The organism is Tolypothrix sp. VBCCA 56010 (assembly GCF_050875635.1).
GTDB lineage: Bacteria > Cyanobacteriota > Cyanobacteriia > Cyanobacteriales > Nostocaceae > Hassallia.
In genome coordinates, this window is the sequence record NZ_JBPAOH010000007.1 from 55,304 (window position 1) to 112,643 (window position 57,340).

General features: G+C 41.7%; 46 protein-coding genes and 2 pseudogenes. 27 read left to right on the top strand and 21 right to left on the bottom strand.

Annotated elements, in window-relative coordinates:
* The first annotated feature begins 2 nt into the window (after positions 1-2).
* Complete coding sequence (locus AABK37_RS04115; protein WP_432550329.1) at positions 3-404, top strand: VOC family protein; 402 nt, start codon at positions 3-5, stop codon at positions 402-404.
* 19 nt (positions 405-423) lie between these two features.
* Here the strand turns inward: AABK37_RS04115 and AABK37_RS04120 are convergent.
* Together AABK37_RS04120 and AABK37_RS04125 are read right to left on the bottom strand one after the other, a co-directional pair.
* Positions 424-750: pseudogene (locus tag AABK37_RS04120) on the bottom strand (type II toxin-antitoxin system PemK/MazF family toxin); the annotation flags it as partial.
* A 20-nt stretch (positions 751-770) separates the two neighbouring features.
* Positions 771-962 carry a hypothetical protein gene (locus tag AABK37_RS04125; RefSeq protein WP_432550330.1) on the bottom strand — a complete coding sequence of 64 codons (192 nt, stop codon included), beginning with the start codon at positions 960-962 and terminating at the stop codon, positions 771-773.
* An 87-nt stretch (positions 963-1,049) separates the two neighbouring features.
* Here AABK37_RS04125 and AABK37_RS04130 point away from each other — a divergent pair, with 87 nt between their 5' ends.
* On the top strand, positions 1,050-1,634 hold the full coding sequence (locus AABK37_RS04130) for a molybdenum cofactor guanylyltransferase (protein WP_432550331.1): 585 nt from the start codon (positions 1,050-1,052) through the stop codon (positions 1,632-1,634).
* 165 nt (positions 1,635-1,799) lie between these two features.
* On the opposite strand, the gene AABK37_RS04135 is transcribed toward AABK37_RS04130, so the two are convergent.
* Complete coding sequence (locus tag AABK37_RS04135; protein WP_432550332.1) at positions 1,800-3,305, bottom strand: ABC transporter permease subunit; 1,506 nt, start codon at positions 3,303-3,305, stop codon at positions 1,800-1,802.
* A 192-nt stretch (positions 3,306-3,497) separates the two neighbouring features.
* Positions 3,498-4,232, bottom strand: coding sequence for a class I SAM-dependent methyltransferase (locus AABK37_RS04140; RefSeq protein WP_432550333.1), 735 nt, complete (start codon positions 4,230-4,232; stop codon positions 3,498-3,500).
* Positions 4,233-4,465: 233 nt separating this feature from the next.
* Between AABK37_RS04140 and AABK37_RS04145 the strand changes: the two genes are divergently transcribed.
* From AABK37_RS04145 to AABK37_RS04195, 11 genes are all read left to right on the top strand, one after another.
* The gene (locus AABK37_RS04145; RefSeq protein ID WP_432550334.1) at positions 4,466-4,708 is read left to right on the top strand and encodes a hypothetical protein; all 243 of its coding nucleotides are present in this window, start codon (positions 4,466-4,468) and stop codon (positions 4,706-4,708) included.
* A gap of 157 nt (positions 4,709-4,865) precedes the next feature.
* Positions 4,866-5,558: a 2OG-Fe dioxygenase family protein gene (locus AABK37_RS04150; protein WP_432550377.1), complete on the top strand. Its 693-nt coding sequence runs from the start codon at positions 4,866-4,868 to the stop codon at positions 5,556-5,558.
* Positions 5,559-5,654: 96 nt separating this feature from the next.
* A complete protein-coding gene (locus AABK37_RS04155) occupies positions 5,655-6,680 on the top strand; it encodes a FecCD family ABC transporter permease (RefSeq protein WP_432550335.1) in 1,026 nt (341 codons plus the stop codon).
* Positions 6,681-6,915: 235 nt separating this feature from the next.
* Positions 6,916-7,692 (top strand): ABC transporter ATP-binding protein, encoded by a 777-nt coding sequence (locus AABK37_RS04160; RefSeq protein WP_432550336.1) that lies wholly within the window; start codon positions 6,916-6,918, stop codon positions 7,690-7,692.
* 308 nt (positions 7,693-8,000) lie between these two features.
* The gene (locus tag AABK37_RS04165; protein ID WP_432550337.1) at positions 8,001-8,879 is read left to right on the top strand and encodes an ABC transporter substrate-binding protein; all 879 of its coding nucleotides are present in this window, start codon (positions 8,001-8,003) and stop codon (positions 8,877-8,879) included.
* A gap of 469 nt (positions 8,880-9,348) precedes the next feature.
* Entirely contained in the window at positions 9,349-13,185 is a 3,837-nt protein-coding gene (locus AABK37_RS04170) for a caspase family protein (RefSeq protein ID WP_432550338.1), read from the top strand.
* Between the two features lie 97 nt (positions 13,186-13,282).
* Positions 13,283-17,626: an nSTAND1 domain-containing NTPase gene (locus tag AABK37_RS04175; protein WP_432550339.1), complete on the top strand. Its 4,344-nt coding sequence runs from the start codon at positions 13,283-13,285 to the stop codon at positions 17,624-17,626.
* Positions 17,627-17,740: 114 nt separating this feature from the next.
* Positions 17,741-17,950 (top strand): hypothetical protein, encoded by a 210-nt coding sequence (locus AABK37_RS04180; RefSeq protein ID WP_432550340.1) that lies wholly within the window; start codon positions 17,741-17,743, stop codon positions 17,948-17,950.
* An 87-nt stretch (positions 17,951-18,037) separates the two neighbouring features.
* Positions 18,038-18,244 carry a hypothetical protein gene (locus AABK37_RS04185; RefSeq protein ID WP_432550341.1) on the top strand — a complete coding sequence of 69 codons (207 nt, stop codon included), beginning with the start codon at positions 18,038-18,040 and terminating at the stop codon, positions 18,242-18,244.
* A 14-nt stretch (positions 18,245-18,258) separates the two neighbouring features.
* Positions 18,259-22,725 carry an nSTAND1 domain-containing NTPase gene (locus AABK37_RS04190; RefSeq protein WP_432550342.1) on the top strand — a complete coding sequence of 1,489 codons (4,467 nt, stop codon included), beginning with the start codon at positions 18,259-18,261 and terminating at the stop codon, positions 22,723-22,725.
* A 65-nt stretch (positions 22,726-22,790) separates the two neighbouring features.
* Complete coding sequence (locus tag AABK37_RS04195) at positions 22,791-22,913, top strand: hypothetical protein (RefSeq protein WP_432550343.1); 123 nt, start codon at positions 22,791-22,793, stop codon at positions 22,911-22,913.
* Positions 22,914-23,373: 460 nt separating this feature from the next.
* Here the strand turns inward: AABK37_RS04195 and AABK37_RS04200 are convergent, their stop codons facing one another.
* On the bottom strand, positions 23,374-24,573 hold the full coding sequence (locus tag AABK37_RS04200; RefSeq protein WP_432550344.1) for a serine hydrolase domain-containing protein: 1,200 nt from the start codon (positions 24,571-24,573) through the stop codon (positions 23,374-23,376).
* A gap of 421 nt (positions 24,574-24,994) precedes the next feature.
* Here AABK37_RS04200 and AABK37_RS04205 point away from each other — a divergent pair, with 421 nt between their 5' ends.
* Together AABK37_RS04205 and AABK37_RS04210 are read left to right on the top strand one after the other, a co-directional pair.
* A complete protein-coding gene (locus tag AABK37_RS04205) occupies positions 24,995-27,589 on the top strand; it encodes a caspase family protein (RefSeq protein WP_432550345.1) in 2,595 nt (864 codons plus the stop codon).
* A 189-nt stretch (positions 27,590-27,778) separates the two neighbouring features.
* Positions 27,779-28,357: a pentapeptide repeat-containing protein gene (locus AABK37_RS04210; protein WP_432550346.1), complete on the top strand. Its 579-nt coding sequence runs from the start codon at positions 27,779-27,781 to the stop codon at positions 28,355-28,357.
* Positions 28,358-28,429: 72 nt separating this feature from the next.
* On the opposite strand, the gene AABK37_RS04215 is transcribed toward AABK37_RS04210, so the two are convergent.
* The 6 genes from AABK37_RS04215 to AABK37_RS04240 all read right to left on the bottom strand — a co-directional run bounded on the left by AABK37_RS04215 (position 28,430) and on the right by AABK37_RS04240 (position 33,533).
* Positions 28,430-29,215 carry an MOSC domain-containing protein gene (locus AABK37_RS04215; RefSeq protein WP_432550347.1) on the bottom strand — a complete coding sequence of 262 codons (786 nt, stop codon included), beginning with the start codon at positions 29,213-29,215 and terminating at the stop codon, positions 28,430-28,432.
* A 75-nt stretch (positions 29,216-29,290) separates the two neighbouring features.
* Positions 29,291-30,253 (bottom strand): FTR1 family iron permease, encoded by a 963-nt coding sequence (locus tag AABK37_RS04220; protein WP_432550348.1) that lies wholly within the window; start codon positions 30,251-30,253, stop codon positions 29,291-29,293.
* 159 nt (positions 30,254-30,412) lie between these two features.
* Positions 30,413-30,847 carry a ferritin-like domain-containing protein gene (locus tag AABK37_RS04225; protein WP_432550349.1) on the bottom strand — a complete coding sequence of 145 codons (435 nt, stop codon included), beginning with the start codon at positions 30,845-30,847 and terminating at the stop codon, positions 30,413-30,415.
* A gap of 214 nt (positions 30,848-31,061) precedes the next feature.
* Positions 31,062-32,105, bottom strand: coding sequence for a helix-hairpin-helix domain-containing protein (locus AABK37_RS04230; RefSeq protein WP_432550350.1), 1,044 nt, complete (start codon positions 32,103-32,105; stop codon positions 31,062-31,064).
* 122 nt (positions 32,106-32,227) lie between these two features.
* A complete protein-coding gene (locus tag AABK37_RS04235; RefSeq protein ID WP_432550351.1) occupies positions 32,228-32,452 on the bottom strand; it encodes a hypothetical protein in 225 nt (74 codons plus the stop codon).
* A 61-nt stretch (positions 32,453-32,513) separates the two neighbouring features.
* Positions 32,514-33,533 carry a multicopper oxidase domain-containing protein gene (locus AABK37_RS04240; RefSeq protein WP_432550352.1) on the bottom strand — a complete coding sequence of 340 codons (1,020 nt, stop codon included), beginning with the start codon at positions 33,531-33,533 and terminating at the stop codon, positions 32,514-32,516.
* Between the two features lie 322 nt (positions 33,534-33,855).
* Between AABK37_RS04240 and AABK37_RS04245 the strand changes: the two genes are divergently transcribed.
* Both AABK37_RS04245 and AABK37_RS04250 read left to right on the top strand, forming a co-directional pair.
* The gene (locus AABK37_RS04245) at positions 33,856-34,050 is read left to right on the top strand and encodes a CbtB domain-containing protein (RefSeq protein WP_432550353.1); all 195 of its coding nucleotides are present in this window, start codon (positions 33,856-33,858) and stop codon (positions 34,048-34,050) included.
* Positions 34,051-34,189: 139 nt separating this feature from the next.
* On the top strand, positions 34,190-35,350 hold the full coding sequence (locus tag AABK37_RS04250) for a hypothetical protein (protein WP_432550354.1): 1,161 nt from the start codon (positions 34,190-34,192) through the stop codon (positions 35,348-35,350).
* A gap of 204 nt (positions 35,351-35,554) precedes the next feature.
* Here AABK37_RS04250 and AABK37_RS04255 read toward each other — a convergent pair whose 3' ends face one another.
* From AABK37_RS04255 to AABK37_RS04275, 5 genes are all read right to left on the bottom strand, one after another.
* Positions 35,555-36,334 (bottom strand): energy-coupling factor ABC transporter ATP-binding protein, encoded by a 780-nt coding sequence (locus AABK37_RS04255; RefSeq protein WP_432550355.1) that lies wholly within the window; start codon positions 36,332-36,334, stop codon positions 35,555-35,557.
* A gap of 232 nt (positions 36,335-36,566) precedes the next feature.
* Entirely contained in the window at positions 36,567-37,343 is a 777-nt protein-coding gene (gene cbiQ / locus AABK37_RS04260) for a cobalt ECF transporter T component CbiQ (RefSeq protein ID WP_432550356.1), read from the bottom strand.
* 133 nt (positions 37,344-37,476) lie between these two features.
* Positions 37,477-37,842 carry a PDGLE domain-containing protein gene (locus AABK37_RS04265; protein ID WP_432550357.1) on the bottom strand — a complete coding sequence of 122 codons (366 nt, stop codon included), beginning with the start codon at positions 37,840-37,842 and terminating at the stop codon, positions 37,477-37,479.
* A gap of 13 nt (positions 37,843-37,855) precedes the next feature.
* Positions 37,856-38,590 carry a cobalt transporter CbiM gene (cbiM, locus tag AABK37_RS04270; protein ID WP_432550358.1) on the bottom strand — a complete coding sequence of 245 codons (735 nt, stop codon included), beginning with the start codon at positions 38,588-38,590 and terminating at the stop codon, positions 37,856-37,858.
* Positions 38,591-38,701: 111 nt separating this feature from the next.
* Positions 38,702-38,815: a histidine kinase gene (locus AABK37_RS04275; protein ID WP_432550359.1), complete on the bottom strand. Its 114-nt coding sequence runs from the start codon at positions 38,813-38,815 to the stop codon at positions 38,702-38,704.
* Between the two features lie 96 nt (positions 38,816-38,911).
* Here AABK37_RS04275 and AABK37_RS04280 point away from each other — a divergent pair, with 96 nt between their 5' ends.
* The 3 genes from AABK37_RS04280 (at position 38,912) to AABK37_RS04290 (ending at position 43,169) form a co-directional block, all read left to right on the top strand.
* The gene (locus AABK37_RS04280; RefSeq protein ID WP_432550360.1) at positions 38,912-39,388 is read left to right on the top strand and encodes a hypothetical protein; all 477 of its coding nucleotides are present in this window, start codon (positions 38,912-38,914) and stop codon (positions 39,386-39,388) included.
* Positions 39,389-39,611: 223 nt separating this feature from the next.
* Complete coding sequence (locus tag AABK37_RS04285) at positions 39,612-41,591, top strand: iron uptake porin (RefSeq protein ID WP_432550361.1); 1,980 nt, start codon at positions 39,612-39,614, stop codon at positions 41,589-41,591.
* Between the two features lie 360 nt (positions 41,592-41,951).
* On the top strand, positions 41,952-43,169 hold the full coding sequence (locus tag AABK37_RS04290; protein ID WP_432550362.1) for a hypothetical protein: 1,218 nt from the start codon (positions 41,952-41,954) through the stop codon (positions 43,167-43,169).
* On the opposite strand, the gene AABK37_RS04295 is transcribed toward AABK37_RS04290, so the two are convergent.
* The gene (locus AABK37_RS04295; protein ID WP_432550363.1) at positions 43,158-43,289 is read right to left on the bottom strand and encodes a hypothetical protein; all 132 of its coding nucleotides are present in this window, start codon (positions 43,287-43,289) and stop codon (positions 43,158-43,160) included. The two genes, AABK37_RS04290 and AABK37_RS04295, sit on opposite strands and share 12 nt — an antisense overlap.
* 54 nt (positions 43,290-43,343) lie before the next feature.
* Between AABK37_RS04295 and AABK37_RS04300 the strand changes: the two genes are divergently transcribed.
* The 4 genes from AABK37_RS04300 (at position 43,344) to AABK37_RS04315 (ending at position 46,722) form a co-directional block, all read left to right on the top strand.
* Entirely contained in the window at positions 43,344-43,508 is a 165-nt protein-coding gene (locus AABK37_RS04300) for an alpha/beta hydrolase (RefSeq protein ID WP_432550364.1), read from the top strand.
* Positions 43,509-43,557: 49 nt separating this feature from the next.
* Positions 43,558-44,229: a DUF1361 domain-containing protein gene (locus AABK37_RS04305; protein WP_432550365.1), complete on the top strand. Its 672-nt coding sequence runs from the start codon at positions 43,558-43,560 to the stop codon at positions 44,227-44,229.
* A gap of 459 nt (positions 44,230-44,688) precedes the next feature.
* Positions 44,689-45,858 carry a hypothetical protein gene (locus AABK37_RS04310; protein ID WP_432550366.1) on the top strand — a complete coding sequence of 390 codons (1,170 nt, stop codon included), beginning with the start codon at positions 44,689-44,691 and terminating at the stop codon, positions 45,856-45,858.
* A gap of 51 nt (positions 45,859-45,909) precedes the next feature.
* A complete protein-coding gene (locus AABK37_RS04315) occupies positions 45,910-46,722 on the top strand; it encodes a hypothetical protein (RefSeq protein ID WP_432550367.1) in 813 nt (270 codons plus the stop codon).
* Positions 46,723-46,824: 102 nt separating this feature from the next.
* On the opposite strand, the gene AABK37_RS04320 is transcribed toward AABK37_RS04315, so the two are convergent.
* Positions 46,825-49,176 (bottom strand): putative PEP-binding protein, encoded by a 2,352-nt coding sequence (locus tag AABK37_RS04320; RefSeq protein ID WP_432550368.1) that lies wholly within the window; start codon positions 49,174-49,176, stop codon positions 46,825-46,827.
* A 287-nt stretch (positions 49,177-49,463) separates the two neighbouring features.
* Between AABK37_RS04320 and AABK37_RS04325 the strand changes: the two are divergent.
* Positions 49,464-49,913, top strand: a pseudogene (locus AABK37_RS04325) (MgtC/SapB family protein); the annotation flags it as partial.
* A gap of 414 nt (positions 49,914-50,327) precedes the next feature.
* Here AABK37_RS04325 and AABK37_RS04330 read toward each other — a convergent pair.
* Entirely contained in the window at positions 50,328-50,741 is a 414-nt protein-coding gene (locus AABK37_RS04330; protein WP_432550369.1) for a hypothetical protein, read from the bottom strand.
* A 226-nt stretch (positions 50,742-50,967) separates the two neighbouring features.
* A complete protein-coding gene (recF, locus tag AABK37_RS04335) occupies positions 50,968-52,095 on the bottom strand; it encodes a DNA replication/repair protein RecF (protein ID WP_432550378.1) in 1,128 nt (375 codons plus the stop codon).
* Between the two features lie 131 nt (positions 52,096-52,226).
* On the opposite strand from recF, the gene AABK37_RS04340 reads away from it, so the two are divergent.
* The gene (locus tag AABK37_RS04340) at positions 52,227-52,373 is read left to right on the top strand and encodes a hypothetical protein (RefSeq protein WP_432550370.1); all 147 of its coding nucleotides are present in this window, start codon (positions 52,227-52,229) and stop codon (positions 52,371-52,373) included.
* Here the strand turns inward: AABK37_RS04340 and AABK37_RS04345 are convergent.
* On the bottom strand, positions 52,370-55,228 hold the full coding sequence (locus AABK37_RS04345) for a cation-translocating P-type ATPase (RefSeq protein ID WP_432550371.1): 2,859 nt from the start codon (positions 55,226-55,228) through the stop codon (positions 52,370-52,372). The genes AABK37_RS04340 and AABK37_RS04345 overlap by 4 nt on opposite strands.
* Positions 55,229-55,591: 363 nt before the next feature.
* On the opposite strand from AABK37_RS04345, the gene AABK37_RS04350 reads away from it, so the two are divergent.
* Entirely contained in the window at positions 55,592-57,223 is a 1,632-nt protein-coding gene (locus tag AABK37_RS04350) for a transglutaminase domain-containing protein (RefSeq protein WP_432550372.1), read from the top strand.
* Positions 57,224-57,340: the final 117 nt, after the last annotated feature.

A 57,340-nucleotide genomic window follows, 5' to 3' on the forward strand; every position in this document is an offset into this window, starting at 1 on the left:
GCATGAAACAACCCATACTAGGAAAAATCAGCCCGATAATTCCTGCTGGTAGCGATATGGAAAAAGCGATCGCTTTCTACGAACAACAGCTGGGCTTTACAACAATATATCAAGAAGGCGAGCCAGTGACGATGGCGATCGTCAAACGCGATTCAGTAGAAATTTTTCTGCAAAACAATGATGATAAATATTTAGCTGAATGGACAACCTTTCGTATCCAAGTTGATGGTATAGAGCAACTTTATCAGGAATTGCAAACGAATGGTGGACAAATGATTCATCCCAATGGATTTCTAGAAATAAAACCTTGGGGAACGAAAGAGTTTGCAATTCTTGATATGGCTGGTGTGTGTATTACGTTTTATGAATCTGTAGCTAATGATATTTTAAAATATGCATTATAACTTTAGTTATCGTTAATTGCTACTCTTCATCTTCTTTATTTTCAGAACTTGTTTCCTCACATCCCAACCAAAAGAGTAATACTTTCTCCACTTGCGCTAGTTGTTCAAGTGTCAAGCTTCCCAATTTTCGTAGGAGTTTTGCGTGAGGAATTGTAATAATATTCTGCACATCAAATACTCCTGTTCGACGAAGAAAGTTTACTTCGACTTCTACCTCGAATCTTGAACCTCGTAAGCTAGTTGTGTGAGGAATAAGAGTTGCTAACGCACGGTCTGATTTAGTAACAGGAACGCTGATAACTAAACATGGTCTGACTTTTGCCGTGTAACCCAAATCGACAAGCCAAACTTCTCCCTTGTTCGGGACTACTCATAATCAGATTCTTGCTTGTCTAACTCTAAAAAAAGTTCTTCAGCATTCCAGACTAAATCCTCATCTGATAAAGGTGGAAAGTCCAAATGAATAACACGTTTTAAAATCTCTAAGGCAATTTCCAGCTTTTCTGATTCAGTCAGACTATCAAAGGTACTTAAAAGTTCTTGTGATAAACCAGTCATAGCTACTTTTTTCAGATACTCTTAAAGGATAATATAACGTGAGTTCAATGCTCATGATTTAACCTTCTTGGTATTCTTGGTAGACTGATGACAAACCGTAGCCAATTAACTGCGATAATCTTAGCCGGCGGAAAAAGTTCTCGCATGGGTGAGGATAAAGCTTTGATTTTGATTCAAGGTGTGCCATTATTGCAAAGAATTTATAATATCGCTGAATCATGTGCGGATACAGTTTATGTTGTCACACCTTGGGAAGAACGCTATCAACACATACTACCGCCTAACTGCCAGTTTATTAAAGAAGCGCCTTTATCTGCTGGACCGTTAGTCGGATTTGCTAAAGGACTAGCGCAAGTACAAACAGATTGGGTATTATTGCTAGCGTGCGATTTGCCGAACTTGCGAGTTGAAGTTTTGCAAGCATGGGCAAATCAACTTGATGATGTAACAACTCCTGCGATCGCCGCTTTAGCGCATCATATCAAAGGATGGGAACCGTTATGTGGTTTTTATCGCCGCAGTTGTTTAGCTGATTTAAATGAGTATATCAATCAAGGCGGGCGATCGTTTCAATCGTGGCTCAATCAACATCCTGTGCAACTTTTGCCCGTAACAGAACCGGGAATGCTATTTAACTGCAATACACCAGAAGATTTAGCTAATTTAAATTAAGTAAGTCGGCGAGAAAAATTCAATTGACGGTGCGTTGCGCTCTTGCACAACACACCCTACATTTAAATTTCTTAACTAATTTAAATTAAGTTCATATATAGCAGTCCTAAATGAGTTGTAAAACACCTCTCCCTTGTCTCCCAAGTCTGCCTTGTCTCCCCTTTTTCACTTACTTTTTTTATCAGGATTAAGCGATCGCTCCCAGCGATTAAATGCTTGGGAAAAAAACAGCGTCATAAATAAATAAACCAACGCGACAGAGGCATAAATCTCAAACGAACGATAGTTTTCTGCTACAATCAGCTGCCCCTTGCGAAACAACTCTTCAAAGCCAATGACAGCAACTAAGCTAGTGTCTTTAAGCAGGCTAATGAACTGATTGCCAAGTGGTGGCAACATCCGTCGCAAAGCTTGAGGAAAGATTACATAGCGCATCGTTTGCACTGAACTCAAGCCTAGTGATTGGGAGGCTTCTGCTTGCCCCGGATCAATTGATTGGATACCTGCGCGGACAATTTCCGCAATGTAAGCAGCGCTATTGAGACTTAATGCAATCACCGCTGCTGCCAGACGATTTAAGTTCAAGGTGAAACCAAAATTTTGGCTAAAAGCAGGCAACCCAAAGTAAATCATAAAAATCTGCACTAGCAACGGTGTTCCCCGGAAGAAATCAACATATGCTGCGGCAGAAAAACGCAAAAGTGCAATACGAGAAAGCCGAACAATCCCAACCAGTGAACCCCCGACTATTCCCAGCAATACTGAGAGTATTGTCAGTTCAAGAGTCACCAAAGCCCCATCTAGCAAGACGGGTAGTGACTTCAAGATAATGTTTAATGAGGTAAATAACTCAGATACGCCTTTTTTAGGAATCTGGTTTTCAATCGGCGATTTTTCTGGTAATTGTGGCGGTTGAGTACCAAACCACTTTTGGTAAATTTTAGCGTAAGTGCCATTTTTCAGCACCGTTGCCAGACCTTGATTAATTAGGTCTAGGTTAGGCGATCCTTTAGGTGTGGGAATGCCATAAAATTCTTCTGTCAGCAGACTGCTGACTACTTTGAGTCGCTTGAGGTTGCCACTTTTTATGCCGTATAAGATAACAACTTGATCGTTAAGAACGGCATCGACATTACCATTGATTAATGCTTGAAGGGTTAAGGGTGAATCATTAAAAGTGCGAATTTCCGCTTTAGGAATACTTTTAGCCTTGAGTGCGCCGGTCGTTCCAATTTGCACGCCAATAATCTTGTTTTTAAGACTGTCGAAATTGGTAATATTTTGATTGTCTGTGCGGGTGGCGATCGCTACTCCAGATTTGAAGTAAGGACGCGAGAAGGAAATTATCTTCACCCGTTCAGCAGTAATTGCCATAGCCGCAACTGCCGCGTCTACAGTTTGCGTCTGTAATGCGGGAATCATCCCAGCAAAAGGCATATTTTGATACTTAACTTTAAAGCCAGCAGATTGGGCGATCGCCTGAATCAAGTCAACGTCAAAGCCTTGCAACTCACCAGTTGCAGATTGAAGCTCGAAAGGGGGAAACGTTGGTTCTACTGCCACCGTAAGTGTTTTACCAGCAGTGGAACCGTTCGTGAAACTACACGAGGTAAGCAGAAATAGACAGCTTAAGCCAAGAACTAGCCAACGGATAACAGTCAACCTTTGCATATTTTTTAGACTTTTCTCTCCGTCCCATTTAAAGGATAATTGCTCATCCCTTCAGGTGATGAATTTCCAGAGATTAATTTGAATGCAAAAAACCTGGTTAAAGAAAGCGAATTTTTGACTAGTAGTGCGTCAAGGACTAATTGACGGATAGATTTTATGTAGAGACGGCGATTTATCGCGTCTGTTTAACCGTCAAAATGAGGGAGAGGCAATAAATGTCCAACTTGCCCTATATGTTCCAGGGAACTTACTTGAATAGTCAGTTGAGGCATCCTGAACAAACCACTCAGGAATCACTTTTTGCTGTCCAATTTTTTTTTCCAAGCCGATCTGTAGCGACATATTCTCGTAAACAATGTTTGCCTTCGCAGTTGACAGCATTTTTTCTACTGACTTTTGTAACCATTCCCCTCGAACAAACAGACTATGAGCTGGATGCGTGCCATAACTAAATCCGACAATTATGACCAGATATCCTTTGTCGCTTATTATCTTGTCCAAACAAAATTGAATGATTTCCTGCTCATCCTTGTGTTCTTCGCTTTCCTTATCAACGGTATTATATATCATCCCCGATAGTACCACTGCATCAAACTTTTTATTTTCTGTAGCAAGTTTCTGCATAAATACCCATAAGTCTGAGCAGACAAAGGTTCTGTTGGGGTATTGCTTTAAACAGTATTCAATTGAATATTCACTATGATCTACCCCAACGTAGTCGCATTCAGAAGGTAGATATTTGAGCAAAGCCCCATTCCCAGACCCCAGATCCAACAAAGAGAACGACCTTTTTTGAAAAGCATCCTCTAGAAAATGAACTGGTAGTGTATAACGTGTAGCATTTTCCGGCTGTTCCAAGTAGGAATAATAGTCTGATTGAAAACGTTCTTCTTCAGACACTTTGCGTTCCGGGTAATTATCTTTCATATCGTCAGGATGTCAAATGAATGGTGTGAAGAGCAAAAACTTGTAAACTACCTTATCGGTAAAATTCTATTCGTGGGTAAAATTTTCGCCCAACCATAGGCGCATAGTCAAGGAAATTCTACCAAAATTGACCTTGCCTCACCCCATCAGGAGCCACTTGGCTACCTACTGTAGATTGATTGTACTTTAAGGTTGACGATTATAACATTTACTTAGTAGAGCATTTCATTAAATTGCTTATGCATCCCGATGCAATGCTTATGCATCCCGATGCAATGCTTATGCATCCCGATGCAATGCTTATGCATCCCGATGCAATGCTTATGCATCCCGATGCATTGTTAATGCATCCCGATGCATTGTTAATGCATCCCGATGCATTGCTTATGCATCCCGATGCAATGCTTATGCATCCCGATGCATTGTTAATGCATCCCGATGCATTTCAAAACACGCTCGTTTTTAGTCAAAAGTGATTCTATAGCGGTTTCCATTCAGATGCGGTACAGGTTTGTGTTGCGAGGTGTAGGGGCACGGCAGTGCCGTGCCCCTACACTTCGCAAGGTCAGGAAACGCTATATATAAACCAAAACAACATAAGGAGGATTTATGGCTGATATCAAAATCGCTGATTTGCAATCAGTATCGGGAGCCAACAAATTATCTCATAGCCTCATCTATAATGTAGAAAAAATTAATTTTCTAAATGTAGAGAATTTCGATAAATTCTTTAACAATCTTCCTGTCGATCCTTATTTAGATGGCAATTATCGCTTTAGAAGATTATCTCGTTTCCAAGTTCATGGTGATTCGTTAATCAAGCTACCTCATAAATACTTCTTCCAAAGCCAAGAATACAACTCATTGCTAGGTGAGGTAAAAAGAGAATATGCAGAATTAGATGATGCAATTATAGAACTTGATGATTTTAGAAATCTTATCTTAACATTTGTTGAGAAAAGCAAACTTAATACTACTGAAGAAATTAAAATAAACGTTCATCAGTTTAGAATTATATGTGACTCATCCAAGTATGGAGAGCCAGCACCTGAAGGTATACATAGAGATGCCGTTGATATTGTGGGTATTTTTTCAGTAAAAAGAGAAAATATCCAAGGTGGGGAAACACATCTATATAAATCAACAAAGGGAAATCCAGTTTTCTCGAAAATCCTGAATCCAGGTGAATTGTTAGTGTTCAACGACCATAAATTTTTTCATTTTACTACTGCTATTAAACCAAGCTCAAAAGATGTAGGTATAAGAGACGTTTTTGTTCTGACTTTTCCAGCTTGGGAAAAAGTACCATTTAAGCAGGTAGAATAAGCTGTTTATTACTCGCGATCGCCCATTTTTTCTCAAGTGATAAAATTCTTAAATCAATGCGTAAGTCCTATAATGATTAGAGTAAATTATTCATAAATGGGAGCATTTAAGTTGCGGCTTCCGGGACTAGGAAAAATAATTGAAAGCGATCGCCTAATCATAGCTACACTACTTCTAACTATCGCTTTGATTATAATCGTCGGCATTTCCCTATCATTTGGAGCAGTATCAATGACGACTGTCCAAATATGGCAAGCACTGACGAAAACAGGCGATCCGCTAAATCAAACAATTATTTGGGACTTGCGTTTACCGCGTACTTTGGCAGCAGTTTTAGTGGGTGCAGCTTTAGGAATGTCTGGTTCACTACTGCAAGGAATGTTACGTAATGGACTAGCCGACCCCTTTTTACTCGGTATTTCTGCGGGTGCAGGTTTATTTGCTATAACTATGTTAAGCTTCGGAGTCTTTTTGAGTTGGATTCCCTTAGCCGCTTGGGTAGGTGGCTTATTAACAACAATTATTGTTTATTTTTTAGCTCGCAGTCGTGAAGGTATATCAATTGAGCGGTTAATTTTGGGTGGAGTTGCCGTCAGTTCTCTATTTGGGGCGATTCAATCTGTATTATTATTGATGGCAGAAGATGGTAGAATACAAACTGCTTTAAGTTGGTTGATTGGCAGTTTGAATGGGCGGGGATGGAATGAAGTGACCGTGGCTGGAGCTTATATCAGCGTAGCCTTATTACTGGGATGCTTGCTAGCGCGTGCCGTCAACTTATTAAATTTGGGTGATGAATTAGCAGTCAGTTTAGGAGTAAACTTATTGCGCGATCGCATTTTAATCGGTGGTGTCGCTACCCTTCTAGCCGCCGGTGCAGTCAGCGTTGGTGGATTAATCGGTTTCGTCGGCTTAATTGTACCTCACGGTATTCGCCTTTTGGTAGGTACAGATTACCGCGCAGTTTTGCCATTAAGCGCAATTGGGGGTGCTGTAGTTCTCACCACAGCCGATTTGCTTTCGCGCTTAGGTGCGGTAGAATTGCCCGTTGGTGCAGTTACTGCCTTACTAGGTTCACCTTTATTTATTTGGTTGTTATACAATCGAAAATCTGGAATTTAAAGAGTTGGTGGATGGTTGTTAGTGGTTGGTGGATAGTGGATGGTGGATAGTGGGAGCGTGGATGGTTGATAGTGGGAGCGTGGTTGGTGGATAGTGGATAGTGGAATTTGGATAGTGGGAGCGTGGTTAGTTGTTATGAGTACTTTTTTACAACCAACAACTATCAACTAACAAATAACAACCAACAACCAACAACTATCAACTATCAAATAACAACCAACAACCAACAAATAAGATGCTTTTAGAAACACAAAATCTCATCGGTGGTTACACTAAACCAATTATCCATGAAATCAGCCTAACAGTAAAAACAGGTGAATGGTTGAGTTTAGTTGGTGCAAATGGTTCGGGAAAATCGACACTATTAAAACTTATCAGTCGCTTACTGAAACCACAACAGGGAACTGTATTGTTAGATGGTAAAGCCATTCACAGTCAACCCGCGTCAATTGTGGCGCAAAAGTTAGCATTATTACCACAACAGCAAACAATTCCCAGTGGTTTAACGGTGCGGCAGTTGGTATCATTAGGACGTACACCGTATCAACCTTGGTGGCAATACTCACTTCAGCCAGAAGATAAAGCCAAAGTAGAAATGGCATTGCAGTTAACGCGGATGGATGAATATAGCGATCGCTTTGTCGAAGAATTATCAGGAGGAGAACGACAACGCGCATTTTTAGCACTTGCTTTAGCTCAAGATCCGCAAATTTTGCTTTTAGATGAACCCACAACTTATCTAGATATTCGCTATCAACTCGAATTACTCGAACTACTCAAACAACTAAATCAACAGCATTTAACCATCATTACAGTTTTGCACGATGTCAATTTAGCAGCAAGATACAGCACACGGCTTGCACTTTTATCTCAAGGAAGAATTTTTGCGATCGGAAAAGCCAAAGAAATATTAACACCCGCAAATTTAGCTGATGTTTTGGGAGTAGAAGTTGTAATTCTTGAAACACCAGTAGGTTTGCAGATTTGTCCTTTAGCAGCGATGATAGATTAGTTTAACTTATTACTACTGGGTAAATTTTGGGAAAAATATAAGTTTTATACATATGTAATTGAGAAGACAAGTGTTTTTTACAAAATAAAACTATTATGAGAGAAAGATTTTTCAATAAACCTTGTATAGAACCAGGCGAGTACCACAGTCAGATTTCCTAGGAAACATATGTTTACTCGCCCTTTTTTATATCCATCCATATACAATAAAACAGAAATCAGAATTATATAACAATCCTAAATAATTCCTGAGACTCTCTTTCTTTCTTTCCTTTGCGTCCTTTGCGTCTTCGCGGTTCGTTTAAAAACATGTATAATCGTTGCATCTCATCAATTCTCACAATATTATTAAGCTTCCTCTTACTTGCTTGCAGCACAGCAACCACACAGCAACCACCAGCCACAAACATAAATCAAAACACATCAGCCAAAAAAGTAGTCGCTCTTAGCTCACTGTCAGCAGATATTATATCTCAACTCGACCAAACAAAACTTGTCGGCATTACAGGAAGCAAATTATTTAAAGATAATCCGCAATTCCAAAAACTTCCTCGTGTCAGTGAAGGACAAAATCCGCCTAATTTAGAAAAAATAGTCGCACTCAAACCAGATTTAGTAATTGGTGCAGAAGGATTTTCTAATCAAACAACCGACAAACTCAAGCAACTGGGAATTCCAACATATCTCACCCAAGTAAAGACCTGGGAATCATTACAACAACTTACCAAAACACTTGCGAAATCAATTGATGCCGATCCACAGCCATTATTAAATCGCTATAAAACCTTTTTACCATCAAAGCAAAATCCGACATTATCAACTTTAGTTTTAGTCAGTCGCCAACCGATTTTAACACCAAATAAAAACAGTTGGGCTGGCGATTTGCTAACGAAATTTCCGACAAAAAATTTGGCAGCCGAATTACAAGGTAACAGCCCAATTGGGGGATATGTAACGCTTTCGGCAGAGAAAGTTTTGCAAGCCAATCCAGATGTAATAATTGTTGTAAATCCTCCAGAACAAACTGATGCAGCGCTTTTAGATTCGTTTAAAAAAGAAGCTTTTTGGAAAGAACTAAAAGCGACGAAAAATAACCGCATTTACGTTTTTGATTATTACGGCTTAGTGAATCCAGGTAGTATAGATGCGATTGAAAAAGCTTGTAAGCAACTGAAGCAGGTTTTATAAATCGTAGTCAGCGATTCATCGCTTTTATAAGCACTCTTCGTGCTTACTACGAGTTTAAATTTATATTAAGTTTTAACAGAAAATCGCAATTAATATTTACACAACGCTTAGTTCTGTAACAATTATTTGAAAATATCGTTTCCAATGGTATAAATTAGGACTAAAATACTTGATGAATTGCTTGGCTTGGTATCGGTAAGCCTTGCACTTACTGTTGTTCAACCATATAGCAAACACAAAAGCGTTATTTTACATTTCTAAATAATCAGGCATTATATAAAGTGCATAATTTGATGTGCTGATGCCTATTGAGAATGTATAAGCAAAGCTTTACTTTCCTAAACGCAAAAAGGTAGGTTAAAACTAAAGCGTAAGCAGAATACAGACAACTTTTAATACTTTTGCTACAAGAAAAATGCAACTGTAGTAAAACTACGATGTCAAAAAAGTTTCATTAAGTAGGGTAAATATGGCTAACAACATCTACGCACTTTTGGTTGGTATTGACGAATACGATCCGGAATCTACACCGCAAGTTCCCTCATTAAAAGGTTGCGTTAACGACATCAAAGCTGTGGAAGCTTATCTGCGCGATCGCCTCACAAAAGACGGAAAATGGCAACTAGTTGAACCGACTAATCAATCTTGGATACTCACCAATGAACAAGCTACTCGTCAAGCAGTGATCGACGGCTTTAAAGAGCATCTATGCAAAGCAGACAGTGAAGATGTAGTCTTGTTTTATTATGCCGGTCATGGCGCTCAAGAGAAAGCACCACAAGAATTTTGGCACTTAGAGGCAGACCATTTAGATGAAAGTTTAGTTTGCTACGATAGCCGTACAGAAAATAGTCGAGACTTAGCAGATAAAGAAATAGCCTATCTAATCTCGAAAGTTGCAGAGAATAACCCTCACGTTGTCATCATTCTCGACTGCTGTCACTCCGGTTCGGGAACCAGAGATATATCACCAGAAATTAGAGTGCGTCGTTCTCCGGTAGACTCCAGAGAACGTCCATTAAGCAGCTTTATTTTTGCCGAAGACACAACAGCATTAAATGAATTGTTGAATTCTTCGCGCAGCTTGGAGCAGAAAACAACTGGTGTAACATTGCCAAAAGGCAAACACGTTATGTTTTCCGCTTGTCGTGATTATGAGTTGGCGAAAGAATATAAAGGAGAAGACGGTCAACCGAGAGGCGCTTTTTCTTACTTTTTATTGCAAACTCTCCAGCGGACTAATAATAGCATTACCTATCGAGATTTAGCGAGAAATCTCAATGCGTTGGTAAGTGGTAAAGTCAAGGAACAATCACCGCAAGTCGAAGCCACAGATTCAAAAGATTTAGACCAACCTTTCTTAGGTGGTGCAATCAAAGAACGTCCCAACTACTTTACCTTGACCCGCAGCCAAAACGATAATAGCTGGGTAATTGACGCAGGTGCTATTTCTGGTATCCCGAAACCGTCTAAGGATGGAGACACTTTATTAGCAATATTTCCCGCTGCAAGTACTCCAGAACAATTAACTAAACTGGACCAAGCTTTAGGGGAAGCGCAAGTTATGCAAGTGCTGCCACAAAAAAGTAAAGTCAAAATTCTCAGCGGTAGCGATCGCTTATCTCCAACTGAAACTTATTGGGCGATCGTTACTAACATACCATTGCCGCCTCTCAAAATTTACATCAGAAGCGAAGACAGCGAAAAAGCAGGTTTAGAACTCGTAAAACAAGCACTACAAACATCTGCACCCAATTCCAAACCTTCCTTATACGTCAGTTTAGTAGAAGATCCAATCATAGCAGATTACGATTTACTAATTCGTGGAGGTCAGTATTGGATTACACAGCCTAGCGATGAACGTCCGCTAATTGCTCCGATTCCCGAAAACTCGACCCAAGCCGGTTATACCTCGGAAAATGCTCGTGAAGTAGTTGTTCGTTTAGAACATATTGCCCGGTGGACAAACATTCTCGAACTCTCCACCCCTGCGACTAGTAGCGTTAAAACCGATGATGTAGAGATGGAAATCAGCGTCCTTTCCGGACGACAAGAAACTTCGCTTAGTGGTGATAACAAAATAGCATCAGAAATGCGGTTGGAGTATACCTATGAAAATGATGAATGGGTAAAGCCAACTATCCAAATCAAACTCACTAATAATAGCAAGAAACCACTTTATTGCAATGTATTAGACCTTGCAGAAAGTTACTCTATATCTAGCAACTTGTTAGACGAATTCCAAGCAAGCAGCTTCAAACTTCCACCCAAAGGTTCAGAAAATAGCAACACTCTCGAAAGTGGCAACCTCGAATTGGTCATCAAAGATGAATATTTAGCATTAGGAATTACTGAGTACAAAGATATATTCAAGCTGATAGTCAGCACAAGCGAATTTGATGCGAGTTTGCTACAACAAGATGGATTAAACCCCCCTCCTCCAACTCGTTCCGTTGGAAGAGGTGGCACGCTTGACCGTTTAATGGCAGGGGTAAACAGTCGTGAAGCCGTGAGAGCCGAAGGCAGCTATGATAATTGGATGACTAAGGAAGTTTCGATTACCATAGTCTGTCCGCAAGAAGCGATCGCAATTCAATCTGATAGCAGCACCGCATTACAAAATGGTGTAGTTGAGGTGCAACCACATCCGAGTTTGCAAGCAAAAGTTAATCTCACCACTGTACCGCAAGCAAGCAGAGATTTAGGCAATTTGATTTTACCTGCAATTTTGCGGCAACAACCTCGTATTACTGAATCCTTTCAATTTACCACCAGCCGAGGTAGCGATCCCGGCTTGAGTGCTTTAGAGTTAAGTGACGTAGCAGACCACACTGTAGTTACACCAGATGCACCACTAAAATTGCTAGTTGATACCCAATTAGCCGAGAATGAACACCTTTTACCCTTTGCTTATGACGGACAGTTTTTCTTACCATTAGGAAGAGGTTCCCAAGCGATAGATGGCAAAACGGAAATTACTTTAGAAAGGTTGCCAAATCCAACAGTTAGCAGTCGCAGCATACAGGGTTCCATTCGGATTTTCTTTGAAAAAATAGTTAGCCAAAAACTAGGAAGTCCATTTGAATATCCAATTTTAGCTATAGCCGATGTAGTTAAAGTTGACAAAAAAGACAAAGTAACCTACGAAAAAGATAAGGAGATAATTAAAGCGCAAGTAGCGCAAGCAAAAAAAATTATCCTCTACATTCATGGAATTGTTGGGGACACTGCAAGTATGGTTCCCAGTGTGAATAATGCTTTGGTAGAAGTTGATAAAAAAGAGCTTTCAATTAAAGAGCGTTATGACGTAGTTTTGGCTTTTGACTATGAAAATATCCAAACTACAATTGAAGAAAATGCCAAGTTTTTAGGGGAAAAATTGCAAGAAATTGGCTTGGGAGCAAACCACGGTAAACAATTGCATATTGTGGCACATTCAATGGGTGGTTTGGTTTCTCGCTGGTTTATTGAGAGACTGGGCGGCAATCAAGTTGTGCAACACTTAGTTATGTTAGGCACACCAAATGCCGGTTCACCTTGGCCTTCTATACAGGATTGGGTTTTTACCGCTCTTGGTATTGGGTTGAATCAACTTTCGGCAATAGTTTGGCCCACGAAAATAGTAGCAGATTTACTGAAAGTTCTGGAAAATAATGATAAATCTTTGGAGCAAATGCAGCCAGATTCACCTATTTTGAAAGAACTTGCCGAAAATCCCGATCCTGGCATTCCTTATACAATTATTGCCGGTGATAGGTCGGTGATGGCTGCTGCTGCAAAACTTCAAGCAGACAAGCAAATTAATCCACTCAAACAACTGATGGATAGGATGTTTGGTTCATCTGTAAATAAAGTTGTAGATATGGCGTTCTTTAGTCAGCCGAATGATATAGCGGTGACTTTGACTTCGATCAAGAGCGTTAATTCTAAGCGTAAGCCTCAACCAACAATATTATCACCCGACACCGCCTGCGATCACCTCACCTACTTTACTGATCGTGCCGGCTTAACTGCACTATCCAAAGCACTTTACGAATTTCCCCATGAAAATCAACCACCAGCAGCATCAGCGACAACTGCCAATGTATTAATTGTTGAACCCAAAGGAAATACCACACCAAAACCTGCTGAAACTTCTTCACAAACCCCAAACCCTCTGCTAATTAGTAGCGCAATTATTACAGGAATTGCCCTATTTATAGCAAGCGTTGCTATCTCAATTTTGTGGAATCGTTCTCCGCAACCACAGCCAACTAGTCAAACTAGAAGCAGTCAGACTGTAGCTGTTAACAAACACTCACTCTGACTAATTTCTACCAATTCTTGATAATTGCGTGTAAAAAAATAACCCCACCTTTTCATGAGGTGGGGTTTTGCAGATATATTCTTGCTGATGTTAATTTATGGCAGAAATTAAACGCAGTTTTGCAATAATTATTGGTGTTAACCAATACATAAATGGTATTCCACTCTTAGAGACAGCTGTAAATGATGCTAGCGAACTTGCGAAAATCCTGGCAGAAGAATATGAATACAAAGTCTTACAGCTATTGGATGCAGATGCAACTCAATCGAAGCTGAATGATTTGTTGGCAGCTTTTGTAAAGCAGCAGCTACCTTTAGCTGATGGGTTGATACAGATGCAAGAAAGCGATCGCCTTTTATTTTACTTTGGGGGACATGGCATTGCTTTGGATGGACTTGACAACACAGATGGACCGGCTGGCTACGTTGTACCCCAGGATGCACGACGCGATGATAGCAATACTTGGGTAGCGATGCAGCGGTTGCACGATGCTTTGATACAACTGCCTTGCCGTCATCTTTTGATTATCCTTGATTGCTGCTTTGCCGGTGCATTTCGCTGGGCGGAATTGCAAAGAGAAGCAGTGCGATCGCATAAAATGTATCAAGAACGTTATCAACGCTTCATCTCTGGTTGCGCTCAACAAGTAATTACCTCCGCTGCCGATGACGAAAAAGCTGCCGATTCCCTTCTCAATTTTGGACAACGAGGTAATATTAATGGTCATTCTCCCTTCGCCGAACTGTTATTTAAAGCACTTTTAGGACAAGCTGATTTTACCCAAGATGGTGTAATCACCGCAACAGAAATCTATTTATATATAAATAATGAATTAGCCAAAACAATCGCCAAACAAACCCCAGGTTTGTGTCAGCTAAAACGCCATGACAAAGGTGAGTATATCTTTCCTATTCTTGGTTTTGATCCGAAAAACTTAGACAAAGCTCCCCCACTTGATGAAAGTAAAAATCCTTACCGAGGGTTAGAGTCTTTTGAAGAAAAAGATAGCAGCTTATTTTTTGGCAGAAAAGCTTTAATTGAAAAGCTGCAAAAGTTCATTATTAGCCAACCATTAACAGTTGTACTCGGCGCTTCCGGTTCCGGTAAATCAAGCTTAGTCAAAGCCGGATTAATTCCTCAGTTAAAAAATAGTGGACAGTGGCGCATCTTTGCTCCGATTCGTCCGGGTAAATCTCCCTTCATCGCTTTAAATAACACATTAGTAAAAGAAAACTTCCCCATTTTCACCCAGCCTTACAAAACTTTTGAGCAAGAATTGCAAACACTTTATCAAAGCGTCAAAACTTGGAGTCAGGCTAACCCTAATACTAAATTACTACTTTTTATTGACCAATTTGAAGAATTAGTCACCCTATGCCAAAATGACAAACAATCGGAAATATTTATAACAGGATTAGCAAGAGCAATTAAAGCTTTTCCCGAACAATTAAGAATTGTAGTTACGCTGCGAAGTGACTTTGAACCGCAGTTTAGAGATAAAGCATTAAAACCTTATTGGCAAAAAGCGCGATTTATTATCCCAGCAATGACGCGACAAGAATTGCGCTCTTGCATTACGGAACCTGCCACTGCACGAGTTTTGTATTTTGATCCGCCAAATTTAGTAGATCAGTTAATTGATGAAGTGGCACAAATGCCCGGAGCTTTGCCTTTATTATCCTTCACATTAAGTGAACTTTATTTGAAATATATCAAGAGTACTAGAGAAGATAAAAGAAATAATCGAGCGATTACTCAAGCAGATTATGATGAATTGGGAGGAGTGACGCGCAGTCTCACTCAAAGAGCAGATTATGAATATGACGAGTTAGTAAAACTTGATTCAGCATACGCTCAAACAATCAAACAAGTAATGCTACGGATGGTAGCTATAGGTGGGGGTGAATTGGCTCGCAGACAAGTATTATGTACAGAATTGGAGTATCCAGAAGTAGAAAATGCACGGGCAGAGTTAGTAATTGAGCGTTTTGTGGCTGCTCGCTTGTTAGTTAAAGGACAAGATACAGAGAATCATGAATATGTCGAACCTGCCCATGATGTTTTAGTGCGGGGGTGGAATAAGCTGCGGACTTGGAAACAAGAAGAACAGGAAAATTTGATTCTTCAACGTCGATTGACACCAGCTGCACTTGAGTGGAAAACCCAACAAAAACCACGATTTCTATGGAATGCCGATCCGCGTCTGGATTTGTTGAAACAAATATTGAATTCTAATAATAACTGGTTTAACAAAATAGAAGCTGAGTTTGTGCGACGTAGCGTCAGACAAAAACGCAAAAATGCTACTTTACGTGGGAGTATTATAAGTGGTGCATTAATAGTTTTGAGCAGTGCAACTATTATTGCAATTAAAAATTGGATTGATGCGGAAAATCAAGTAATTGAAACTACTAGTGCTTTATCAGAAGCGCGTTTAGCCTCCAACAACCAATTAGAAGCGCTGGTAGAAGGTGTCAAAGCCGGCGAAATGCTAAAAAAAGATTTATTAAGAGAAGGTGTCAAAGCAGGAGAAATGCTGAAAAAAGACACCATTTTAACCAAGGAATCTACCAAAATAAAAGTTGTAACGACCTTGCTACAGTTGGCTAATCAAGTCAGAGAGCGCAACCGCTTTGAAGGACATACTCAAGCTGTTAGGAGTGTCATTTTTACCCCAGATGGTAAAACAATTGCTTCAGCAAGCAATGATAGCACTATTAAATTGTGGAATCTTAAAGGGCAATGTTTGCAAACACTTACACAGCATGAAGATGGAGTTTTTAGAGTTCTTTTTAGTAAGGATGGTAAAACTTTAATCTCTGCTAGTAATAATACTCTCATAATTTGGCAGCGTCAACCTAATGGTACTTTCAAATTAGTAAAACCTATCCCAGACAAAGATCAAATTTCGGCTGTAAGTTTAAGTCCCGATGGACAGATTATTGCCACGGGTAGCCAAAATACCTTTACACTAAATTTATTCCAGAAAGATGGGAAACTAATTAAAACTTGGAAAGAACATCGTGACCAAATCAGAGATTTAAGTTTTAGTCCAGATAATCAGATTATTGCTACCGCTAGTGTAGGTGGAGCTATCAAACTTTGGAGTGTAAAAGAGCGCAAGTTACTTAAAACTATTCAGAATGATTCTGTGCGACTTGACCGTTTTGGAGTGCGTTTTGTTGATAATAAAACTATTGCTGCAACCAATAGTGATAGACCTATCAAGCTATTGAATGTAAACGGTACACAAATAAAAAACTTACAGGGACATACCGAGCAAGTCCTTTACTTAGATGTTAGTCGCGATGGTAAATATATTGCTTCAGCTAACAAGGATGAAACTGTTAAAATATGGAGTCCAAAATCCGATGAACCACTGCCAACTTTAGTAATTCCTGACACCACTATCAATCAAGCAAGTTTTAGCCCCGACAGCAAAATGATTGCTTTGGCTGGTGATGATAACACCGTTAAACTATGGAATATTAATAGTATACTACCGCCTACAATTCTTCAATCGAAGAGTATAAGTGTCAGCTTTAGCCCTGATAGTAAAATGATTGTCTCAGCATCAGGTAAAAATATTCAGCTTTGGCAAAATGGTAAGCGGTTGTGGAATGTGCAAGCAGATAACCAAACAGTTTTACAAGTAAGCTTTAGTCACGATGGTAAATTAATTGCATCTGCCGGCGAGGATGGAATTGTGAAACTTTGGAATACTCAAGGAAAATTAATCAGGACTATAAAAGCACACTTACAACAAGTTTCTAGCGTGAGTTTTAGCCCTGATAGCAAAACAATTGCTTCAGCGAGTGATGATAAAACTGTGAAGCTTTGGAATGTAGCAAATGGAAGCTTAATTAAAACTATCCCAGCACATAATAACGTAGTTACAAGTGTTAGCTTTAGCCCTGATGGTAAAACGATTGCTTCAGCCAGCCTTGACAAAACTATCAAGCTTTGGAATGTACCAGATGGCAGATTTATTAAAAATTTTCCAGGTCACAAGGAAGGAGTTCTGAGTGTAAGTTTCAGCCCTAACGGAAAAATGCTTGCTTCAGCTAGTTCTGACAAAACTGTTAGGCTTTGGCATCTAAATAATCAACCATCTACAGTTTTTCCACTTGAAGGTAATAGTGTTATGAAAGTTAATTTTAGCCCCAATGGTCAAACTTTAGTTTCAGCAAGTGGCAATAAAATTAGACTTTGGAAACTAAATGGTGAACTGATAACAACTTTACCAGATAATCAAGGCGATATCTTTGATGCCAGTTTCAGTCCCGATGGTAAGACTATTGCTTCAGCTGATCCTAGCGAAAACGTGATTCTCTGGAATTTGGATTTGGATAACTTACTTAAACATAGTTGTAATTGGCTGGATGACTATCTGAAAAATAAACCCAAAGTAAGTGAAGGTAATCTTTGCAAACCAATTTAGTGCCTCTTTTACAACCCTCTTCATATCAATCTTGATTTTGAGTGCATAACTTCATTTCACCTGCACCTATATTTAGATGTCAGGTTTCAAACATTCCAAAGGAGAGCAAAAATTATGTCAAATCCTGGATATAAACGCATAGATCCAGAATTCGATCTAGGTGTGGCTAGTCTCGAGGCTGCTAGAGATCATCACAAGAGGAAAGACATAGAAGGAGCCAAGAAAAAGTCAAAAGAAGCAATAGAGCAATTTAAGCGTTGCGATACTAATGAGGCTAAAGAAAAACTTAATGAAGCGCAACAATTTCTAGACAACTTGGGGTGATAGCCATAGATAAATAAGGATTGCTGAGTCTGAGCAGTTAAATTAGAGACGTAGCAAATATTACGTCTCTAATTAGACTAAGCATTTATGAGAAAACTTCACGTTTTCTCGCAAGCGATCGCCCTACGGTGCATTTGTGGCATCTCAATCGCAAATGCTTTGGATGGTGGCGATCGCCAAATTCTTCTTTTTTGCAAAACCTCCACACAGATGAATAGAAGGCACGATTGGACACTTGCTAAAAATAAGAGGGAAATTGTAGATAATCTGCTTGTAGATGCTTATAGTTATTAAATAACGGGCATCTTATGGAAGAAATTAAACGCAGTCTGGCAGTAGTTATTGGTATTAATGAATACGGCAATGGCATTCCGGCACTAAAAACCGCCGTCAATGATGCCGAAAAAATCGCTGCGACTTTAGCAACCAAATACGAATACCAAGTTTTGCTGCTGTTAGATAGCGATGCCAACAGCGACAAATTCAAAAGCCTATTAACTGCCTTTGAACAACAAAAGCTACCTTTAGCAGATAATAGCCAAATTCAAATTCAAGAAACTGACCGAGTATTATTCTACTTTGCCGGACACGGTATCGCCTTAGATGCATTAGATAGCGCCGATGGTCCAACAGGCTTTCTTGTTCCTCAAGATGCACGCATGGATAATGACAGTAGTATGCTGCCCATGAAGCGACTGCACGATGCTTTAATTAAACTACCATGCCGTCATATATTAATTATCCTAGATTGTTGTTTTGCAGGCGCATTTCGTTGGGCAGGTAACAGAGATGCCGTGCGTCAAAATAAAGTATATCGCGAACGTTACGATCGCTTTATCTCTAGTTGCGCCCAGCAAGTAATCACCTCCGCCGGCGATGATGAAAAAGCTGCCGATTCGTTGTATCGATTTGGACAACGCAACGAAGATTCGGGAAACTCCCCTTTTGCAGAATTACTTTTAAAAGCGCTTTGTGGAGAAGCAGATTTTAGCAAAGACGGCGTAATCACAGCTACGGAAATCTACGTATATATACATGGAGAATTGGGCAATACAAGCGTCAAGCAAACCCCAGGATTCTGTCAACTCATACGTCACGACAAAGGCGAGTATATCTTTCCCGTTCCTGGGTTTGACCCGAATAAGTTAGCACCAGCACCCGCACTCGATGAAAATACCAATCCTTACAGAGGATTGAAATCGTATGAAGAAAAAGATAGCAGCCTCTTTTTTGGCAGAAAAGCCTTAATCGAAAAATTGCAAGCATTCATCATCAACCAACCGTTAACAGTGGTGCTGGGTGCTTCCGGTTCCGGAAAATCCAGCTTGGTGAAAGCCGGATTAATTACGCATCTTAAAGGGACTGGGGACTGGGGACTAGGGACTAGGGGATTAGGAGAGAAGAGGACAGATATCTATACAAAACTCTCCACGTCTTCCTCTCAATCCCTAGTCCCTAATCCCCAGTCCCTAGTCCCTAGTCCCCAAGAATGGCGGATTCTCGCTCCCATTCGTCCGGGAGAGTCTCCATTTAAAGCTTTGAATAATGCACTTGCACAAGAAAAACTACCAACTTTCGTTCAGCCTAAGCAGCAATTTGAAGAAGAATTACAGACTCTTTATCAAAGTATCAAAGCTTGGACTGAAGCTAATGAAAATGCTAAATTACTTGTCGTAATTGACCAGTTTGAAGAATTAGTAACTGTGACTAAAAATGAAGATGAGCGCTTAAAGTTTTTGAGCGAGTTAGCAAGGGCTATAAAAGCTTTTCCCGAACAGTTACGCATTGTGGTGACGTTACGAAATGACTTTGAACCGCAATTTCGCGACACACCTTTAGAAGCTTATTGGACAGCGGCAAGATTTATCGTGCCAGTCATGTCACGCTTGGAATTGCGCGATTGTATTGTCGAACCAGCCACCGCTAGGGTAATGTTTTTTGAACCGCCAACTTTAGTAGACCAAATAATTGATGAAGTAGCACAAATGCCCGGAGCGTTGCCGCTACTTTCTTTTACATTAAGTGAACTATATTTAAAATATATTAAAAGTGCCAGAGAGGGCAAAAGAAACAATCGGGCAATTACTCAAGCCGATTATGAAGAATTAGGTGGAGTGACGCGCAGTCTCACTCAACGAGCAGACAGTGAATATGATGAATTAATTAAACTTGATTCTGCTTATGCTCAAATTATTAAACACGTCATGTTACGGATGGTGGCTATAGGTGGTGGTGATTTGGCACGCCGGCGAGTATTGCTGACAGAATTGGAATATCCCAAAGCAGAAAATACGCGGGTAAAGTTAGTAATTGAGCGTTTTCTGGCAGCACGTTTGTTAGTAGGAGGACAAGATACTGAAGGTAACAGTTATGTAGAACCGGCTCATGATGTCTTAGTGCGGGGATGGCAAAAATTACTGACTTGGAAAGACCAAGAATTAGGTTCGTTGCTGCTGCAACGCGAACTAACACCGACTGCGAATAAATGGACAACTCAAAGACGAGATAAACAAGCGGTTGGTTTGTTGTGGAATAACGATCCGCGTTTACCGTTGGTTAAGCAGATATCTGAGTCTGATAAAAGTTGGCTGAATTCTATAGAGTTGGAGTTTGTTCAACGCAGCATCACAAGAAGACGAAACAATCGGCGTCGGACAGTTGGTATTGTGAGTGGAGTTATTGCCTCACTGACTGGATTAACGATTTTTGCTTTGGTTCAACTTCAGTTGTCGCTGTTACGGGAAAAAGCCGCATTAGCAGAAAATAGGCTACCTGTCAACCCTGTAGATGGACTAGTTTTAGCGATTCAGACTGCTGGTGAAAATCGTTCATTGTTACCCTGGGACATACTTAACCCAGTGAAATCTAGTTTACTTCATGCAGTGCAAGCTACTAAAGAGCGAGATCAGTTGACAGGTCATAGCGATCGCGTCACTTCTGTAGCTTTTAGTCCCGATGGGCGCTACATCGTCAGCGGTAGCGAAGACAACACAGTGCGTTTGTGGGATATGTCCGGTAAACCAATCGGCAAATTATTTACAGGTCATGCAAAACCGATTACATCTGTAGCATTTAGTCCCGATGGGCGCTACATCGTCAGTGGTAGCGAAGACAACACAGTGCGTTTGTGGGATATGTCTGGTAAACAGATTGGGCAACCATTTACAGGTCATACAAAACCGATCCAATCTGTAGCTTTTAGTCCAAATGGACGCTACATTCTCAGTGGTAGTGAAGACAACACGCTGCGTTTGTGGGATATATCTGGTAAACCAATCGGCAAAGCGTTTGTCGGTCATACAAAACCTGTCTGGTCTGTAGCATTTAGTCCGGATGGAAAATACATCGTCAGTGGTAGTAGGGATAAGACAGTACGTTTGTGGGATATTTCCGGAAATCCTGTAGGGAAACCGTTTGCAGGTCATACAGATTCTGTGTGGTCTGTAGCTTTTAGTCCAGATGGACTAACAATCGTTAGTGGTAGCGAAGACAGAACAATACGCTTGTGGGATATTTCTGGCAAACCAGTAGGACAACCATTCCCAGGTAATAGAAGTGCTGTTTTATCTGTTCGCTTTAGTCCCGATGGGCTGTATATAGTTAGTGCCGGTTTTGACAGGATAGTGCGGTTGTGGGATCTATCCGGCAATCTGATTGGAGAACCGCTTAAAGGTCATAAAAATCCGGTTTCATCTGTAGCCTTTAGTCGAGATGGGCGATATATTGTCAGCGGTAGTGGCGATCGCACAATCCGCTTGTGGGACATTAGCAATAAAATCGGGCAACCGTTGCTAGGTCATACAAGTAATGTCGCATCTGTGGCTTTTAGTCCTTCGGGGCATTATATCGTCAGTGGTAGTCTCGATAAGACACTGCGCTTGTGGGATATTTCTGGTAAGTCGATTGGGCAACCATTTTTAGGTCATAAAAATCCGGTTACATCTGTAGCTTTTAGTCCAGATGGACTAACAATCCTCAGTGGTAGCGAGGACAAGACACTGCGCTTGTGGGATATTAAAGGTAATTCGATTGGACAACCATTTACAGGTCATACAGGTAAAGTCTATTCTGTAGCTTTTAGTCCTTCGGGGCGTTACATCGTCAGTGGTAGCGAGGACAAGACACTGCGCTTGTGGGATATTAAAGGTAATTCAATTGGACAACCTTTTACAGGTCATACACAGCCTATATTTTCTGTTGCCTTCAGTCCCAATAGTAAGATGATTGTTAGTGGCGGTGACGACAGAATGGTGCGCTTGTGGGATCTTTCTGGTAAAGCGATCGCCCAACCATTCCAAGGTCATGAGGGTTCGATTTCATCTGTGGCTTTTAGTCCTTCGGGGCGTTATATCCTCAGCGCCAGTTACGACAGGACAATGCGCTTGTGGGATCTTTCTGGTAAATTAATTAGACAACCGTTTCAAGGTCATGAGTTTGGTGTGACATCTGCCGTTATCAGTCGCGATGGGCGCTACATTGTTAGTGGTAGTCAGGACAAGAATGTGCGCTTGTGGAACTTTTCTGACAGCAATATTGGGCTAAACTTTCAAGGTCATACAAATAATGTCACATCTGTTGCCATCAGTCCTGATGGACGCTACATCGTTAGTGGTAGTCGAGACAAAACACTACGCTTGTGGCAAACTCGATGGGAAGATTGGTTAGAAGTTGCCTGCAACAACTTGCAAAATCATCCTGTGTTGCAAAACCCCCAGACAGATGAGGCTAAGAAAGCGAAAGATACTTGTGAAAAATATGTTTGGCATGATAAATAATATCGTGTCCGGCTGAATGTCAATTTATCAAAACGATTCACGACAAACACTGTTTAGTCGATCGCATGACAGATAGCGATCGCACAACCAGCGACAGAATTGCGATCGCCCTACCGAAAAACACCCATCAGTGGATATACTTGTTAATTGTCAGGGTCATCTACCTCTCAAAACCAGGAATATCTTAGCTAGGGGCATCTGCCTTTCTTGTACCGCCTCCGGTGACTATTCCCCTAAGTAACGGGCACTAAAAAGTGTTAACCTATTTTTGTCATGTTTTATGATAGCGTTTGTCATGTTTTCATGTCAAGGTAGGGGAAACCCCTACCCTTAAATGTTCGCTAGCAACTATATTGACTTTTGGAAACGTTTGACTTGCCCCGGTGGGGTACTGGGGCTTTTATTAAGAAGACATTGATTTTAGCATCAATTTGTATATAAGAATCCGACTTTATTTTTGAAAAAATTTAAGTATATGTAGGGTGTGGAGCGCGTAAAGCCTACGGCATAGCTTCGCTTACCGCGCCCCTTGTCCGCTCTGCGGAAGCTAACCCACCGTCTGTGATGTCTCGGTGCGTTAGGACGAATGTCCTAACACACCCTACTACGTATACTACGCACCTGAAGGAGTGCGTAACCCCTATACTGTTAACTCGATAAAGCGTTAACAAACGTATCTTTCAAGATACCCCGCAAGAAAAAGTTGCTTTGACCAATTGGTGAATTTACAAACACCACAAGTTCCATATCATTTGGCAAAAAGTAAGCAACACATTGTTCTGTTTTACCGTCACCATTACCCCAATAACCGTTTTTGCTATAAATCGTACCTGCTGGTGTATTAGCAACTTCATCGATACCAAAGTAATTGTCAAGTATATATTGTGCTTTTTGAGGAGCAATAATCGTGTTTCTGCGCCGCACATGATCCATGACATTCAGTAGTTCCTTAGTTGATAACCTCCAACCAGCACCACCTGCAACAGAGGCTAGATCGCCAGAATCCCATCCTTTGTTATTGTTATGTGGGAACTGATAAGCCAGTGCATTCTTCGTACTCGAAATAGGCTTGAAGTCAACGTTATTGACACCAGCAGGTGTAAATACGTTAGCTTGCATATAGCTTTTATAGTAGGAAAGAGTGACTGCATCCCAATACACATCTTGAGAAGAGGATGTGGGAAATTGTGCATCTTTGCTAAGATTGCCATTGATAATTGGAATGAGAATGCGGCATAAGCCAAAGTTCATATTCTCATAATCATAAGAACCTACCTGTGTTACCCCAGCTGCCACCTTACTTTTCATAAACGTATAATCGGAGGCAGAACCACCTGTACTGAATCCCGATCTATGTGTCAACAAGTGCCGAAAGGTGATCTTGTCGATATTATTACCTTTACTCCAGTAAGTTGGTAAATAGTTAATAATCTTACTATCGTAAGAAATATTCTTGCTATCTAAAACTTTGACCAAGCCAACCGCTGTGAGAAATTTACTGACACTGGCAACGTGCATACGTGTATCTTCACTCCAACCTTGCCTGAGATCGGCAGGAGTCTGTGCCCAGTTCCAAATCAAATTATAAATGAGGTTGCCGTTTTGCCGCAGTTCAAACATGTATCCAGTTACAGAGTCTTTTAAAGTATTGTGGATAGCCTTGCCAAAAGCATCTACATTCAATTTAGGAGGGATAGCAAATTGTCTAGTGACAACGGGAATGTCATATCTGACTTGTTTTGATTCATCAACCTCTTCTATCTGAATGTTTTTTACGTGTTCTGGTGCAATGACATGTGCTGCGATTTCAGCTTCTGTTAGTTCGGCGGGAAGATTGGCAATTTTCATGGTTTTTTTCTCTCTTAAAAAAAGTGACTAGTTTGTGCTTTTCAACTCTTGCGTACCAAGTGGAAGTTTCTTAACAAGTAAGCGTTCAACTGGACGCTTACTCGTTAATTGTTTGAGTTGAGAACTGACTGATTCGATGTTTTTAAGATTAAATGGCGATCGGGAAGAACTAGGGAAGAAAATTTAATTTCCAAAAATATCAGCGAACACCTAAGCTCGACTTGATGAAATTAAGCCGCATCAACAGCGATAATGCCAAGTATTGTTACATCTTGCCGATATCTGCCTTACATGTGCATAACTTGATTTGGCTCATACCTAAAACAATATATAAGGCAAGCAATACTTGCTGAACTTTCGTTCAGTTAATAAGGTATAACTTACCGCTGCATATATTAAAACTTTTGTCAAGATTGCATGTATGGCAGAAATTAAACGAAGTCTAGCAGTAGTTATCGGCATCGATCAATACAGCAATGGCATCCCGGCACTGCAAACTGCTGTCAATGATGCTGAAGAAATCGCCGCTACTTTAAAGAGCAAATACGAATACCAAGTTCTGCTGCTGTTAAATGGCGATGCTAATAACAATAAATTCAACAGTCTATTGACGGCTCTTGAACAACACAAACTATTTTTACCTGACGGCAGCCAAATCGAAATTGAAGAAACTGATAGACTATTTTTCTATTTTGCTGGACATGGCATCCTAGATGGAATAGATAACGCCGATAGTCCTGCGGGTTTTCTTGTACCTCAAGATGCACGTTTGGGTAACAACAGCACTTGGTTATCGATGAAGCGACTGCACGATGCTTTGCAAAAACTGCCATGTCGTCATTTGTTGATTATCCTCGACTGCTGCTTTGCAGGAGCATTTCGTTGGGCAGGTGACAGAGAAGCGGTGCGGCAAAATATACATTATCGCGAACGCTACGATCGCTTTATCTCTAGTTGTGCCCAGCAGGTAATTACCTCTGCAAGCGATGATGAAAAAGCTGCCGATTACCTATATCCTTTTGGACAACGCAGCGAGCATGAGGGACATTCTCCCTTTGCTGAGTTTCTCCTCAAAGCACTTAGAGGAGATGTTGACTTGAGTCAAGACGGTCTACTTACAGCAACAGAACTTTTTGTGTATTTACAGAGCGAGTTCTATAAGATAAACGCAAAACAAACCCCTAACTTGCGTCACCTTAAACACCATGATGATGGTGATTACATCTTTCCCATTCCTAGTTTTGACCGCAATCATTTAGCCCCAGCACCTGCAATTTCCAAAAATACTAATCCTTATCGGGGTTTAAAATCTTTTGAAGAAGAACACAGTCAGCTATTTTTCGGCAGAAAAAAATTAATTTCCAAGCTGGCAGAATTTATGAGCGATCGCCCCTTGACGGTAGTGCTGGGTGCTTCTGGTTCGGGAAAATCTAGTTTGGTAAAAGCCGGATTAATTCCATATTTAAAGTTGGGCATGGGGCATCGGGCATGGGGCATTGGGCATGGGGCATCGGGCATTGGGCATGGGGCATCGGGGAGGCAGTGCGTTGGACGGGTTTCCCGGCTTGAAGCACCTGCCGTCATCGGGCATGGGGCATCTTTTTATTCCCATTGCCCATTGCCCATTGCCCAATTCCCAATTCCCCAAGAATGGCGCATTTTGGCTCCGGTGCGTCCGGGAGAATCGCCTTTTGTGGCTTTAAACAAAACGCTGATCAAGGAAAATTTGCCAACTTTTGCGGAACCAAGCCAAGCTTTTGAGCAAGAATTACTGAATTTGTATCAGAGTGTAAGTGAATGGTCTGATTTGAATCCTCAGGCAAAATTATTATTGGTAATTGACGAGTTTGAAGAATTAGTTACCGTTTGCCAAGATGAAACTGAAAGTCAAAAATTATTTGAAGGATTGGCAAGAGCAATAAAAGCTTTTCCTGAGCAGTTAAGAATTGTGGTGACACTCAGAAATGACTTTGAACCACAATTTCGCAATACACCTTTAGAACCTTACTGGGAATCGGGACGATTTGTGATGCCAAAGATATCGCGTCAAGAATTGCGATCGTGCATTGTCGAACCAGCCGCTGCCAAGGTAATGTATTTTGAGCCGCCAAGTTTAGTAGAGGAAGTAATTGATGAAGTGGCACAGATGCCGGGAGCTTTACCACTACTTTCTTTTACTTTGAGTGAACTGTATCTGAAATATATTCAGAGTGTCAAAGAAGGTAAAAGAAATAATCGGGCAATTACTCAATCTGATTATGCAGAATTAGGGGGAGTGACGCGCAGTCTGACTAAAAGAGCAGACTTTGAATATGACGAGTTAGTTAAACTTGACCCCGCTTACTCCCAAACTATCAAGCACGTAATGCTGCGGATGGTAGCGGTGGGTAGCAGCGATTTGACACGCAGACGGGTGCTATGCAAGGAACTGGAATATCCACAAGCCGAAAATACACGGGTAAAGTTGGTGATTTCGCGCTTTGTGGCGGCGCGGTTGTTGGTGAAAGGACGCGATATAGAGAATAATGAATATGTTGAGCCGGCTCATGATGCTTTAATCCGGGAATGGCAAAAGCTGCTGAACTGGAAAAAACAAGAGTTAAGTTCTTTAGTATTGCAAACAGAGTTAAGACCAACTGCAAATAAATGGGCAACCCAAAAACACGATAAAAAGGCTGTTGGTCTTTTATGGAATGACGATCCTCGCTTGCCGTTAGTACAGCAATTACTTAAGTCTGATATTGGCTGGTTGAATTTAACAGAGTTGGAGTTTGTCAAGCGTAGCATCCAAAAAAGACGCAACAAGCACTTAAAGGCGATCGCTATGATTAGTGCAGTGATGATATTGCTATCGCAACTTACCGCTTTTGGGTTTATTCAACTTCGTTTTTCGATTGTCAATAACAGTGTAGAGGAAATTAGGCAATCTTCTTTGCAGTCTACATGTTCCCAATTACACAATTTTACTACGCAAATATCGCCAACAACAGAGGCAAATATAGCTGAAGATAAATGATTTCCACTCCGAGAGCGATGCTGCCAATAAAGAGCCATTTAGACAAAAAACTTGAGAAAATGTTTTTTAATCACTTTAAGTTATAAATCTGAATAAAAATAATGTTTGATTTAATCTATGAGCTTACTTTAAAGTGAAAACTATGCACTTTACTGATGGCTTCTGTAAAAGCAAAGCCACAAAATTAAAATGAATAAATCAATTGCAAAAAAATTAACTTCCTGGGTCGTCACCGCAGTATTTTTTGTATTTGTAGCCGGATTTTCTCTGCTTGACCAGCCTAGCGCTTTAGCTCAATCAGAAACACCATCCATAACCGCTCCCATAATATCCCCGGTTGCATCGCCAATACAGTCTGTAAGCGCAAATGTGAAACGTTTGTTACAAACCAAAGAATGTGTCGGGTGTAACCTGAATGGAGCAGACCTGAGTTCGGCTAACTTGCAAGCAGCAAACTTGGAAAATGCGAACTTGGCAGATGCAGACTTCGAGAAGGCTAATTTACAAGGAGCAAATCTGTTAGGAGCAAATTTACAGGGAGCAGATTTAGGTAAAGCAAACATAGCAGGAGCAAACCTAGAGAATGCAAATTTGTTTGATGCAGACCTAGAGAAAGCAAACCTACAAGGAGCGAATCTATTAGGAGCAAATTTACAGGGAGCAGACTTGGAGAAAACAAATCTAATAGATGCGAAAATAGAAGGGGCAAACCTGCTAGGGGCTGATTTGGAAGATGCAATCACACCTCCAGGATTCACAGTTCAATGATAACAAGTACGTAATAGCCCTAATTAACATTCCCCGTCTATGAAACGACGGGGATTGTTTTTTTGATTTCACTCACAAGTGCAAATTATCGCCGATCGCTACATCACCATTACTAATAACTTTGGCTAAAACTCCTGTCTGGGTGTGGTGAAATTGCTTTTGTAGTAAAGTCAGCAATCCAATATCTCGTTCTCCGGTTTCTGGATGCACGTCTATATTTAAGCAGCGATTAATTCTGGCTGTTATCTCAATTCTCGCACTACCAAGTTGCATTTCTTGCCCTACCCAGTCAAATTCTTTCCATGCGGGTACACCTTCTACAACTATATTCGGACGAAAACGCCGGACATCAATTTCTTGTTTGGCTAATTGACTTAAATTATCTATAGTTGCTTGACTAACTAAAGAAATATGCACTGCTTCTCTGTCAGGATAGCGAGTTTCGCCAAACATCCCCACAAATTGTAAGGGTGCGCGTTTGCCGTTTCTAGCAGCAAGACTGGGATAAATTCCTGCTAGATAGCCGGTGAAAAATGTGGAAATGCGATCGCGTCCGATTTCTGTTTTCGTATCGCCAATCAATAATTCTACACCTTTACGCTTCACCCTGAGAATACCGCTAGCTTCTTCATACTGACAATCTAAAGCTGCAAGTCCGTGCCAATCATTTTGCATGATGAAGTTGTGCTTCTTCATCCACGGCACTTTAGTTGAGTCTACGTCTATTTCATCTTGCTTGTACATTAACGCAAAAGAGCGATCGCCTGGTATCCCATATCCAACTTTTAAGGTTACGCTTTGGTGTGCTAATGGTGTTAAACCCTTCACCGGATGGATAAATAACTGTTTAACTTTCATTGATTTTATATTCAAAGCTTCAGAAGTCGGCTTTCTTAAAGAAACCCGACTTCTCGTTTGTCACAGCAGACTTTTTTAATCTGAATTAGAACTCATAGATTTTTGTTTAACTGGCTGATTTTTCCCGCTATTACCACCTGTAATACTACGCAAATATGCACCGCCTATAGTCAATAAAAATACTACATAACCTACTGCTTGCACGAGATAAAGACGATCTCTGTAGCCAAATAATGATTTGAGAATAATGCCTGGGAATTGTTCATCAGGTAAGATTTTCGAGGTATTTGAAACCATCGGACCCAAAATGCAAGAATGGACTTTGGTAAAGCGTTCGTAATAAAAACAAAGGCTTTGGGAAGCGCGATCGCTTAATGCCAAAGCAGCAGCAGCTTCATCAAAGCGTTGCAGTGCCGTCACTACCAAACCGGCAACAATCAATACCAAAAAAATGCCCATCACCTGGAAAAATTGCCTGATGTTAATTTTTACACCCCATTTAAACATCAGCACACCAATACCAATTGCCGCAACTAAACCGCTAACAGCACCGAAAGCTGGCACGAATCCTTGTTGAAAATTGGCAGCGAGAAAGAAAACTGTTTCAAAACCTTCGCGAAGAACGGCAATCAAAATTAACCAAAAAACGCCCCACCCGGCATTCTTATCTGCTTTGAGAGCGCTTGTGACAGCTCCCTCAACTTGAGCTTTCATAAATCTGGCTTGTTTGGTCATCCAGATGAGCATCCAACTGAGCATAGCGATCGCTAATACGCAGAAAAATCCCTCTAGCAAAACCTCTGTCACCGATGCGTATTGCGGATTTGCCGCACTTAGCGCGATCGTTACCCAACTCAACAACACACCTACCAGCGCACTCAGGGCAATACCAACGCCCACACCAGCATACACCCAAGAGTTGAGTTGAGATTGCTTGGCTTTTTTTAGCAAAGCTAGCACAATCCCGACAACAAGCGCAGCTTCTACTCCTTCTCGGAGTGTAATTACAAAAGTCGGTAAGGCAGTAGTAAAATTCATCGTTTGTTAGTAGTTAGTAGTTAGTAGTTAAAAGTTAAAAGTTAAAAGTTAGTAGTTTTAATTCTTAACTTATAACTTCTCACTTTTTCTTAGTTAGGAGTTAGGAGTTAGTAGTTTTAATTAATTCCGCTCCTCATAACTCCTCACTCCTCACTTTTCTCAGCTGAAATCGCGTAACATTTTTTTCAGTTCGAGATTATGCATCTCTTCCTGTCCTATCATATTACGGGCGAATTCTTCTAAGTAAATGCTGGCATCGGTGACAGTTTCCAGCAGACTTTTATACAAATCCAGAGCCTTCTTTTCGTGGGATAAGCTTTCTGTCAAGATATCCTTAACTGAATGCTTGTAAGTTTCTTCCATCGGCGCAATTTTTAGGCTGGGGTGTCCATCTAAACCTGTGAGTATTTCTCCCACTTGTTCAGCATGAAGTAGAGACTCGCTAGCCTGCGCTTTGAAAAAACCCACGATAGGAATGCGGTTGGGACCTGTAACCATCAGAGAATAATGAGTGTAGCGGACTACTCCGGCTAGTTCAAATTCCATGATGGCGTTGAGTAAGTCGATGGTCTTTTTCTGGTCAAGCTCTTGCATTTTGCGTTAATTGAAGTGATGTGTGGAGAGTAATGAGAATTAGTTAGGAGTTATAAGTGAAGAATTAGGAGTTAAAAGTATAACTCATAACTTTTGTACAGACGTTCCACTCGAATGTAGAGACGTTCCAGTGGAACGTCTCTACCTAACTAATTCTCACTTCTAAGCTAATTTTAAACTCCTCAATTTTGCTATTAAGAATTAAGTAAAACTGCTATCGCTGCGCTTGGGTGCTTGATTTATCAATCACGGTTTGAGAGTTTTGCTCAATAGTTTTCACTAGCTTGGTAACATCATTGGGGGTTTTCACCGGTGCAGCTGGAGGAATAGCGGAGGGCCAAACTTTTGTTAGTTCAGCCATACTTGTTTCAATGGCTTTATGTGCTTCCGGAAAGTCTTTCGCCATTTGGCTAGAAATACCTTTGTATAATTCGTTGGCGTAGATGACAAAACCACGAGAGTCTTGATATTCTATTGCCGCAGATATTTTGTTGTTAGCGATCGCTGCACCATATTCTGAGTTTGCCGCATCTAATAGCTCATTAATGCTTTGTAGTACAAATCCGGTTTTTGAGCGTTGCGCTTCTGGTAAAGCAGCGATCGCACCATCTACTGCTTGCATTGAAGAGGTAAAATCCGTTTTTAGTTTGGCTGCTTTCGGATTCGATTTTACTAAATCTTGCAAACTTACTAAAGTTGTTTTAAATTCTTTTACTTTACGTTCGTTTAGTTGGTCTTCTACATCAACATAAATCTCTTCAACAGGATGCCCAATATGAGGTTCTGCTTGTTTGGGCTGATTTTGATCTAGTAGTTCTTTTGCTACTATAAGATGCCCTTTCATCAAGCCCAATTTACTCATATAGTCAACATCTTTTGCTTCACCGGTAAGTACTACCTCTTGAACAGTCACCAAATCTTTAATTTGATTAAACTGCTCTTGATTAATCACCTTTTTGGATACTAATTCTTCTGGTGAGGCATAAGGACGATTAGCTTGAATTTTGTTTGATAATGCTGGTATTGCTAGCTTTGCTTCAAACTTATCCAACTCGGACAATATCGCAGTGTTGATATTTATTTGATTTTTGCTGCCGTGACCGCTGTGACTATTATTACTTACTGCTTCGCTTGCCTGGGGGCTATTGGCAACAGGGGCTCCTGTATTCTCTGCGGTTGGTGTGCCTGCATTACAGGAACTCAGGGAAACTATAGCACAAGCAGCAACAGCCAAAAAAATGTAACGAACTTTGATCATTTTTGCTCCAAAACACGTTTGAAAGGTATTAATTAAAACTTTGTCAGCTAGCAACAGCATGTTAGTTTTACATCTAGTCGTAGAATTTACTTTTGCATATAATGATATTTTTTATCAACTAATTAAGAAAATTTAACTGTAACTTCAATAATTTTTTCAAATAATTTCGGCTCTGCCCTAATTTGATGCAGAGTATAATGCAACACATTTAATTTGAGAAATTGGGAATTGGGCATAGGGCAATGGGCATTGGGGAGGCAGTGCGTTGCGCGGGTTCCCAAGGCACTCCGTTGGGCGGCTTTGCCGACTTTAAGGAAGTGCCGTCGCGTTGAAGCACCTGCCGTCATTGGTAATAATTCTTTTCCTATTCCCCAGTCCCCAGTCCCCAGTCCCCAGTCCCTAGTACCCTTAAGTTGTTGAAATCGCGTTTTTGCTGTCCGCGACTACTTCAAATTGACCCATGCAGCCATTTTCGGCGATCGCATCTTGATGCGGATGAAACATGTACTTACCCGGATAGCGAAAGGCAAATTCTAAGATGTGTCTTTCCGCTATACCCATCGTGATTACATCACTTTTCTCGCTGGGTGTAAGAGTCATTCCATAGCGATAGACATCAAAAAAGTTGGCGTGGAGGTGAAAAGTAACAGCCGGATCGAATTCAATAATGTTGAGGACGTACAGCCGAATCAACTGATTTTGATAAATCTTAATCGGATTATCCATGTAATAATGCGGCTGACCGTTGAAGGCGTAAAACTCATTGCGGTTATCATCATTGATGTCATACCCAGCCATAATTAAAGCTATTTCATCCGCCGGCGGACGGGGTTTGGGTGGATCGATGATAAACATTCCGTATAAACCTTTGGCAATGTGACGGGTCACTGGTTCAATATGGCAATGGTACAAATGAACGCCATAAGGTTCTGCGTCAAATTCATAAATTGTGGCGCTACCGTTGCTAACTGGACGAATACCATCCATTTCTGCCGGGTGGACACCGTGAAAATGCAAAGAGTGAGAATGTCCGGCTTTATTGTAGAACAATACGCGCACGCGATCGCCTTGTTTTGCTCTCAGTGTTGGTCCTGGAATCCGACCATTTAAATCCCAGATGTTGTAAGACACAACACTATTTAGCTGAATGACGGAAGTCCCTGCACTTAAGCGAAATTCGCGGATAGTGCGTCCATTTTCTTTTTTTACCGTACCATAATCAAAATTCCGGAGCACCTGCATCGGGTTAGCAGCAGTTGTTGGTGCGAGCGCCTCCATCGGCGGTATCTTGACAATTGACTTACTTTGTGCGTTCAACGTCTGCCAAAGTGCCGTCGCCCCAGCCACACCCGCACCAGCTAATCCCAGCTTCAGCAGTTGACGGCGGCTCCAAAGGTTTTCTTGCCCCAAAGCAAAATTGTTAGGCATGGAATTTCCAATTAGCGCCCAAATAAGTTTGCAATTTTTTTGCAATTTACCTATGTATATTATCGAAATCAATAATTTTTGTCAATTACTGTCTTATATCGCTATTTGAGGCAGTAAATTTAGTTTCTCAAAAAATGCAAGCTTACATTGGGCAAAGTTGAAATTTTTATTGTACTTAAGTACTTTCTCGTAGGAGAAACAAAGATTAGTTACAGATATTATGTATATACTTAATTATCTTGTTTATAAATGCCGATACAAAAGGTTTTTGCTAAACTGTTTTGATAGATAAATTACCAAAACTAATTCTGGAAGGTCAAAAATGACTGAAACTTTTTCTCGTCCTTCAGCGCTGCAAAAGACCGTAAATATTACTCTCTCCAAGCCAGTACAGGTAACGCTTTACATGCTACTATCTTCTTTGGTTATCTGGACTTTTTTCTTCTCCACCTATCCTGCGGTTCACGACGCAACGCACTCAACACGTCACCATACTTTAGGAGTTGCATGTCACTAAATTATCACATTTGCGAGATTTTTCAGATGCATTAGATTTAGCTGGAAATAATTTTAGGTGATGTAAAATAGTCGGGAGTCAGAAGCTAGAATACACAAGTTTTCTGACTCCTAACTTGCGAATTTTCAAAAAAGGTTTTATGAAAAAATATCGTCTGTTTGGGGTTATCAGCGCTGTTTGTATCACCTTGTCAATTTTTTATTCGTTTGTGGGGGTTTCTCAAACTCCAGCACCGAGAGTGGAACTTACCACTAACCCACCTTTAGAGCGTATTCTTCCCTTTGAAGCAGAAGCAAAAAGACCACAATCTCCCGTTACTCTGACGCTACAAGCTGTTGATGCTGCGGGTAAACCTTTAAAGGGTGCTTTAATAAACTTACAAATATTGACACCGCCGCGCAACTTTTGGTTGACAACAGATTTCCCGATAGTTGAGGGAACTAAATTGCTGGAAATGAATGCAGCTGCACCTGATGGAAAGCTGGAAATTCAGCAGATGTTACCGATTCGTGGTAACTATCAGTTGCGGGTGAATGTTTCGCCTTTGGTAGGAAATACTTTTGCTGCATACAAGCAAACTTTGAATCTGAAAGTTCGAGAAAATCCCATAAAATTTAAATATTTTGCTGTTGTTGCAGCTATTTTACTATCAGTTGGATTAGTCGGTGGTTGGGTTATCGGCGGACAAGAAAAATTGCGAGAAGGAGAAATTGCACCGCAGTCAGTACGTCTGTTGTTAAGTGGGTTGACAGTAGTGGCTATAGTGACGCTATTGTTTATTGACATTAGCGCAGAAGTTGCAGATGCTCACGGTAGCGAACACTCAAACACTACGGAAGCGATCGCCCCATCAATTCAAAAATCTCAGGGGTTAGAAGTCAGTATTGAGGGAGATAAAAACGCCACTGTAGGAAAAGTTGCGAATTTAGGGCTACAGGTGAAGGATACGACAACAGGACAACTCATAAACGATGTAGCATTGCAAGTGAAAGCGATCGCTTTAGAACATGGTTTAACAGTCTTTACCTACAACGGAGTTCCCGATAAAGGCAAGTTAACATGGCAGGAACAATTTTTTGATGGTTCACCCCATAAAATTGAGGTAGAAGCAACTCCCATCCCTGGATCTAACCGTCAATTTTCACCGATAAAAGTGGCACAGTCAGTTGAAGTTGAGGGAATTGCGCCACCAATTTATATCCGGTTGATTAGTTTATTTTACTTTACTACTATTGTCGGCATTGGGATGGCGATCGGATTGTTAATACAACGACGAAAACCACAAGTAAGAGCAGAATAAATACAAACTTATCGCAAGTGCTTAGTGGATAGTAGTTAGTGGTTAGTGGGTAGTAGAGACGCGAGGAACATCGTGTCTGTACGTGGGTAGTGGGTAGGAGTAATTTTTTACAACCAACAACTACCTCCTAACAACCATCAACCATCAATTAACAACTAACAACTAACTCCTAACAACCATCAACTAATACCTAACAACCAACAACTAACATTTAATCCTAATCGGTGCATGTTCAATTAAACAGTAAGGACGACTGTAGCTGAGTGGAGGTTCTAAAGCGTGAGCTAGCAAAAATTCTGAATCGTTCATTACTCGCTCAGTCTCACCATCGAAAACAATTTGTCCTTGACTCAATACAACAGTGCGGGAACAAAGTTCTAAAGCCAAATCTAAATCGTGGGTAGCAATTAGTTGAGTAAAAGGCAAAGTTTGTAACAAATCAATTAACTGACGACGCGATCGCGGATCTAATTGAGCAGAAGGTTCATCCAATACCAAAACCTGCGGATTCATCGCTAAAACCCCTGCGATCGCAATCCGTTTTTTTTCCCCTCCAGACAAATTATCTGTATTGCGTTGCCCAAACCATTCTGGATCGATATCAACCGCAGCCATCGCCTTTATAACGCGATTTTTAAGTTCTTCGTCTCGCAAACCCAAATTCATCGGACCAAAAGCAACATCTTCCCATACTGTGGGCATAAATAGCTGATTATCTGGATTTTGAAAAACCAATCCGACAAAATTCCGAATTTCTCGCAAATTGTCAGGAACTACTAACCATTCACCAATAATTACTTCTCCTTCTTGAGGTAAAGTAATTCCATTTAAGTGAAACTGCAACGTAGATTTTCCCGAACCATTCGCCCCAATTAATGCTACCTTCTCCCCAGCTTCGATAGATAGATTAATTTTTTTTAAAGCCTGAGTTCCATCAGGGTAGGTATAACTAAGATTTTTGATTATTATGGGATTATGATGCATTAATATAATCTGATATTAGTTAGTGGATAGTTGATAGTTGATAGTTGATAGTAGATAGTGGATAGTTGATAGTTGATAGTTGATAGTGGGTAGAGTTAGGAGTTAGGAGTTAGGAGTAGGAGTTAGGAGTTTTTTTAACCACTAACAACGCTCCCACTAACCACCAACAACCAACAAATAACAACCAACCAACAACTAACAACTAACAACGCTCCCACTAACCACCAACAAATTACAAAATCAAATAAACAGCTTGTCCAAGTAGTGCTAAAATGAGCGTCAAAGTTAAAGCGATCGCATCATTTCGTCCTGCTTGTGGTAATTTTTCTATCGGTAATATTCCTTGATAACCTCGCGATAGCATCGCTTGATGAACGCGGTTTCCTCGGTCGTAAGTGCGGATAAATAGCGCTCCGATCATATTACCAACTACTAAGCGAATAGTACGATTGCTGTTCATCAAGTTGCGTGATGCTGCTGCCCGTCGCATAATGTTAAACTCACCGATCAACACACCAATATAGCGATACATTGAAGCCAAAATTGCGACTAACAGCGGTGGGGTTCGCAGTTCGATTAAAGCATTAAGCAACGCCGATACCGAAGTTGTTAAAGTTAACAAATTCAACATCAGTAAAGATAGCAGCGCCTTAGTAGTGACACTACCTAAGACAGTTAGCCCGACTGTAGTAATTTGCAACGGACCCCAAGCCCAAAGCACTGTACCACCGCCTCGAAACAAAGTACCCAAAAGCACAACACCGACAAAACCCAACTCAACTGCTAAACGTTTTAGCAGCACGCTGAAGGTGACTTTACTGAGTAATAAAACGCTTGCCACAGCCAAGCCATAAATCGCCCAAGTCCACCAATGTCCATTTGGTGTTAGGACAATTGCAAACACAAGCAGCAATGTACATAGTATCCGAGTGCGGGGGGCGAGTTTGTGCCAGGGAGTAATCTGTTTACTATTAACATCAAGCGCTAATGCCCCAATATGCAGCAGCATCTAAGAATTTTGGATTTGAGATTTTGGATTTTGGATTGACAAAAACAAGGAAAACTTGAGGAGGGGAAAGGAATAAAAAAGCTTTCTCTTCTTCCCTTTCCCCTTTCCCCCTCTTTTTTCATGTGGTTTATTCTCAATCATCCGTATACCGGGATTCATCATACTCACGATGAGATGAAGTTGAACCACGTACAACTAGTTTGCCAATTCCCCAAGCCAAGCCAAAAACGGCTAAAGTTCCGACTAAGCCAGCGATGGGAGTAGCTACAGCTTCCGGTACACCTCTGAGGGCATATTCATCAAAAACAGCGTAGAAGGGTAGCTTTTTAGCTGGTGCATCTTCATGTGCTTTATCCTCAAATTTGAGATCCTGGGAGACTCGATCCAAGCCATCAGGGTTTTTACTAGCAAAGGGAGAAAGAAAAATTGCAATTAGCAAAGCAATACCCAAACCAGCTATTACAAAAGCACGATTGCGCGATCGCGTATCATTACTCATAGTTGAATTCCTATTAATAACGCGACAGAGGACGAGAAACAACAGCCTTACGTGGCGGATCGTAAAATAAATCCGGTCGAGTCCGCCAAATAAACGAAAGAGCTACTACGGTGATTGCTGCCTCACCAATACCGATTAGTACGTGCCATGATGCCATTGCAGCCAAAGCCACAGTTAACGGAACTGTTCCAGATATAGCTAGTTCTACAGCACATACAACAGAGGCAACCATTACACTTGTCCAAGCTGCAACAGCTGCGGCAATTAGCATTCCTGACAATTTATTGCCACCTATGGCAAACCGAATTGCTTTGTATAGATAATAACCACCAAACGTGCCAATCAACCCCATATTAAAAATGTTGGCGCCCAGCACAGTCAAGCCGCCATCTTGGAATATTACACTCTGGACGATAAACACCGCCACCATGACCAAAGAGCCAGCCCAAGGACCCAACAAAGCACCTGCCAGCGTTCCACCTAAAAGGTGTCCGGAAGTGCCTCCAGGAATAGGGAAATTTATCATTTGAGCCGCAAAGATAAAAGCGCCACATACACCCATTAGGGGTACAGCTCGTTCTTGGTATTCTGCCTGCGCTTTGTTAAGCGCGAGTGCAATCAAAGCGATCGCAATTACCCATGTCACAGCGATAATAGGTAAATTCAGAAAGCCATCGGGGATGTGCAGGGCTAACTGGGGCTGAGTTATCCAGTGCAGCCAGCTTGAATATGTAATAAAAGCAAACACAATTATTTCCGTAATCTAAAGACTTTTTTAGTCAGGTTAGGCAATATACGCAACATTCGACATTAACTGAGAATTTCCCCATAATTCAATCCTATGGGGGGGCATTTTTACTTAAGTGGGGGGATGGGGGGATGGGGGGATGGGGAGAGGGGGGGAAAGAATTATTCTCATTGTCTCCCTTGTCCCCTTGTCTCCCTTGTCCCCCTTGTCTCCCTTGTCCCCCACTCCCCCACTCCCCCTCTAGGGATTGACCGGAAAACTGATAAAAATTACAGAATCAATGGGTATTATTATTTGGGTTTGATTAGTGGTGAGGTATTAATGTTGGTTTGGCGTAAACATATTGTTATTATTCCTGTTGGTCTGAGCATCGCTTTGTTGCTCAGTGGTTGCGATAACAGCAAAGTTGCTCAGTGCGATCGCCTGATGAAGGCTGTTAGTGAAGGAAATGCTCTGATTGACAAAAATAAAGGTCAGCAGGTGACAACCAGTTTGAAACTCGCGTCCGATCTCGAAGCTGTCACCAAATCGCTCAAGCAAATGAACCTACCAGACCCCGAACTGAAAAAATATCAAGACAAATTTGTGAAAGTGTTTGACACTCTCGGCAAACAGATAACCAAAGCAGGTAAAGCTCTTGGTTCAGCTAAAACAGCACAAGCCTCTCAATCTGGTAGAGAAAAAATACAAAAAGCCAGAACAGATATCGATACCGCATTGACATCCGCCGAAACTACGGCTAAACAGTCTGATGCTTTAGAAGCTGAAGTGAAAAAGTACTGTAGCCAACCTGAGTAATTTATCTAGGTAATCAGTCATTGGTAATGGTGAGTCCAGCGCCGTGCGCGGGTTCCCCGCGTTGAGGCGACTGGCGAACCCGAAGGGCTAATAGCTAATGGCAAAAAAGCAGTTAGCATACTCAACTATTAGTATTTTTTATACTTTTTAACTACGAAATATTCCTGAAATACACCAATTTTGTCTGTCAAGAGAAATATTGGTGTTAGTAAAGTGAAATACAATGAGCGATATCGGTCTGCTGATGGCAGGCGTGTTAACTGCTGGGCAAGCATTTCCGCCCAAATTACCTGAACAGCCATTAGTTGAGTCAGATAATGTGGTGCAGCAGTCAAAACAGAGTGAGGCAAAGAAAATTGTCCCACCGACCCAAATCACACCACCTGAATTGATACAACCAGATGCAAGTCTCCAAACCGTCCAATCAGCGTTAAAACCAGAGCATCAAAATATACTTAATAAAATTAGAGAAAAAATTCCCTCTCAAGGCTCCTTTGTTCAAGTAGGGGATGAGGGAGACAAGGGAGATAAGGGAGACAAGGGGGACAAGGGAGACAAGGGGGACAAGGGGACAAGGGGACAAGGGGACAAGGGGGACAATGAGAATAATTCTTTCTCCCCATCTCCCCATCTCCCCATCTCCCCATCTCCCCCTCCCCCCCTCTCCCCCTCCCCCCCTCCTCCACTCCCTCCATCCCCCGAAATGTCTCAAGTCACATCGGTGTCACAACTGGACGATGTGCAACCTTCAGATTGGGCTTTTGCTGCTTTGCAATCTCTGGTAGAACGCTATGGCTGCATTGCTGGATATCCAAATAGGACTTATCTAGGCAACACCGCTATCAATCGTTATGAATTTGCAGCTGGTTTACAGCATTGTCTGGAGCAGATTAATAAATTAATAACTAACAATACAGCTAATACTGTTAAAGATGAGGATTTAATCGAGCTGCAACGCTTGCAAACTGAGTTTCAAGCAGAGTTAAAACAAGTTCTTTCTCGGGTAGACAATTTAGAAAGCCAGACTAGCGAAATACAAGCAAATCAGTTTTCCACCACGACGCGACTATTTGGGCAAGCTATTTTTAGCCTCCAGGGAACGAATAGCGCTGATGTCGATTTGTTTCCTAGAGATAAAGTGCCAGAACGCAAGGCAGAAACGAATCTGACTTTTGCCAATAGCGTGCAACTAACCCTCGCGACTTCGTTTACAGGGCAAGATTTACTGTTAACTGGGCTGAGTTCGGGAAATTTAAATTCTTCTGCGTCCTCAGTATTTAACAATATGGGGCGGTTGGGTTTTGAGTCAAATACAAATAACGATTTATATATCAGTGATTTATCTTATCGATTTCCGGTTTCAGACAACTTGGGAATTATTGTCGGTACGGTGGGTGTCAATCCTACGAACACCTTTCGCGGTATTAACCCTCTAGAAGGGAATGGAGAGGGAGCAATTTCTTTATTAGGTCAGCGTAACCCGATTTTGGCAATTGGTAACGGTACTGGCGGTGTTGGCTTTGACTGGCAAATAAGCGATCGCCTCAGTTTACAAGGCGTTTATAGTGCTGAAATTCCCAGCTTTCCCGGTAATATCCAGGCTGGCGGACTTTTTGGCGGCAGATATACCGCCGGCGCTCAACTAACTGTAGCACCCACCAATAACATCGATGTTGGGCTGCATTATCTTTTCTCCCACTCTCCCGATGGCTTACTGGGAACCGGTATCGGCGATGCTCAGTTAATTTCCCCTTTTGCACCTGCGACAGCTTTTAATACCCATGCTGTCGGCGCTACCGTCGCATGGCGCATTAATCCCAATTTTAACTTAGGCGGTTGGGGAGGCTGGACTCACTCAAATCCAGTCAATCTCTCTGGAAGTGTGGAAACTACAAACTGGATGGTATTCGCTGCCTTTCCCAATTTACTGCGTTCCGGCAATTTGGGCGGCATTCTCGTCGGACAACCCCCGAAAATTACTTCTAGTTCCTTACCTGAAGGATTCAATTTTCCCAACTTTTCTGAAGGAGGTACAGCGGGTGGACGCGACGACACATCACTGCACGTAGAACTCTTTTATCGCGCCCAACTCAATGACAATATCTCTCTCACTCCGGGTGTCTTTGTGATTTTCAATCCAGATCACAACGCTGCTAACGATCGCTTGGTAGTAGGGGCATTAAGAGCAACATTCCGGTTTTAATTCTGTACGGATGTAAATGTAAATAAATGCACTAATTGCATACGGGTGTAGTCAAAGAAGAAGGGGGTAGGGGGTAGGGGGTAGGGTGTGGGGAACCCCATCCATAAATGGAGGGGCGCAAAGACAAGGACACCAAAGAAGGGGGTAGGGGGTAGGGTGTGGGGTGTGCAGAAGAAGGGTGTGGTCAAACAACACACCCTGCTCTCGACACCCCCCTCTTCTACCCCCCACACCCCACACCCCACACCCTACACCCGTTCTCGGTCAGTTTTTCATTTTCATCACGCAATTAAAGCAGAGATTCCCCTGCTGTAAAAACATGCGTGATTTTTTTTTGCATATTAATCAAGGAAATTTTCAATGCAATTAAAATCATCAGCAATTAAAACCAAATCCAACTCCCAAGTTAAGAGTTTCGTAGTGAGCGCTTCAGCGCTCAAATCAAGGACTAAAGTCCTTACTACATTATTCACCCATCAAAATTCCTTTAATGGACTACTAATTATTACTAGCAGTATAGCCGCAGCCATTATCGGTTTCTCTTCAGAATGTGCTGACGCTCAAATCACAATTCAAAGCACTGGCACTTTATCAGGTACTATCCAACTTCCCAAATTTAATCCGAACTTCAACCGGGTGGTTACTCGTGTAGATACAAATTCCAAGGGTACTTATTCCCGCCAAGGAGTACCTTTGTACACTTCTAACTATGTGAAGGTACAAACTCGCGCCGATGGCAGTCTGCATTACTTCGTTGACTTTAAAGGCATTCCGGTTGTCTCATTTGATGGCTTGCTGACTTCGCCAGCACTTTCAAGCGGTGACTTGACATCCTATAATTATCAAGGAAAATTGCCCGGAACCAAATTTGAAGCTGTAGTTCAAGATGAGTTTGGGTTAAAAAAAGCGCTTTACACCGGCATTGTCACCGATCCAAAAACCGGACAGCAGTATCAAGGTACTTTTAGAGTAACTGGACAAGGACCGCGATATAGCCAAAGTAATGGTAGTGCTACCCCTACAGTCTTTGATTTCAAGTCGGATATACCAGGTAAGCCAACCGTCACCTCCTTGAAAATGACTAATGCGCCTCTGATAAAGTTGTTCATCACTATTCCCGCAGGTGCAACTCCCATCACTCCCCGTAGTGATGCTGGTGATGCCACACCGATTGCTGCTGGTGCTACACCAATTGATGCTGGTGATGCTACACCGATTGCTGCTGGTGCTACACCGATTGTGACTGGTGGTGCTACACCGATTGCTGCTGGTGCTACACCGATTGTGACTGGTGGTGGTACACCGATTAGTAACGGTAGCGGTACACCGATTGATGTCGGTGGTGGTACACCGATTGGTAGTGAGATTATATCGCCGATACCAGAAGCGATCGCAACATCAAATTCTCCCTCACCCTCTGCTGAACCTAATGTAGAATTCAGTAACGGTAATTCTTCGGCACTCCATCCTTTAAGTCTTGCCTCAAGTATTTGTTCGCGCAAAGATGTAAATTGCCCCACAAAACCATCTGCACCCAAACAAACTATTGGTCCGCGCAGTCGAGTGCTACTGCGTTAGGGGAATTGCAAATTGGGAATTGGTAATTGGTAATTGGGAATTGGGCATTGGGCATTGGGCATTGGGCATTGGGAATTGGTTATTAGTAATTATTTTTATTACCCATTCCCCATTCCCCATTCCCCAGAAAGAATAGGGAGTAGGGAGTAGGAGTAGGGAGTAGGAAATTTTTCTTTGCCCATTGCCCATTGCCCATTGCCCATTGCCCATTGCCCATTGCCCATTGCCCATTCCCCATTCCCCATTCCCCATTACCCACTCCCCACTCCCCACTCCCCACTAAAACTCTGGAAATCCCGAATACGCACAGTTTGGCAAGAAAAACAACACAGCAGCTAATTGCACCCCTTAAAATAGTGTCAATCACACCTTTTCTTCGGAAATGTATATGAAAGGACAACTTTTTGAATTAATACCCACACTCATGCAAGTCTTACAAAGAAATATGGGCTGGATGACTTGGAACTTATTTCTGGCTTTTATACCTTTGGCTTTGAGTGTTTGGTTGTTTCGCACTCGTCGCGGACGTTCTTGGGTTTGGTGGTTCGGATTCCTGGTGTTCTTCGCTTTTTTACCGAATGCGCCTTATTTATTAACTGATGTCATTCACCTCATACATGATATCCGCTCAGTTCCATCGGTATGGATGATTACTCTAGTGATAATTCCGGTATATTTGCTGGTGATTTCGGCTGGATTTGCAGCTTATGTAATATCTTTAATTAATTGGGGTTACTACTTACACCGCATTGGCAAAAGCCAGTGGATTTTGGGGGTTGAGTTAATTACCCATGCTTTCAATGCCGTTGGTATTTATTGGGGACGGTTTTTGCGTTTCAACAGTTGGGATTTTATTACGCAACCGGATGCCATAATCACCAAAGGCATAGAGGAAATTCTTGGAAAACAGCCTTTGGTGATTATCACCATCACTTTTGTCATACTAACAGCCTTGCACTGGCTGATGAAAAAAGTGATTTTGAGTTTTCTTAGGCAACCGCACAATGGGGTAGATATTAAGTCACGCTCATCGAATCCTAACACCCACAACGCTGGATAAGTTTGCTGATTTGAGATTTTTAGATGGGATGGAGACAAACAGGCAAATTTGCAATTGACAATTTTCGATTACTAATTACCCTTTGGGTTCGCAGTTCCTTCTTTTGTCACAGACCAAGGCGAACAAGTCGCTTACCCAATTATCATGAATATTATCTGATTAAAAAAATAAAATCAAATCAAATAAAAATGGTTTTATTTGAACCGCTGTTATTTAAGAAAAATCTGTGATATCTGGCAACAAGAAGCAGAGCTTCTACGCAATGCTTAAATATCGGCAGTAAGCAATAACAGAATATTAAATAAAAACTCATTCACCTCTGTACCCGTCATGTCCTCCATCTAAAGAAGTGGGATGTGACGGGTAATTTCTTATCAAAAGAAAGATGCAGCAAAGCGCATCTAGATTTGAAATGAATCTAGACTGCTCTGCTTTGATTAACTAGCATCGGAGTTTAATATGGCGCTATTGTCTATTGATGAACTAAAAAGTTTAGTAGAAAACCCACAAAATCCATGTGTATCTCTATACATGCCTATGGTAAAAGCGGGACCAGAAGTTCGACAAAACCCAATTCGCTTCAAAAATTTAATTCGTGAAGCGGAAGAACGCTTAGATACAATAAAGTCTCGTCACACTGAGGCTGTAGATTTTCTCCAGCCAGCCAAGGAACTTGATACGGTTGAGTTTTGGGAAAATCAAGACCACGGATTGGTAATTTTTGTTTCTCCAAATGTATTTCGCTACTACCAACTGCCGATGGAGTTTCAAGAATTAGTGGTTGTTAGCGACCAATTCCACCTCAAGCCATTGCTACATCTGGTTAACAACGATGGACGCTTTTATGTCCTAGCTTTGAGCCAAAAGGATATCAAGTTTTTTGAGGGAACACGCTACAGCATCAATGAGGTAGAGGTAAAAAATATGCCTAAGAGCCTCGATGAAGCCCTTCAATATGACGAAACTGCTAAAGACGGTCAATTTCGGATTGCCACATCAAAAGGGGGAACCTCAAATTCTTTTTCTCAGCCTGGTTCGTTTCACGGGCAGGGAAGTCCCGACAGGGATGAGCATCAGAAAGACATTCTGCAATTCTTTCACGCTATTGATGCCCCGTTGCACGAGAAACTGCGAAATCAAAAAGCACCTTTAGTTTTGGCAGGAGTTGAGTATCTCCACCCGATTTACCGCGAGGCAAATACTTATCCGCATTTGGTAGAAGAAGGCATTACTCGCAGACCAGAAGTCTTCCAGGCAGAAGAATTGCACGAAGATGCTTGGCAAATCGTGGAACCTATGTTTTCTCAGGCACAGAAGGATGCAATGGAACTTTATCAGCAACTAGCTGGGGAGGGAACTGGTAAAGCTTCTAGTGATATCAAAGAAATCATTTCAGCAGCTTATTACCAAAGAGTTGATTCTTTGTTTGTACCTGTAGGGCAGCAAATATGGGGTAAGTTCGATCCGGATAGCATGAGTGTGGATTTACACCCAGAACCAGAGCCAGACGACGAGGATATGTTAGATTTTGCCGCGATTCATACGCTTTTAAATAGTGGTACGGTTTACACCGTTGAGCCGGAAAAAGTGCCAAATGGCGCACATGCGGCGGCAATTTTCCGATATTGATTGTGTTTATGGTGTTGTATAAAGATAAACAAGTTATATACAACACCATTTATGAATGATATTCGTTGCTTTATCAGTCAATCTCTGATCGCTTTAACTCTTTTGAATGTGGCAATGTTTGCCAACTCTGCAACGGCAGAAACTATCACCGGACAATCAGGCAATGTGCGGGCAGAAATATCCTACGACAAACCCCAGGAATACCAGTATAAAAATGTTAGGTTGAAAATTATCCGGGCAGGTAAAACAATTTTGGATAAAAAACTGCCGCAAGAAAGTGAATTTGATCGCCCTTCAGGTAGTCTGGCTGGAAAACTAAAGTTGCCTGTGGTAGACTTAGACGGCAACAAAGAACCAGAAGTAATCGCCGATTTCTTTACAGGCGGAGCGCACTGTTGTGTTTATTCATTAATTTATCGTTACAACAGCACATCTAAGCAATACACTCAAATACGCCATGAATGGGGTAATGCTGGCTATGAACTCAAAGATTTAGACAAAGACGGATTATCAGAATTTGAAAGTCGAGACGATCGCTTTGCCTATGCTTTTACATCTTATGCCGCTTCTGGCTACCCGTTGCAAATTTGGCAATATCGCCAAGGTAAAATGATTGATGTTACCAGACGCTATCCCAAATCAATCGCCAAACATGCCTCTGAGAATTGGCAAACTTATCTGGAAGCCAAAAAAGAAGGTGATGACGGCAAGGGATTTTTAGCCGCATATTTGGCAGATAAATATATGCTAGGTCAAGGAAAGGAAGCTTGGCAGCAGGTAGAGCAAGTTTATCAAGGAAGCGATCGCTCTAAATACTTTGCCCAAGTACGTAAGTTTTTGCGCGAAACTGGCTACGTTAAATAAAGGGAATTGGGAATTGGGAATTGGTAATAGGGAATTGGGCATTGGGCATTGGGCATTGGCTTCTCCCCTTTCCCCTTGTCTCCTTGTCTCCTTGTCTCCCCATTACCGATTCCCCATTCTCCGTGCTGCTTCTAAAATTATTCTTTGTTCGGCACGAGCGATCGCTTGATATGTCCTCGATACCGCTTCTGGTTCCACAGATATAGACGTAATCCCCCATTCTACCAACTTATCAATAATTTCTGGATACAGCGCTGGTGCTTGTCCGCAGATTGAGCAAGGAATCCGCGCAGATTTTGCCATCTTAATTAGTTGAGCTACAGCACTCATCACTGCCGGATGTCGTTCATCAAATGAAGACGCTAACTCTCCTTGTTCTCGATCTACTCCTAACAGTAGTTGAGTTAGGTCATTTGTACCAATCGAAATTCCTTGTACACCTGCTTTCACATATTCTGGCAGTAAAAATAGCACGCTTGGCACTTCTGCCATAATCCAAAGTTGAAATTGTGGCTTTTGAGTTAACCCTGCTGACTCAACTTTTTGACGACAAAAAGAAAACTCTTCCACAGTGCGAACAAAAGGCAATATTAAATGGATATTGTTGTAGTCTGCTTGCTGTATTGCAGCTATTGCTTCAAGTTCCAATTCAAAAACTGCGGAATTTTGCAAATAAGCAAAAGTGCCACGCTCACCTAACATCGATTGTTGCGAAGATGGTACATTAGAACTAAATGATGTCAATTCGTGCGATCGCCAATCTAAAGAGCGATAAAAAACTGGTCGTGGTGCAAAAGCACGAACAAACTGCATCATTTGCTCAGACCATAGCTCTAATAATTCTGCCTTACGTCCGCTAGAAAGCCAACTATTAGGATGTTGCCCCTCAAGTATTGTTAACACCATCAATTCTGAGCGTAACAATCCTACCCCATCTACAGGCAAACTTTGCACCTGCTCTATCAAACTGGGCTGACTTAAATTAACCAGCAACTGTGTAGCAATCATGGGTAGGTGCGCTGACAAAAGGATAGGGGAATCAGAGACTAAAGGTTCGGTTGTGAAGTTGCCCAGTTGAGATTGCGCTTTGTGCTTTGGTGTCGCTTGGGTAATAAGGGGAACTTCCTGACTTTCTGCATCTTCTTTTCTCACGCGATAAACTTCTCCTCTATCACCATCCAAAAGTAGATTCGCACCTGTTTGAATTAAAGCTGTAGCATCTTTTGCGTTCACTACTGCTGGGATGCCCAACTCTCTGGCAAGAATTGCCGCATGGCTAGTCAATCCCCCTTGTTCAGTGATAATACCGACGATTTTTTGCATGAAAGGTAGCCAATCGGGAGCGATCGCTTGTGCGACTAAAATCACTCCTAATGGTAGTTGTTCTGATGATAAAAGCGAATTTACTACATAAGCAGTCGCTGTCACACGACCAGTCCCCGCTCCTATTCCCTTGAGAAAGTGTGTATTGGAAACCGCAAATTGAGGAACGCTAACTTTTGTCAGATAAAGCTTTGGGGTTGGAAATTCCTCAGAAATAGTCCACTCAACGGTATAATTTGTACCGAGGTCATTTTCAAGTAGATTCGCCAGTTCAATTAATTGTTGCAAATATTCTTCTTTTAAAGCGTACTGTTTTTGTTGAGATGACTTAAGCAAATCTGCCACCAAAGTATTATCTAGCGCCAAAGAATCGGCTGGTGTATCATCAAGACGATAAGCAAGCATTTTATTGCCCAGTTGTCGTTCTTTGACAACGCCGGTTTCTCGTTGAATGTAGTAAACATCCGGCTGCACTTCCCCCTGTTGCAGTGATATTCCCAATCCCCAGGTTGCTTCAATATCCCATCCTCTTGAGTTGGAATTGAGTAAACCGCTAGCGAGTGCATTTTCAATCGGTTGCACCAAAACTGCTAAATTAATTTGTCGCAGGTCAATTCCGGTTCGTTGCCAATATAGTAAACTTTTGGCACGAAATAATTGACTCCAAGTGGTTTTTAATGCCAAAGCGATCGCTTCACAATCACAACGGCAAATTTGCGACTCCAGCAACCCAGATATATTCCCTACTTGATGCGTTGCAGTCGGTATCGCTACACTAGGTCGAAAAATTAAACACGCAGTTTTCCATTCCTTAGCTGCTTCGAGAATTTTATTCACCCACTTTGATGGTACAGTCGCCGCGATAATTTCTTGATGTAAGTGACCAGCCACCTGTTGCAATTGACGCCAATTATCCACATCTAGGTGTAACGAAGAATAAGGCAAATCGGCGACTAATGCCTCTGAACTATTGAGAGTTTCCAGAAATTGCCGCAAAACTGACGCACCCACTATAAAACCAGGCTTCACGGGGTAGCCACGCTGCATAATTCTGCCCAAGTGAAACGCTTTATCACCAACTTTGGCACGGTCTTGCAGTTTAATTTGGTCAAGCCAGTAGAGTTTATCCACTCAAATTGCTAATTGTCAGTTGTCATGTAACCACGGGCATCATCTTCTGTAGGACTAAAGTCTTGTAAGGGACTCTTCATGAATTGCCCCTACGTAAATTCAATGGTGACGACGATTTGCGCTCATTCCTATCCTGGTAGTTTGTCAGATTTCATCTACTCATTACCTTCGTTCTTCCTCCTGCACCCCGACAAAAAGGGGTTTAGTTAATTTATATAGTTGCACATGCGAGTATATTAATAATTAAAGTAGAATATAAGATTATTTTTTCTGTAAATATATAAGCATTGTTAAGCACTAACTATCTTTTGCCCGATGATTGGCTAAATATCACTTTCCGGCTATGCCTCGCTTTGCTTTTTGGGGCAGTTATTGGCTTAGAACGCCAACTCAAGCGCAAACCCGCCGGTTTAAGAACTCATATGTTGGTATGTTTTGGTTCAGCGGTGTTTACTCTCATACCTCTACTCACAAATGCCACTCAACCAGATAATAATTCTCTTAGTCGCACCATTCAAGGAATTACAGCTGGTGTAGGATTTATTGGTGGAGGAGAAATTTTACGTGAATCTTCCGAAAAATCACAGCATCCTGAAGTTCACGGATTGACATCGGCAGCAGCTATTTGGGTTTCCGCTGCTTTGGGAATTGTCGCTGGCTGTGGTTTATGGCAGTTAGGATTAATTGCTGTTGTCCTGACTTTTTTGGTTCTCAACCTTTTTAAAAGATTAGAAAAACGTTATTACTTAAAAACCAACCGCGAACAGGAAGATATTTCTTTGCTGCGAATTTCCCCAATTGAGGAAAATGAGCGTACAGACACAAATCAAGATAATTAATAATTATTATAGCAATTCTCGGTTACGTGAGGTACACCCGTAGGGGCACGGCAGTGCCGTGCCCCTACACGCGACGATATAATGTTGTACCGCATCTGAATGGGAACTGCTATAATTCATAATTCCTAATTAAAAAGGTGGAAAATAATTCATAATTGATAAATTTGGTAATTTGATAATTAGGAATTAGTAATTACTGTGCAGTCCTGTTCATAGTGGGGTTTAAATCCTTCAAATACATGCGGGCGCGAATTATAAACAAGCGCATGATTTTTTCAGATAATAAATAACTTTATGCCATTTAAATTTTAACTAATTAAACAAAGCGAGTGCTTTAGCAAAAACAGTTTCTTCTGCTCTAGTTTCCAGAATTGACTGTACTAAATTGATAAACTCACTGTCGAGTTTAGTATCATTTTCAATGGTTTTACTAGCTGCATAAAAACTCACATCATCTATTTTTAATTCATTGGTAGTGCCTGTTTGCCAGCCTGGTGTTTTGCTATCCCAAGAAAGCGATCTACCGCGTAAAGTAAATTGAAACCAGGCTATTTCATCGTTTTTTAATTCAAAAAAAATATCAAAATAGGGTTCTTCTCCTTGGAACCAAACTCTGCTAATATCTCCTTCTTTACTTTGTTTAAGTATCTTTTGCTCAATTCTTCGCAATGATGCACCTAAGGATGCAATTTCATTTTTTTCGACAAAATAATTGCTTTTAGGCATGTTTTGAACCGTCAGGAAATTTCAGGTAAAAAAGTAATATTTTTTACTTATCATATACATATTACTACAGCAATTTCTAAGTTACTTCGGAAAATATACGTTAGTTGGGCATTGTGCTTTCGTAGTGAGCGGTAAACCGCTCAGAACTTTGATTTTAAGCGCTGTTAGCGGAGCTTTCCCGTAGGGTAGTGCTTACTACGAAAGAATGTTTATTATTTTCACGCTCCTAAAAAGCGGGTGCGGATGATATTTCTCCTGCTTTAACGAAAAGAATTTGCGAGGAATTTAACCATTGAGAATCAAAAGAACCGAGGTGAGTTGTAGTAATTAAAGTTTGAAAACGGTCTTGAATGGCATCAAGTAATTGATTTTGCCGGGATGGATCTAACTCAGCAAGAACATCATCAAGTAATAACAGTGGTGGTTCTCCAACGACTTCTTCAATTAGTTGTAATTCTGCTAGTTTTAAAGCTAGTACTAGCGTTCTTTGTTGACCTTGAGAACCGTATTGACGAGCGGGTGTTTGATTGATAGTTAATTCTACTTCGTCGCGGTGGGGACCGACAAGGGTTGTGCCTTGACGAAGTTCAGCGATCGCTCGAAGCTGAATTTTTTCTAAAAAAGCTTGCTGTATTTGTTCTGGATGGTTTTGCTCTAAAGTAACACTAGGAACGTAATTAATTTGTAAAATTTCTGTACTACCGCTAATACTAGCGTGCCAAGCTTGAGCAATCGGTGCTAATCGTTGTAAAGCGCGATCGCGTCTTCTAATTACTCGTGTCCCCGTGGTAGCTAATTGTGCATCCCACAAAGCAAGTTCTGAGTCTTGAGTGCTGAGTGCTGAGTCTTGATTTTGTTTCAAAAAAGCATTCCGCTGTCGCAACACCTGATTGTATTGCTGCAAAATAAAAGCGTAAATCGGCTCAAGTTGAATTAAAAGCGTATCTAACCAGTTGCGCCGGTTTTCCGGACCACCGCGCACCAGTTCCAAATCTAAGCTAGAAAACTGCACCGCATTCAACACACCGAGAAAATCCATCTGACGCCGCAAATTCTCGCTATTAAGAGCTACCGTGCGGCGACCATTGCGACGTAAAGTTAAAGTTAAATCGCTTACACCAGTTTGTCGCTGTAAAGTCGCGTTAATTTGAGATGCAATTTCCCCATCTTGAATTAAATCACGATCGCGTGCCATTCGATGCGATCGCAATGTCGCCAATAACTCCACCGCTTCCAACAAATTCGACTTTCCTTGAGCATTATTGCCCACCAAAATCGTTTTCGCAGCAGTAAAATCAACCTGCTGCTCTTTATAGTTGCGAAATTGTCTCAGGTGAATCGATTTGAGGAACATAGAACAGAGGGGAGGAGGGGGGGATGGGGAGAGGGGGGGAGTTCTTGAGAGGGGGGGATGGGGGGATGGGGGGATGGGGAGATGGGGAGAGGGGGGGATGGGGAGATGGGGAGAAAGAAGAATTATTCTCATTGTCTTTTTGTCTTTTTGTCTCCTTATCTCCCTTGTCTCCTTGTCTTTTTGTCTCCTTATCTCCCTTGTCCTCCTTGTCTCCCTTGTCCTCCTTGTCTCCTTGTCCCCCCCTCTCCCCCTCTCCCCCTCTCCCCCTCTCCTCCTAAACGACTTTCTTACCCATTAATCTAAAGAAAATTTTCTCTGCTTCAATCCAGACAAACATTAACGCACTAAAGCCGATGCAAACCCCTAATTCTTGTAAATTGAGATAGTGAGTACCAAAGAAAGCTCGCAGGGGTGGGACGTATACTAACATCAACTGCAAAATTGTTGTTACAACCACCGCTCCCAATACAAAGATATTAGAAAAGGGATTCATCTCTATCGTCAGTCGGCTGTTGGAGCGAATCGCGATCGCATGACCCATTTGCGCGATACACAATGTCGTAAATACCATTGTTTTCCAAGCTTCGCGATCGCCTTGATAACCAGCGGCATGGGTATGATTGTAAGCCCACCACATCAAAGCAATCGAGATTATAGCAAAGATAATCCCAATCCGAATCATATAAGAACCCAATCCCCTGGCAAAAATACTTTCGCGAGGACTAAAAGGTGGACGCTGCATTACGTCTGGTTCTGGAGGTTCCACAGCTAACGCTAAAGCTGGTAAACCGTCTGTTACCAAGTTCATCCATAAGATTTGTAACGGTGTCAGGGGAACACCACCCAAACCGAGTAACGGTGAAGCGGCAATTGTCAGAACTTCGCCAATGTTACTACCTAAGATGTATTTAATAAAGCGGCGAATGTTGGTATATACGACTCTACCTTCTTTGGTGGCAGCAACAATTGTGGCAAAGTTGTCATCGAGTAATACCATGTCGCTGGCTTCTTTACTGACATCAGTGCCTGTGATGCCCATCGCGATACCGATATCAGCTTGTTTGAGGGCGGGGGCATCGTTGACACCATCGCCCGTCATAGCCACAAATCGACCCCGACGCTGCAATGCTTGCACAATTCGCAATTTGTGTTCTGGGGCTACTCGTGCGTAGATGCTCACCAAGTCTACATTTTGCTCTAGTTCTTGGTCGCTCATGCGTTGCAATTCTTGACCGATGAGGACTCTATCCCCTTCTTTTGCAATTCCTAAATCGGCAGCGATCGCTCTTGCTGTTAACTGGTGATCGCCGGTGATCATTACCGGACGTATTCCCGCATCCCGACATTCTTGCACAGCTGCCCGCACTTCTGGGCGCGGTGCATCCAGCATTCCCACCAATCCCAGCCAAACTAATTGTTGCTCGGATGTCTCATCTGAGTTTTCTGGTGGTACTTCTGTCAAGGGTTTGTAAGCGAAACCTAACACCCGTAAACCTTTACTCGCCATGTTATCATTTTCGGCGAGAATTTGCTTGCGTTGCGCGTCGGTTAAAGCTGCTGACTTATCGCCCAAATAAATCTGGGTGCAACGTGCCAAAATCAACTCTGGTGAGCCTTTGGTGAACATTAAGTAACGTTCTTGATTTAACATGTGAGCGATCGCTGGATCGACCGCTGTCAATGGCGATACTCCTGTTGATACTTCCTCAACTTGAGCAATCACGCTCATCCGCTTGCGTTCGGAAGAAAAGGGAAACTCACCAACTCGCGGTAATTTACTACCCCATTGGTCTTTTTCAATACCTGCTTTTCCGGCAAGCGTGACTAATGCACCTTCTGTCGGGTCGCCTAAAATTGTCCATTGCCCTTTTTCTTGTTGCAGCACCGAATCATTACAAACGGCACAGGCGACAAGCATTGCCGGAATTTCTGGATGTTGATCTAGAGAAACATTTTGACCGTTTAACTGAAAATCGCCTGTAGGGGCGTATCCTTCACCGGTGACGCGAAAAGACGAGTTATTGGTATAAACTGATTGCACCACCATTTTATTTTGAGTTAGGGTGCCAGTTTTATCAGAGCAAATTGTGGTGACACTCCCCAAAGTTTCTACAGCTGGCAATTTGCGAATCAAAGCATTTCGCTTCACCATCCGCTGAGTTCCCAGAGCCAAAGTGACGGTAATTACAGCGGGTAAACCTTCGGGAACTACCGCGACTGCCATACTTAAAGAAACTTCAACAAGTTCTTGGAGGTTGCTAAAACCTCTAGCGGCGATGACACCACCGACAATGACGATCGCCACTAAAATTAAAGCACCAGCAACTAAAACGTTACCTAATTGCGTCATCCGTTGCTGTAAAGGTGTCGGTTCACTTTCTACCGACTGCAACAAAGCGGCAATTTTCCCAAGTTCTGTTGTCATTCCGGTATTCGTTACCAGAACTTTGGCACGTCCTTGGACAACTTCTGTACCTTGAAAGACTAAATTCAGGCGATCGCCTAATGATGTTTCTTCCGGTAAAGTTAATACAGCCTGTTTATTTACAGCTTCTGCTTCGCCCGTTAGTGCCGACTCTCGAATTTGCAAATTAGACTGTTCGATTAAGCGTCCATCTGCGGCTATTTGCACCCCAGCTTCTAGGAGAATCACATCTCCAGGTACAATATCCTTGCCGGCGACATCAAGGAGTTTGCGATCGCGGATAACTCGCACATTTGGAGAAGAAAGTTTTTTCAGAGCTGCGAGGGCTTTTTCGGCACGACTTTCTTGGACATAGCCGAGTATACCATTGAGGATGACAATCGCTAAAATAGCGATCGTGTCTTTAAATGGTATTTCACCCGGCTTGAGGTTCCCCGATTGCCAATTCAGGAAGCTTAAACCTCCAGAAATCAAGGCTACAGCAATCAGCATCAACAACATAATGTTCTTGAACTGATCAAGTAGGATTTCCCAGGCACTACGACCCCCAGTTTCTTCTAGTTCATTGGTGCCGTATTTCTGCAATCGCTGTTCTACTTCTTGGGGCGTCAAGCCAGAGTCTGCGTTACTATCGAGCAGGTCTAACGCTTTATTAACTTCTAAACTATGCCAAACGGGGGCACCTTCGGGCAGAGAATTAGCAGACATCGTGTTGGTCACAGGAAATGGTTACAAAATTCGATCATAATCTTAGTGATGGCGATAAAACATCAACTAAAGTTACGTTCAGGCTGTTGCTTGGTTGTCACAGTATAAGTGTAATTCCTGAGATTCGCTAATTTTTCTTGTGAAAATGTATTATGTTTTATTACTGAAAAAAAGTTTGAATAAACACATTGGGAATTGGGCATTGGGCAATTTGAGGAGGGGGAAAGGGTAAAGGGTAAAGGGTAAAGGGCAGAAAGAAGAAATATTTCTCCCCCTGCTCCCCCTGCTCCCCCTGCTCCCCCTGCTCCCCCTGCTCCCCCTGCTCCCTACTCCCCCTCCCCCCCTCCCCTCCTTTCTCGTTAAATGTTTAGCCAAAGAACAATTCGACCGCTTAGTGCTGCTGCCTTATGTGGCATAGCTTTTATCCAGGATACACTCATCGCGATCGACACCCCCAAAGGGCATCTACTGCAAATCGATCCGAGCTCCGACAATACCAAAATTCTCAATTCCCACCAAGTCAGGGAATTTAGGGATGTGACAGGTCTTGCTGTGTGGTCAGATACCCTGTGGGTAACACGGGATAACAGTGTTTATTTGTGTAACCTAAATTCTTTAGGTTTAGAGCATTTTGTTACATTACCCTATCCCGCTGACGGCGTTGCTGTTTGGGAATCAACCGTTTATGTCAGCTGCCAAAAGTTAGGCAGTATTCTGATTTTTGACCGAGAGACGCGAAAAGAGATTACTAGATTTTATGCTCCTGGCGTTGGCGTGGAAAATTTGGTAGTAAGTGAAGAAACTCTTTGGGTTAGCGACACGATAGAGCAAACAGTTTACTGCATCGACAGAGCTACCGGAGAAGTTCAATTTAGCGTGTTAACGCCGTTTGCATGTCCTACAGGCATCGCTTTACATAAAAATGGCGAAACAGGCTCCCAAACGCTTTTCGTCGCTTATGCCTCAGAGGAGCCGTATATTCGGGATAATCCAAATGCTGACCCGAATTATGAATTGACCTATCGCGATCGCACTTTTATTCACCCGCTGTATTATCATTATGAGCCAGATAAGCGCTACGCCCTTTCTAACGGCTATTTGATAGAAATGTCTTATGCTGAAGAAATTTCTCCGTTAGAAGAGGTGTATTTACAAGATGTAGAATGGCGAATTGCTTTACCCTCAGAAACTGACCGTCAAAGAGTAAAACACATTGAACCGATTGGTTTGCCTTTCATAGAAGAAGAGAAAGACGGACAACGTGTGGCAGTATTTAAACTTGATACCCTCACCCCAGGTGAACGACATATATTTGGCTGGAAAGCACTTTTAGAAGTTCGGGGCATTAAGTATCGCATCACACCCAAAGATGTAGAAGATATTCCCGAAGAATTACCATTTCAAGGTCGTTATTTAGTAGATGATGACGACTTAGCAATGGATACTACCATAGTCCGCCGCGCCGCCCGTGATGCAGTTGCTTCAGAAACCAATTTGCTGCGGAAAATGTACAATATCCGCAATTACGTTTACGACGAATTATCATATGGCATCAAACCATACATTGACACGCCAGATATAGTTTTAGAACGCGGTGTTGGTTCTTGTGGGGAATATGTCGGCGTATTGCTTGCTTTATGCCGTTTAAATGATATTCCCTGTCGCACTGTCGGGCGCTATAAATGCCCTCCTATGGGCGAACATAAAAATGTCCCGCTACAACCTGACTTTAATCACGTTTGGTTAGAATTCTACGTTCCGAATTTTGGCTGGTTGCCAATGGAATCAAATCCTGATGATATTGGTAATCGCGGTCCTTATCCCACACGCTTTTTTATGGGCTTATGTTGGTATCATATCGAAATAGGCAAAGGTATCACCTTTGAAAGTTTGAGCAGTAAAGGTACACGCTTAACTAAAGAAGATGTGGCGATCGGTGATTTGGCGATTAATCACATTCAGTTTACGATTCTTGAAGAATTACCGCCTTTTTAGCAACCTATAACTATTTATTACCTTCGCGTTCTTCTCGTCTTCGCGGGTGAAAAGGAGTGCCGAAACACAAAGAAACAAAAAAAAAGAAGAAGGAAATACTTTTGAACTCTGTAGAGA

Coding starts and splice junctions, on each gene's coding strand:
- AABK37_RS04115 (WP_432550329.1), top strand. CDS start 3: ATGAAACAACCCATACTAGGAAAAATCAGCCCGATAATTCCTGCTGGT.
- AABK37_RS04125 (WP_432550330.1), bottom strand. CDS start 962: ATGACTGGTTTATCACAAGAACTTTTAAGTACCTTTGATAGTCTGACT.
- AABK37_RS04130 (WP_432550331.1), top strand. CDS start 1,050: ATGACAAACCGTAGCCAATTAACTGCGATAATCTTAGCCGGCGGAAAA.
- AABK37_RS04135 (WP_432550332.1), bottom strand. CDS start 3,305: ATGCAAAGGTTGACTGTTATCCGTTGGCTAGTTCTTGGCTTAAGCTGT.
- AABK37_RS04140 (WP_432550333.1), bottom strand. CDS start 4,232: ATGAAAGATAATTACCCGGAACGCAAAGTGTCTGAAGAAGAACGTTTT.
- AABK37_RS04155 (WP_432550335.1), top strand. CDS start 5,655: ATGGGAGCATTTAAGTTGCGGCTTCCGGGACTAGGAAAAATAATTGAA.
- AABK37_RS04160 (WP_432550336.1), top strand. CDS start 6,916: ATGCTTTTAGAAACACAAAATCTCATCGGTGGTTACACTAAACCAATT.
- AABK37_RS04165 (WP_432550337.1), top strand. CDS start 8,001: ATGTATAATCGTTGCATCTCATCAATTCTCACAATATTATTAAGCTTC.
- AABK37_RS04170 (WP_432550338.1), top strand. CDS start 9,349: ATGGCTAACAACATCTACGCACTTTTGGTTGGTATTGACGAATACGAT.
- AABK37_RS04175 (WP_432550339.1), top strand. CDS start 13,283: ATGGCAGAAATTAAACGCAGTTTTGCAATAATTATTGGTGTTAACCAA.
- AABK37_RS04180 (WP_432550340.1), top strand. CDS start 17,741: ATGTCAAATCCTGGATATAAACGCATAGATCCAGAATTCGATCTAGGT.
- AABK37_RS04185 (WP_432550341.1), top strand. CDS start 18,038: ATGAGAAAACTTCACGTTTTCTCGCAAGCGATCGCCCTACGGTGCATT.
- AABK37_RS04190 (WP_432550342.1), top strand. CDS start 18,259: ATGGAAGAAATTAAACGCAGTCTGGCAGTAGTTATTGGTATTAATGAA.
- AABK37_RS04195 (WP_432550343.1), top strand. CDS start 22,791: ATGACAGATAGCGATCGCACAACCAGCGACAGAATTGCGATCGCCCTA.
- AABK37_RS04200 (WP_432550344.1), bottom strand. CDS start 24,573: ATGAAAATTGCCAATCTTCCCGCCGAACTAACAGAAGCTGAAATCGCA.
- AABK37_RS04205 (WP_432550345.1), top strand. CDS start 24,995: ATGGCAGAAATTAAACGAAGTCTAGCAGTAGTTATCGGCATCGATCAA.
- AABK37_RS04210 (WP_432550346.1), top strand. CDS start 27,779: ATGAATAAATCAATTGCAAAAAAATTAACTTCCTGGGTCGTCACCGCA.
- AABK37_RS04215 (WP_432550347.1), bottom strand. CDS start 29,215: ATGAAAGTTAAACAGTTATTTATCCATCCGGTGAAGGGTTTAACACCA.
- AABK37_RS04220 (WP_432550348.1), bottom strand. CDS start 30,253: ATGAATTTTACTACTGCCTTACCGACTTTTGTAATTACACTCCGAGAA.
- AABK37_RS04225 (WP_432550349.1), bottom strand. CDS start 30,847: ATGCAAGAGCTTGACCAGAAAAAGACCATCGACTTACTCAACGCCATC.
- AABK37_RS04230 (WP_432550350.1), bottom strand. CDS start 32,105: ATGATCAAAGTTCGTTACATTTTTTTGGCTGTTGCTGCTTGTGCTATA.
- AABK37_RS04235 (WP_432550351.1), bottom strand. CDS start 32,452: ATGACGGCAGGTGCTTCAACGCGACGGCACTTCCTTAAAGTCGGCAAA.
- AABK37_RS04240 (WP_432550352.1), bottom strand. CDS start 33,533: ATGCCTAACAATTTTGCTTTGGGGCAAGAAAACCTTTGGAGCCGCCGT.
- AABK37_RS04245 (WP_432550353.1), top strand. CDS start 33,856: ATGACTGAAACTTTTTCTCGTCCTTCAGCGCTGCAAAAGACCGTAAAT.
- AABK37_RS04250 (WP_432550354.1), top strand. CDS start 34,190: ATGAAAAAATATCGTCTGTTTGGGGTTATCAGCGCTGTTTGTATCACC.
- AABK37_RS04255 (WP_432550355.1), bottom strand. CDS start 36,334: ATGCATCATAATCCCATAATAATCAAAAATCTTAGTTATACCTACCCT.
- cbiQ (WP_432550356.1), bottom strand. CDS start 37,343: ATGCTGCTGCATATTGGGGCATTAGCGCTTGATGTTAATAGTAAACAG.
- AABK37_RS04265 (WP_432550357.1), bottom strand. CDS start 37,842: ATGAGTAATGATACGCGATCGCGCAATCGTGCTTTTGTAATAGCTGGT.
- AABK37_RS04280 (WP_432550360.1), top strand. CDS start 38,912: ATGTTGGTTTGGCGTAAACATATTGTTATTATTCCTGTTGGTCTGAGC.
- AABK37_RS04285 (WP_432550361.1), top strand. CDS start 39,612: ATGAGCGATATCGGTCTGCTGATGGCAGGCGTGTTAACTGCTGGGCAA.
- AABK37_RS04290 (WP_432550362.1), top strand. CDS start 41,952: ATGCAATTAAAATCATCAGCAATTAAAACCAAATCCAACTCCCAAGTT.
- AABK37_RS04295 (WP_432550363.1), bottom strand. CDS start 43,289: ATGGGGAATGGGGAATGGGTAATAAAAATAATTACTAATAACCAATTC.
- AABK37_RS04305 (WP_432550365.1), top strand. CDS start 43,558: ATGAAAGGACAACTTTTTGAATTAATACCCACACTCATGCAAGTCTTA.
- AABK37_RS04310 (WP_432550366.1), top strand. CDS start 44,689: ATGGCGCTATTGTCTATTGATGAACTAAAAAGTTTAGTAGAAAACCCA.
- AABK37_RS04315 (WP_432550367.1), top strand. CDS start 45,910: ATGAATGATATTCGTTGCTTTATCAGTCAATCTCTGATCGCTTTAACT.
- AABK37_RS04330 (WP_432550369.1), bottom strand. CDS start 50,741: ATGCCTAAAAGCAATTATTTTGTCGAAAAAAATGAAATTGCATCCTTA.
- recF (WP_432550378.1), bottom strand. CDS start 52,095: ATGTTCCTCAAATCGATTCACCTGAGACAATTTCGCAACTATAAAGAG.
- AABK37_RS04345 (WP_432550371.1), bottom strand. CDS start 55,228: ATGTCTGCTAATTCTCTGCCCGAAGGTGCCCCCGTTTGGCATAGTTTA.
- AABK37_RS04350 (WP_432550372.1), top strand. CDS start 55,592: ATGTTTAGCCAAAGAACAATTCGACCGCTTAGTGCTGCTGCCTTATGT.